A 57,671-nucleotide genomic window follows, 5' to 3' on the forward strand; every position below is an offset into this window, starting at 1 on the left:
ACGAATGAAACCCGGCGATTTCTGTTTTGGCTCGATTCTTAGCTTTCCCAAAGCAACCTCCTGAACCTTTTCCAGGAAGTGTAGCCGTCTCGACGCTTTGCGTCTGAACCCTCGTTGGTAGGCTTACGAAAAAAGAAGTTTTGCCCACACCCAAACCATCGACGAAACTCAAGTAAACACCCTCATCACCTCCCGCAAGTAGCGGCGGGGCGTGGTTTCCATAATCGCGGGTGTCGCGGCGTGTCGTTGCCTAGGTAGAGTTGTGTGCTACGTCAATGGGCCGCATATTGAAAAATACAAAAGTGTTGTAACTCGTATGGTGTAGCAAAGTAGCAGGATCATGGGGGAAAATGCGGGAGAAATTGAGATAATTCTTTGGTAGTTACCTCGTGTCAGTTAATAAGAAATAAAGAATATTAATATCTGCGGTTTGTGATGGGTGATATGTTATGTTGCTTCTATACCGAAAATTCCAGGATTTTTCCTGGTAGAATGTGACTAAGGGATGGTTCCTCCGTGGAACAGGAGCATGTGTACAAGTTGAATCTTGCAGGCACGTCTTATGAGAAACTAAGTACGTTCCTCGCGACATTTGATTCTCGTTTGTGCGATGTTGAAAAAGATATTCGTCGTCAGTTAGGTGCGATTAAGAAAAAGGGAGATGAAGCTTATTGCTTTTTTTCGGTGACCTATTATTGGGTTTTTGCGCGGTGGGCAAACAAGAAGATGCGAATGGTATTTATAAATGAGGATGTAATGCGGTTATTGCGAGGGGATATTTTCTTGATAGAAGAAGTATTTTTAGAAGAAGTGCCCCGCGGTGATTTTGTTTATTTGCTCCGGCGTGATCTACCATCTGTTTTGGAAATCGACAACCGTGTCTCTGAGGTGGAGCTAAGTCTTTTGTTCTATCATGTTAAAAGAAATAAGCATTTGAAATTATATGAAAAATCTCAGCGAGAAAGCTACAAGTTAATACGTGCTCTGTTTAAGCTGTTACCACCGAGTGATAGAGAGAATATAAGCTTTTGCACTTGTTTCGATGTTCAAAAGTATGGGAGTTATAAAATATCAAGTATATCTGATGGTTCTTCAAGGTCAAAGAAGTCAGGTTTTGAAGTGGTGAATGATCTTGATACCCAATGGCAAGGGCGGAAATACGCGGTTGAACGATGGCGATTTTTAAAGAAAATATCCGTTTGGTTTGAACATGTGAAAGATAACACGGTGCCCGCATTATATGGTGTCGAAGTGATAAGTGAGCATGCGAATGACGTGGAACTCGCTATTACTCTGTGTGAAAAATTGCAACATTCCGTTTGTGAACTCACGCTTGGTGATCTAGAGAGAGTTACGAATCCAATTAACAAAAGAATTAACAGTTTGGGTGAGCAGTATGAAACCTGTTTGATGGAGTGGTTGCGGCGCTTGATCAAGAATGCCGATAATGAGGTTGGGCTGCGAATACAAATAGATATGAAGGGCTTTTTAAGCACCGTGAAAAGGCGATATGAGGCATTGGGATTTGAAGCAAAAGCCGCGTTTTTGGAAGTCGCCGTTTCTGAAAGAAAAATCAAATCAGATGGTGTGTACTGGGCCGTGCTCGTGCTGGTAGCGATAGACAAAGTGAAGTGTATTATGCCGGATCTAGAAAAGAATACACTTTTTAAGAATGAAGATGAATTGATTTATGCCCTGGTCCGCATAAGCACGGGGAATAGCCCGGTTTATGAGTCGGTGTTTGATTTTTGGTTAAATGCAAGCCTTGTAGATTCAAATGCTAGGGTAGACGTGTGGTTTGGTATTGCAAGGAAAATGTATGATACATCTAAAGAGCTTGGTAATTCCTATGTGGATCTACTTGTGCATTTTGGTCCTGTGAAAGTGCGATATGCTAAAAAATGGTACAAAATTATTGTTGAAATGCTCTTTGAGAAGAATATGGGACATATTTCTCTACCCTTGCGAGCGTCTCTTAAAGGGCAGGTTGTTTTTGACCTACCCCCGGAAAAACAAAAGAAGCTTGTTTATGAGGCAAATAAGGGTGCTGTACCGATGCCTTCAACTTTCTGGCCGAAAAAGCGTGGCAACATCAGGTTTAGCTTTTTTAAGTCGTTTCTGAAGAAACAAATCAGACATTTTCAGTTAGCAGAAAGAGAATTAACTGAGAATGAGAAGAAGTTCCTGGTTGATACATTGAAATATTATGAAACAGTGTTGCTGGTGCATGCTAAAGAACTGAAAGATAGTTATTTTGTGAGCTTGGTTTATTGCCTGGTGGAAACGGTAATAAAGGTTTCAAGAAATGAAATGGAAGAGAAGGGAGTTGCATTTTCTTTTGGGTATGATCTCAAAGGTTTAAAAGAGAGATTGGAGAATTGCATGTAAAGAGGAAAGAAGAGAGCGCCGTCGACTGCAGTGTGAAGAAGGGTGACTGAGATGACAAAGCAGAAAAGTGACGATTTTCATGAATACGAACTACCGAAAGATCAATATCTTTTGGAAGCGCGTCTGATTGGTCAATATATCCTGTCGGCTGATGAGCTTCTAACAGATCAATTAAGGTCATCGCTTCTAAGGGTGGTCAATGAATCGGTAGAATCCGTTTGGAACAAAGAAAGTGCTACGAAGATATTTGATCAAAAATTAACACATTATTTTCAGGAATCTTCTAGGCGTGTCTTGACCCAGGATAAAACCAAAGTACTTTACAATAACTTGGTTCGCGAGCTATCAGGTTTTTGGGAGGAAACAATTGAGAAGGCTGTTGAGCAGTCAATTAAAAAAGTATTAAGTAATCATGTGACAGGGAATGGAAAACAAAAGCAAGTTGCAGGAAGAAGAGGTCGACACCCTATACCCTTGGATCAAATTGACGAAGGTGTTAAAGAAGTCGATTTAGGTGAGATTATCACTGTTGCAGTGAGCAAGGCTATGGAGAAGCAGCTAGAAAACTATACAGTCCAGATGTTATTTAAAAGAATAGAAGACGAGATAAATCATTTGGAAATTGCCAAAAAGGCAGAATCCCGGATTAAAGCCAGGGTTGATGAAGAAGTCCGTAAATCGCTCGTGAATGCCGGGTCTGATAAGGGAAACATACAATGGAAGGACCTAACACACTTTTGGAAGGGGGCGGTATTTTGCTCATTTCTTGTTCCTATGGCGCTTATTGGGTTGGCGCTATGGGTTGTTCCGCCTTCCCCTTTGCCACCTAAGGATGTTGATCTAAATAAAACGCAGCAGGAGGCTTTGGTTGAGGGCGTGAACCCCCAGAGCCTAGGAGAGGAATCACTGGAGGATAGAGATGTTCGATCTGGGAAAAATGGAGTAGACCGGAGTGGAAATCGCGATCGAAGTGAAGATGACGAAAGGCTGCATCAAGTCTGGAAAACCTCGTTTGAGTCGATTATGGAAAAGGAAAAAGCGAAAAATATCAGATTTCGAGAGGTCTTTTTAAGTGACAGCGATAAACCTGTTTTTGAAGACTTCTTTGGAGATGAGCCACTCGGTATCGCTGCGGACCTTACGGGTTATCAGGCTGCGATTACTCGATTGCGCAAGGTTAAGTGTGTGAGAATGGGTGAGGAACGTAAAGTTGTTTTTGTTTTGCAAGTTTTATTATCTGAGATTGGGCGAAAGCAGATGGAATCGGATGAGTGGTGGTATGGCTATACCGAAAACAAAGATCGACAAAAATTTTTGGATGGCTTTAGTGATGGACATTGGGGGAGTGGCACCAAAAGATTTGCGAAACATGTGTTATCCAAAAAACCGATTGATGGAGTTACCTTTTTTCAAGGAGAAGTTGCAGCAAAGCAATTGCCTGATATGGCTTATGCATCCTACTTTTGCTTGATGGAGTTGGCAAGCAATGAATAGACAGCATGGTTTTCTGGCTGACCAAGCTTATTATGGTTCGCGTTCCGGGCGTGGTGATTTCTGGTTTTTAGCCCAGTCGCCAGGCCTTGATCAAGATCAGCTTAAATCCATTGAGAATTACATTAACTTAGCGGGTAGTGTTTTGAGTGACTCAAAGCCGCTACCGATTTATACCTATTTTCCCTTGGATCAAACTTCAACGAAACGGGTGTTTTGTAAAACTTACTTTCCCGAGAAGCAGGGTCCAAGGGGAAACAACTACCTTGTGCATCTACTTGTTCTTGATATTGATGCTGTGAAAAGTCTCAACGGGAACATTTTCTGTCTTGAGTCGCTCTTTAGATATCAAGAGATATCGGGTGATCTTCAAAAAATCCACCTTACGTTTGATCACCCAGATGAACTCCTTGAGCCTGGGAAAGGCATGGCGCTTTCTGGTTCCTTCTCCTTGGATCTACTGATCCAAGCGCTTTCTAGACACCCGAAGCAAACCGTGGCCTTTGAGGAAAATGGCCAAGTAGCCAATCAAGCTGTTAAGGACCTATTTGCTGTTTTACCACCTGAAGATTGTTTTAATCTTTTTTTCTGCACGCGTTATTCGTTGACGCGTCGCGTGAACCTGTCTTTTTGTTTTTATTCTCCTGTTGACCGTGGTCTTGTCCACAAAGCGCTTGGCAAATTCTCCGTGTTTGTAACAGACGGTGCCGAACTTAAGATCAGTGAGTTGTTCGTAGAAACCTGGCTCAAGTATTGGGCTGGTCATGGGTGTAATTTTTACGGAATCTCTTTAATTAAGAGTCCGAAGGACGCGATTCAATGTCTTAAAGATGTGAAGTATCTTACTTCAGCTTTTGAGAAAGCTGATAGAGTTCACGACCTTGAAAAACTACGCCCTAGCGAGTTGTGTTTTAATGTTGTTGTAAATGATCACAATGAGGTTATCTCGCCAGCAGTTAAATCCTTCTGTTATCATGAGTGGTTTGGTCATAGAGTTGATGAAAGTATTGTATTGGAAGGTGAAGCAGGGGGAGCTATTGCTTCGCATATTGTTAAGTTTAAGAGTAGATCAAGTTACCTTGATTATTCTCTGATTTTAAAGTTGTATCGTTCTAGTAAAGAACTTAAAGATAAGGTCGCGGTCTTTTTTGTTTTTATTGACATTAGAAGGGTCGATTTGATATTTGGAGGGGATCAGCCTGGGTTATTTTCTTCGGTGGATGATGTTCAAAGAATGATGGTTGAATTGCTTCCACTAAATCGATATCTGGTTCTTTATATGCTGGAGCTTTGGATTGAGAATTATATCAAGGAGTTTTTAAATATTAGTGGAGAGGATCGTGTTCGAAAATTACTGGATTTCTTCTTTGGGTTAATTGTTGAAGATGAAAGTGGCTATGATCAAAGGGCTATTAAACAAGTTAACCAAAGCATTATATTTGCTATCTGCAGTGTCAAGAAAAATGTGGTGGCGCGGGAAACTCTGCTTATGCTACTGATTACCGAGTATCGCCAAAAAAGGCCTCAAACCTTTGATATGTCGGTTTTATTACAGATTTGCCTGCTAGAGGATTTTTTCTACTGTTTAAACCCCGACGAGTTGAAAGAAGCTGCCTCCTTCTTGAATGAAAATTCCTCCAGCTTTTATTCGATATTTGCTAAGTTTGAATTTGGAGAGACATCTGTCAAGTTTTTGCGAGAGTTAATCGCGGATGTTAGTTCCTGCTTGTGTCGTGAAAAAAAGTCAAAACTTAATGGCCAATTGAGCAAAAAACAGAAGACATATGTTCAGCGAATTCTTAATCGTGCAGCTTATAGTATACAGAAGGATGGGCACTATGGAGTAGGCCTACTCCATTCTTTCTACGAAGCCACTTGGGCAAGTATTGTACGGTTCAAGCTTGAGGCGGAATCTAATCAGGAAGACGAGGCCTTTATGGTCTTTGTCAAAAAACATGTCAGCACTGTATTCGCAAAATATCCGGGGTACGCCTCTAATGCTGCTTGGTTTGTCTTGCAAAAATTGGGAATCAAGACCCTGACGTATAAAAGGACAGTGAATGATGACAGAGAGCGGTTTCTGGAGGAGGAATTGCCTCATGTTCTTATTTGCCGAGATGCTTTTACAAGATTTCATCATAGTGTTCACTTTATTCCTGGGCCAAGCGCGCGTACTCCAATGTATACATACGCGGATGTAAAGGAGAGACATCGATGAATGAAAAAAGAATATTTTCAAGGTACTCTCTAGTAATCAATATTGGCATTTGGTTTGTATCATCCTTAAAGCTACATGGATTACTAGTGTGGGGAGAGATTGTAAAAGGAGTAAGCAATGAGTAACCGATACAAGCATTTGGTCCTTGATGGTGATGATAATGATGACAGTAATGATCATGAAAATGACGGGTTAGGTGCCGCATCAGAGAATGACTCGGATGACGCTAGGGAGAAAGTAAGTCATGACGAGGATCATCCTTTAGACGCTTTCGATGATGATCAGGATGATTCTGGTTTCGCTAGCGAAGTACCTGATGAACCCTTAAAAAGCCGACATGATCAGAATGTGGTAGAAGTAAAGAAGCCTGATGGAAACCGGAATTCTGAAACGGTGCAACATAAAGATACAGGTGCAGAAGAAGATAACTATATCCATGTTAGTGCTGAGCAAATTATCAATCATCATAAAGATGGGTTTAAAATTATAGCCGTGATTGGCTATGCCGATTCGGGTAAAACATTTTTCATTCACCGTATGCGACATGCGTTCAACCAACGCTCCGAATGGCAAGCAGAACCTGGTGCCTTGTACAATAAAGCGATCCCTTTTAGTAGTTTGGAAGAAGTAACCGAAACCCGCGTGACAACCAAGGATCGTTCTAGGAAATACATTATTCTTGATATTTCTGGTGAAAACTTTCGCAGGGCTTTCGGTAGTCTTGGCCGTGATGAGTCCTTCTCAATTGACTCTCAATCCAAATCAACGAAGATCAACCTCAGTAGTGTTTATCTAAGCCTTTTGGGTTTGGCTGATGCCTATATGCTTTTTATGCCGGCTTTACGGATTTTTTCTATTAATGATTCAGAATTGTCAGACGAAGGTCGTAAGGAGTTTCAGAATTCGATTCGTTCCTTTCGTTCGATCATTGGTTTAATTAAAGTTGCTCAAAGTAGAGTTTTTATTAGCAAGGAAAAACCCCTTGATTTCATTCAGAAGGGAATTAATCTGCTTGAGCTGGAGCGTGCCTTTCTCAATCCCGATGTGACGCGCTGTAGTAGGCCGATTATGGTGGCCTATTCCAAGGCCGACGTTTATCGCGGCTATATTGGCGATGCAAAATTTGATGTGGACCCGTTCTATTTGGCCTTTTCAAGTCCTCTTCTCAAACCATTATCCTATGCGCTGTATCACTTCTTTGATCACTTTCGCTTTGATTTTTTGAGTGCTTTTGAAGGCCTTGAGAAAGATCAGTCGACTCCTAACTATGACCTTCCTTGCCCTGGTGCTATTGAAGTCTTTTCCTGGATTGAGGGGGTTCTCCGTTCACAACAACAATCCGAAAACTACCTCAAACAGTGGATACATGGACGATTGAAAACGCGAAGGGTTCTGGACATTCGGCGCCATTTGGATCCTCGCTTTCGGTCTATTTGGCAAAGTTAAACAGTCACCCATAACCTGATGGTTTTACCAATCAAAGGATATTTCGATGGCTTACACGACAATTACGCGGCTTATCTTTTTGATTCTTTGGGGATTCCTTATGGTGACGATGTGGTTTTTTGGCCGCTTCTCGCCCGTGGAACAGTTTAAAGAACAACAGATACGCATCAACGAAGTTTTAGAGTTTCCCTGGGATGCATCACCGCTCCCTGTAACCGGTTATGAGAAGGAAATTATTCAGGATCTCAAACTCGATGCGCCGCTTTTCTCGCGTGATATCAGGCCGTGGCGGTCTTTTGACGGTTTGTTTGCCTTTCGGGGGGCGCAAGAGGATGAACAAAACGAAAGAATGAAACAAGCCTTGGAATTTATGGATGATTTCAAGGATTTTGCCGGTCAAACCCAAGAACGCGCTCAGCTTTTCTCGAAAGCGCGCAAATTGATCAAATCGTGTTACTCGCAGGATAGGGACTCATGGGTTGTGGCCTATAACCTTGGCGTTTGTTATTTGTGGAATGGTGAGCGGCGAGGTGCGTTGGACTATTTGAAGGACGCTGAAGGAATTCTCTCCAGACAAGAAGAGAACTGGAGGAATCAGCAATCAAATTCTGCTCATTCTGATGCCTTCTGGGAGGCGTGGATTTTGACCCAATATGCTTTGGGAGAAGCTAGTTTTTCAGATAAAGATACGCGTGAAAACGGACTGGTTCATTATCGACAAGCGGTTCAATCAATTTTTAATCTTGCTAATGAATTTGCGCGAACTATAGATGATCCTTATGGTCATGTTACTAATGGGTTTATGTTCTTTCAACTTTCACAAAGTGAAGTTAATACTGTAAGCCTATGGAGCGACCTTGTCGCCGCCTATATGACTTTTGTCGATTATCATTGGGCGGAAGAGGAAAAGACACCCTTAAAGCCGGAAGAGGCGCCTCGGTGCGAATATGCTTTTGATAAACAATTAAAAATTAAGCTAAATTACCGAGATAGAATATTTTGCAAAAGTCTTCATCGTACCCAAGACCCTTTTAAGTCATCCTTTGTCCGTCTTTTTGAACAATTCTATACCGGTGATAGCTACGATCAGGAGTACCTCCTTTGGGCTTTGTCTAACCTAATCGACATTCGCGTTGATAATCCCGACATAGAACAATACCCCTTGATTATGTACAACGCGGCCCAGATTCAGCTCCGACTCGGCGAGTTCATTCAAGCTTCCGACATGATCATGAATGCTTATGAGTCGCCCTTCTTTTTCGAGCTTGCCGAACAAGAAAACACCATGCTCCTTATCCTCAACGAGGAAAACGTGAGCGACAAGATTAAAAAATTGGCGATTGTGGCCGGTATCCTGGTAGGCGAAAAACCAGATAAACGTTTTTGTCCCCCGTCTAATCGCCCCAGCAGCACCTTCCGCAAGAAGTTTGACCAACTTTACGGTGAAGACATGGATATTTTCCCAGCCGTGGGTGCCTGTTTTAAAAATCCCAATGACGAACGGGAAGTGGATAAATGGCTGTTCATCCAGCTATGGCGGCGCTATCTCAACCGCGGTGACTTTACGGGTTTCGAAACTGAATATCAGAAGGCGGGTGGCTCTGTTTCGATGGGGTTTTTTCAAAACTGGCGGCGCGATACTTTTCAAAACATCGGCTTGCGCGCGCACCAAAAATACCTCACTTATTTAGACCGTGAAGATGAAGATACGGCCCTGCTCATTCGTCGTTTTGTGCTTCGAAGTGGTTTGTTCGACCAGGAGACCCAGGCCCTTTTTAAGGTTGAGTTGGGTGATCGCTTTTTCGCCTCATTGCCCTGGCTTCTTCGCGGCGGTTTGGTGGTTTTTGCGCTTTTGCTGCTCGTTATTTGGCACCCCATTCATCGGTCAGCACGACGCTCTTTTCTCGGTATGCACCGTGTAAGCCGTCTCAAAGGCTCTCGTAAAAAGCATACGCTTTCTAAAAGTGGTTCTGTTTCAAGTGGTGTCTCATGATGCATCCGACCCTTCCTCTTGTTTTCCTTAGCCTGGGGTTGATCGCATGCTGGGCCTGGCTGCTGTTCAAACGACCGGTTCAGGTTCCCCGCGTCAGTGTGGTGCTTTCGGTTTTAAGCGTTCCTCTTATGATTACGCTGGTTTTGGTGTGTTCCAAGGCGCGTTTTGGCAATGTGCTGGTTGCCCTGGAAGGGTTTCGCGTTCACCTTGACCAAATGCGTGAACCCACCTTTTATATCGGCGGCAGCCAACACGATGACCATTTTGTGGTCTCCCGGCTTCCACCTCAATTTCTTCAAATCTCGCTGGAAGAAGACGAGCTGGTTGTCGCGATTGCGCCACCCGGCCGGGGCGATGAAGGGATTCACACGGGGTTTGGCGTGGTGCGTTATCACGGGCCGGGTGCCGGAGACGGACCCTTTCACAATGCATTTTCCCTCAAACCCAATTCAGTGATTTCTATGGGTGAAGGTCAATCCCATTTGGTTTTTCGGGAATCTCCGCGCCGGTTTGAAAGCGCTTCGACCGTTGAGGGTGAAGCGTCCGAAACATCCTCGGAGGGGACCGGTCAAGGGCTGCTACTTCCCAGCCGCACCACGCCTTTCCTCGGGTTGGATCTGCCGGTTCTTCGTTACCGAGGCGCGAGCAGTCAGATGTTTCCACTGCGCTACTACGGAAGTGGCAAAGCCGGCGGCGAGCGGACCGGGCCGCGGCGGGTACCGATCGGCAGTTTTATGTGCCAGGCGGGGGGGCAATTCAACCGCGATCCTTACCTCGTTTTGCTGGATCCTTTTGTGGCCTTAGGCGAAGGGGAATCCGCGCAAACCTATCAACCGACTGTGGCTCGGCTTCGGAGTGGCCAAGGCGGGCGCTTTCATCTCTACCGGATTGGCTACCAGCCGCTTGATAGTAACGGCCGGGGCAAATTTAGTCGGGTCCAGGAACGTCGTTCCTTCAACCTTGAATTTCAAAGCGGTGTTGCCGATATCACCCTGCACACCCCTTCCTATCTTTCGCTTTCCCAGGAAAACATTGCCAAATTGCAGCGCCGACTTAGTGAAGAGAAACCGGTGACGCTTGCTCTGGCCATGCAGGGTTTTTCGCAGCAGCTGGACCAAGACAAGATGGTGCTCGATTTTGGGATTCTGGGTCAACCGCTCAGCCATGAAATCTTTAGTTCCATCCAGCTACCGGAAACGTCGGATACCCTGATGGTGACTTCCCACGGCGGTACCCGGGCACACCGTTTCGGCGACGGCTTTTTGTTGGGCGAAAATGCATCGGTTAAATTACGGGTTTCCAAACAAACACTGCCGGTCGGGTTGCTCCTCTTGGTTTGGGCTACTTCTCTTGCCTGTTTGGGGGCCGCCTTTTCGGTGCGGACCGATGCCCTTTCGCTGATGTTGCTCAGCGGCCTGGAGTATTTTCTTGGGCTGCGGTTATTGATTGCCTTGCAAGCTGCCGGGCTGGATACCAAGCTCCTCACGGCTCCCCTTAACGCCCTGATCGCATTGCTGGTGGTGCCCTTTGTTGTGCAAACGGGTTTCGCCTTGTATCGAGCGGGTTACCAAGCATGGTTGAAGGTGGTGGGTCACCCGCGCACGGTGCTGTATTGGCTGTTGGTTGTCGTCGCGCTTGGCGGCATTTATTGGATGACCCCGTTTTCATTCAAGCGTTTCGCGTTGCCGGCAGGTTTTGTGAGTGTCGCGCCCTTTGGTATGGCGGCAGGCGGTCTGGTATTGGATCGATGTTTTTCTTGGTTCCTTCATCATCCGCGGCGGACGCTGCTTCTGTGCCTTTTTGCCGCAGCACCTGTCGCCTTTCGTTTTGTCACCTTGCTGGCTTTTGGCTGGCAGGAGCGCATGAGCGGATTGGGTTCGGGTGTGGCGGTGAGTGTGTATTACACGCCTTGGGCGCTGTTGGTTTTTGCGGGCCTTTGGCATTTCCGCGAAAAGATTGGAGCAAGTTGGGTAATTTATGTGATTATGGTTGTCGTGATTTTGGTTGCAACCCCCATTCTTGCTCGGGATTACGGTGCCGGTTTGATCTTCTCGATTCCGGTTTTTCTGCTGTTTGCATTGCCTTTGGTTCAATACCCGAAAAAGTTGGTTTCCTGGCTTTATGCAAGTCCTTTTTTGGGTACGCTTTGTCTTCATTTGGGTATGTTGCTTATTCCTGTGTTGGGTTTTACCAACCAGGGGCCCGGTGGGCGCGGCGATGCAATGGCGCGCGCCAAACAAGATAAGGCTTTTGCCGAGGCTGTGTTGGAACAACGCCTGCTCATCAGTGACTACAACAAATTGAGGGTGTTGGGGCAGCTGTCACCCGACAAACTTAACCAGATTGGAACGGTTAAATCCGAACGGCTGGGTTTGGTCTTCGCCAATCTTCAGATTTATGGCGCCAGGGGTGCTTTGGGGACGGGTTTCCTTAATACCGAACGGGCGCCTTCTTTGGGTGCCCATGTGAGTGATTATGTTTCATCCGTGCATGTCTTGGCGCCTTTTGGTTGGCTGGGCTCCTTGGCGGTGTTAGGGCTGGCCGTGGGGCTTGGCTTTGGACCCTTGATCCAGTTTAGGAAGGCGGGTTTGGGCACGTTTGATTCGATGAGAAAAGCATTTGGTTTGGTCACGGTGTGGACCCTGGCCTGTGCCGCGCTTTATATGTTTTCGGCCAATATTGGTTTGGTGATGTTCACCGGAAAAAATGTCTATCTACTGGCGGTGGATTCCAACAGTGACTTGCTGGAAGGAACGCTTTTGTTCGGGCTTGCATTGTGGGCTTTCCACGACACTGGGAAGGGGACGGTATGAACCGTATCGTGATCGTATCGGCGTTGTTCTTTGGTGGTTGGTTGGTTTTGTGGACGGGAAAAACGGTGCTGTTGAATGAGTCTCAAGACCATGAAGGGGTTTACGTTTCGGAAGGTTATCTGGAAACTGTTGACCTGTTCATCAAACATGATTGGCTGACCTATGACAAAGAAACGCGAGAGATAGTAAAAAATTTTGAGCCAGGTTCCGCCATGGCGCAGTTTTTTAATAAGTCCTATTTAAAGAATGATGTACGCGGTTTTAATAATGGGAATCGCGATTTGTTTCGCGTCCGCAATGGGCGGCTGGTTGGGGCGGATCCTTACGCTCACAACATCGTCATGCCTTTTTCCGAGCGTGCTGAGTGGGAAGGGCACCTTACCTTTCGCCCGGTGGACCAGGCTCATGCGACCTTGGAGGGTCGCAACATTGTGCTAACCTTGACGGAGCAGAAGAAAACCTTATTCCGGCGTTCTGACTATGAGGATGTGGTTTTGCCGGATTTGTCGGGTGCGTTTCGGCCGATCAACAAGCAAGGAGACGGCTTGGTTTTGATCGGCCGAGGTGGGATGCACTTTGGGCGCGTTCAACTTATGGGTTCGCGGATCGTTTTTACCAACCGTAACCGTGAAAACCAATTGGCGGTGTCTATTAGCGGTGAACCGGTGGAGCAGGGAATCAAGGCGCGGCTTGATCCCGGTGATTTGTTGAAGTTCAACTGGCCTTCCGGGAAAAAAAATTACTACACCATGCTCTATGCCTCCGGTTCCCACAAGGCGCCGCCCATTGCGCAGTACCGCTCGATCAATGGTGTGTTTCGTCATTCACCCTCACAGCCGGAGCCCCCCTTTTACGCGGATATTCTCAACGCGTTAAACCAGACTTACCGACGCGACGGCGGCAAACCGGGTGTTTTGCCGGAGGCTGGGTTTGATCTTGCGTTGAGTTTGGACGCGAGCCTTCAGGGAAAGGCGCAACGGCATTTGACAACCTTCGCGGAGCAGTTGCGCCAAAAAAACGGGGTGCAAGGCCTGCCGTTCCGGGCGGCGATGACGGTGATGGACGCGGGTACAGGAGAGATTCTTGCCATGGCGAGTTACCCTGACGAGGCAACCGTCGGCCCTATGCGTGATAGCGCAAAACGCCGTCGTTTGTTGGGAAATCACAATCTCTCGCGGTTACCGATTGGTTCCGTGGCCAAGGTGATGTGGTCCGCGGCGATTCTCCACGACGAACCCGAGTTGCGGCATTTGAAAATTCCGGGCGCTTATGCCGGTACCTTTGAGGATCTTTTGGGCATCGAAATTCACCGGCTAAGGGATCACAATGTACCAGGCGGCGATGATGGCATGATTGATTTTCGCGAGTTCATTGCGCAATCCTCCAATCGCTACGCCGCAATACTACTGACGTTGGCTACGGGGTTTGAGGCGGGCGCCTTCCAAGAAGTCACGGATTCCGATTTGAACACGGGGTTGCCCGAGCATTCTCGGTTTCAATTAGGTGACCGTACATTTCGTCGACGGCCCCACCTACCCCTCGGTTTAGAAAACACCCAGGATGGTTTGGTGCGTGCCCAGCTTAGGCGGGGAACCTTGGAAAACGAAGACCACGCCGGCGCGATGTTGGCCTTATTTGATGTGCCTTACAGCCGTTCCAGCTTGACCCGTGTCTATGGGCCGGGAGACGGCGATGACTTTATCGATACCCGGCCGTGGCGTCCGCTGTTGGAACACCTTTACCGGGAGGAAATTCCGGTAAAACATGCCTTTTACGGGGTTTCACCGGAACGCGAGTCTCTGAATTACAATTTGGCAGATCAGTTTCGTTCCCAATACATCAGCATGATTCTGGGGGGCGGCGATTCGTTGTGGACCAACATCAAGGTATGCGAGGTGTTTTCACGTCTCGTGAGCGGCGAGAAAATCGAGGCCACTTTGGTGAAAAGCATTCAGCCCCATCGCCTGCAAATGGATCCAGGTGTGTTGGGTTTGTCAAGAGCCGGTAGGCGGGTAGCCAAACTCAACATGGAGCCCATCGCCCGAAAAACACTGCTGGAGGCCATGGCCGGGGTTGTGAAGCCCAATGGAACCGCGGCGATCTTGAGAAAGGATTTGGTGGGTTTTCATCGCAAACTCAAAAAGAAGGGCAAGGCCTTGGGTTTTTTCTCCAAAACAGGCTCACCAGACAATGTGCGTTATGTGCCGACACCAACCACCGGTGCGATCCAGGCTCTTATTGATTCAGGCGCGCTTAGCGCTGAGCGCGACGGACAGATTTCCTATCGCGGTCAGGTGCTTACCCCGGGTTCGGATGCCGACGAGGGCCATCGATTCGAGACGCTGTTGCGAAGAAACCCCGGCGATGTGCGCATCCTACGACGGCGGGGCGTCAGTCCGTTGTTGGTACATGATCTTGTAACGGCCCACAATCAAGATACACCACGGGAACGTGCCGAGGGGCCTTTTGATTTTCAAGGTGGGCGGTTGGTTGGCTTCAAAAGCGTGTCCGAGGTGCGTAGTTTTGGTGGTGTTTTCACCTTTACTATCGCAATTTATGATCGTATGGCGGTGCTTCGAGAGAACCGAAACGCGCTGCCGAAGATTGATGTGGCCAACCATCACCCAGAGAAAGCGCTGACGGTTTCGGTCGTCATTGAGAACAATGGGAGTAGCGGGAAAACTGCGGTTCCATTTACCAAAAACATACTGAAGGAGGTGGTTTTTCATGCCTTGGAGACGGGTTGGTAATCAGGTAGCGCCCTTTCTGTTCGCGGGTGTTTCCTGCCTGTTGTTGGTGGCTCTTTTTGTGCAGGGAAAACTCGGCCTTTATACGCCGCGAGTGGGTTTTATTGATTCCGCAATGAATCAGGAAATTCGCGATGTACTTCCGCGGGATCGGGTTACACTGGTTATTACCCGTGATATGTGTCAAGGTAAAAATTCGGTGACACTTGAAGATCTGGTTCGCTATTTGGGATTGGAGCAAGCAACTTTGGCATGCTCTCTCGAGGTAGAACAACCTTCTCTTTTTTTGAGTCCCGGCGTGAAGCGACCATCCAATCGGGGCGCTAAGGTGCGCAAGCGGGTTGGGGAAAAAGTGACACTTTGCCTTAACTGATTGGTTGACAAAAGTCAGGCGGATTTTCTGATCCCCTCGAAGGCATTTAAGAGAGTGAAGGGTTGGAGCCTGATATTTATCCCTTGATATGCAGTGTCTGTATGCTCGGTCCTTGGTGTAACCTATGGTCTTGAACCTATAATAACTCGGGAACTCGCGGTGATTTCCGCTAAGCCTCTGGGCTAAAACGACCTGTTGAAAAGGGTCACCGCGCCCAGTAGGTGCGCGTCGTGTGCGACCCCGGTCCGCCTTTTCCAAACTATTTCACTCCAGATCTTTAGCCAAAATCCTTCGCTCTTATCGCGCTTCTTAGGTTAAACCCATAGTGTCGGGTTGTATCACCTGCCTTCCGTTGGCTCTACCGCTACTTCGAACCGATGGTCGCATTTGGGACAGGTGGCCTGATGGGCGGATGTACCGGTTTTGTTGATTCGGTGGTGGAGGTCTTGCAGGTACGCGAAGTCCTGGCTGTATAACTGTTCGACCAGGTCGGTGTTGATGGGGTCTAAAGAGCCGAGTCGGGTGATCACCCGGGCCAACAGGATGATCGATAGGTAGGCGGGGTTGTTGCGAACGCGTGGGTCCTTCATGGGTAGGATTTCGTCGGCCGCGGTGGCCATTCGCATCACCCCGTGGCGGTGACTGTTGCCTTCTTTGTCGGTATATCCGATGGGCAATTCGAACGGGAATTCAGTTTTAATCACGTCTGACATGAGGGACTCCTTGCGTTGGTTGGGCGTGGGCATAGGCGTCGTCGACTTGGATCCTGGCAGCCGCGGGTGGAGCCGTCCACCTGGTTGATTGGGGAGGGGTTAGCTGTAATAGGTGTTGAACTGGTCGGGGCACTGGCCGCGCCAGCGCAGCAGGTGATCGGCCAGGGTGAGCAATACCATGGCTTCCCCGATGGGGACGAAGCGGGGGAGCAGGCAGGGGTCGTGACGGCCGCGGGTGGAGACTTCCACCGCTTCGCCGCGGCGGTTGATGCTGGGTTGGGGTTGGGACAGCGAACTGGTGGGTTTGACCGCCGCGCGCAGCAGGATCGGCATGCCCGAGGTGATGCCGCCCAACATGCCGCCGTGACGGTTGCCCTCGGTCACCACGCGGTCGCCGACCATTTGGAAGACATCGTTGTTTTCGGAGCCGCGCGCCGTGGCAACCGCGAAACCGGCGCCGTATTCAAAGGCCGTCACCGCCGGAATCGACATCATGCCTTGGGCCAGGTCCGCTTTGAGTTTGCCGAAGACGGGTTCGCCTAGGCCGGGGGGTACGTTTTTTGCCACGATTTCGGCGACCCCGCCGATGGAATCCTGTTCCTTGCGCACCTGGTTGATGCGTTCGATCATCTGTTCGGCGCAGGCCGCGTCGGGGCAACGCACGATGTTGCTTTCGACCTGGTCCATGGTGACCTGGAACGGGTCCTCGATTTCGGCGATCAGATCGCCGATCTGGCGGACGTACCCGACCACCTCAATGCCGTATTCCGCCAAAAACTTGCGGGCTACCGCGCCGGCCGCGACGCGGGCGACGGTTTCGCGCGCGGAGGAACGGCCGCCGCCGCGGTAATCGCGGAACCCGTATTTGGCGTCGTAGGTGTAGTCGGCGTGGCCGGGACGGTATTGGTCTTTGATGTTGCCGTAATCGCGCGAACGTTGGTCGGCGTTTTCGATCATAACGGCGAGGGCGGTGCCCGTGGTTTTGCCTTCGAAAACACCCGACAAAATTTTTGCGGTATCGGGTTCGCGACGTTGGGTGGTGACCTTGGACTGGCCGGGACGGCGGCGGTCGAGGTCGGGCTGGAGATCGGCTTCGCTGAGTGCGATACCGGGGGGACAACCGTCGATGATGACCACGTTGGCCTTCCCATGGCTTTCGCCGGCTGTTGTTATTCGAAATTGTTGGCCAAAACTGTTTCCACTCATGCGCGCCATTCTACCCGAGCCAGGCAGGGATGCCGAACAAAATGTGTCGCGGGGTGCCGATTTGGGTACCCATCGCTGCTTTTGCGTGAATTCTTAGAAAAAAATGAATTAAAGCGGATTTTGTCGATGAACCTTGCTTAAAAAGTGCCGGATAATTTCGCACGGGAACGGAATTGTTCTGAAAACCCTGCGCCATTTGCCTCGCCGGCTGCTATGATAACGACGAACCTTTACCTTGGGATTTGAAACGTCCGAATCGGCCCTTTCGCCGGTGGTGCATGCGGTATTGCCCTCTCAATTTTACCGCGGCGGTCGAGACACGGCGTTAGTTACGGCGGAGCGCCCCATGGAAATTAAGCTCACTATCTCCATTTTTTGCGCAAACGATCAAAAAATCGAAACGTGGCGGGATGTCCTCCACGATTTGGATGTCGAACTCCTTTTTACTTTTGATGAAGCCCGTTATTTCGAGCAGGCGGTCGCCGAGGCGCTTAGCACGGTCCACCTCATTGATTTAACGGAAACCGGCCTAAGTGACTTTTGGCTGGAAGAACTTTTGGCCAAACCCCGGACGGTGCCGCCGCTTTTGGTAGTAACCGAACGGATGCTGGCCGTCAACCCCTCGCTGCCGCCCAGCATCGACGTCACCCTACCTTCCCCCGCGCTGGTCCGCAATAAAGTGACCGCCATGCTCGCGTACAGCCGCAACCTGCTCAAAATGCGCTGGCAGGAGCAACGTGTCTCCCAAGTGGAAGCCAAGTTGCGCAAAGAGATTGCCTACCACAAAGAAACCGAGCGCATCCTCAGCGAAAATGAACGTACCTTGCGCAGCATTTACCGTTCGATTGAAGCTACCGGCGAGTCGGTGTTGATTACTGACAAAAGCGAAACCGTTTATTATGTGAACCCGGCTTTTTCGCGGCTGTCCGGGTTTGACGCCGACGAGGTATTTGGTTCCACCGCCGACGAGTTTTTTCGCTTCGACCATTCCCCGGTTGATCTGGGCACGATGAAAACCATTGCCCGCGAAACGGGCTCTTGGCAAGGCGATGTGACGATGCAGCGCAAAAACGGCGAACTCTACGACGCCTTTTTGGACCTGAACTCGGTGGCGGATGCCAATCACAACTTTGAAGGCTTTATCTTCATTCAGCGGGATATTACCGCCATAAAAAAAATGATGCACGATCTGGAGCGCTTGGCACGGATTGATTCGCTGACCGGGCTTTACAATCGGCGTTACTTTATGGAACGTTTTGAAGAGGAAATGATTCGAGGGCGTCGCTACAACCGGCCGACCACCTTGCTGTTGCTTGACCTTGACCACTTCAAGGATGTGAACGACAGTTTTGGCCACAGCAGCGGCGACCGCGTGCTGGAACGCGTCGGGTACCTCATCGAAAAACAAATGCGCACCACCGACTTCGCGGGACGCTACGGCGGTGAGGAATTGTGTGTGGCGCTACCGGAAACATCCCTCGAGGGTGGCTGCATCTTTGCCGAACGTCTGCGGGTGCGTATTCAAGAAGAATCGTTTCGCACCGACGACGACCGCTTATTTAATGTAACCTGTAGCGTCGGCGTGGTGTTGTTGGATAGCAAAGACCAAAACATCGCCTATTACTTTTCCGTCGCCGACCAAGCTTTGTATCGTGCCAAAAAGTTGGGGCGCAACCGGGTAGAGGTGGGTTAACCACGCTCGGAGTACGGTGTTGCGCCTCGGTTGGGCTTAACCTTTGAGGAATACCGTGTCACAACCTACCCCGTCCCTCCAGTCTCCGACGGCTTGGGCCGTGCTCTTGCTCCAAGTACTTTCGACCTTGGCCTTTGCATGGTTCGGCGCGCGCATGCCTTTCGATAATCGCCTCGACCGCTTTGCCGTGAAGGATCGCGACGGGGAACAGCGCCACCAATTGTTCCAAAAGCATTTCGGTCATACGGATACCGCGCTCATTAGCCTTGAATTCCACCGTGCCCCCGAACAAGGCGCGGCGGCTGCCGAGGAACTGTTCGCCCCGTTGCGCAAGGTCCCGGGCGTGGCGCGGCTGATTACCCTCGTCGATGTGGCCGCGCTTGCGGGCGAGGACGCGCCCGACAATCTGCCCTACCCGTTTCCGTTTTGGCAACCCGAGGCCGGTCGCGCCACGGCGCTGGTGTTGCTGGACGACGCCGTGCTCCAAGATACCGTGGTCGCCGCGCTCTACCGCGAATGCGAAGCCCTGATGCGGGAACACCCGGTGCAAGCGGTGTTGGCGGGGGAACCGGTGGTGAACTACCACCTCAATCTGGGGGCGCTTGAGGTGAAATACCGCTTCTTCCCGCTGTTGATCGCGCTTGCCCTGGTGTTGCTCGGCGTGATGTTTCGCGATCTCAAGGTGTTGGCGGTGACCGGTTTGTCGATTGGTTCCGCCTTGGCCTGGACCACCGGGATCATGGCGCTGTTGGGTGAGCGCATGAACCTGGTTACCACCTTGATTCCCGCCTTGGTGTTTGTGCTTGCGCTCGCGATGCAGGTCCACAACCTCATCGCGATGGCGATGACCGGCTCCATGGACGAGGGTTTGCGCCACAAGCTGCGGCCCAACTTTCTGGTCACCCTGACCACCTCGCTTGGGTTCGCCTCGCTGACCACCTCACAGGTGTTGCCGATTGTGACCATGGGCCGCTACATGGCGCTCGGGATTTGGTTGGTTTTCCTGTGGAGCCATCTGACCCACCTCGGCTTATCCCGTTTGATCGGCCTGGCGCCGCGTGCCTCCGCCGGCACCTTCTGGCTGCGGTTCGCCGACCACGGCCTTTACCAACGCTGGCTGCGTATTCCCGCGGTGATGGTACTGCCCTTTTTGATCATTGCCGCCGCGGTTTGGTTGGTGTTCCGGCTGCCGACCGAATCCAACGGGCTGAATTACTTCGATGCGGATCATCCGGTGCGGGTGCAAACGGCTTATTTGCAAAATCATGTTACCGGCGGCAGTCATGTCGAACTGCTCATTCCCCTTCCGCGCGAGGAGGACGAAAACCTGCTCGCGCACTTGGCCGCGATTCGCGCTTTTGAGCGGCAATTGCTCACTTTGGACGGGGTGCGCCACGCTTTTAGCCTGCAGCAATTTATCGCGGTACCGCTTGCGGTCGATGATCTGGCGCTCGCTGATTTGCCCGCGGAGGACGCGCTCGCGGTGGTGGGTGCGGTGGAGGAACAGGCCGCGACGCTCGGCAGTTTGTGGCGGCGCGACGGTTGGTACCGCATTCAGGTATTGGTTGATTCGCTCGACCGGCCGGCTTACCTGGCCTTGGGCGACGCGGTGAAACAAGCCGCCCTGGATCAGGGTGTGCAAGGCGCGCTGGTGCAAACCGGCCCGCTGGACCGGATCGTTGAGGTTCAGGCGTACCTGCTCTCGTCCCTACACACCAGCATGTCCCTGACCGTGGCGGCGGTGTTGGTCATCCTGCTCCTGATCTTTCGCCTGAGCGCACCCTTGCTTGCGCTGATCCTGCCCAACATTTTTCCTCTTGGTTGTGCCGTGGTGGCGATGGTGGTGTTCGATATCCCCATGAGTATTTCCACGGTGATGGTGTTCTCCATTATTTTCGGGATCGCCGTCGACGATACCGTCCATCTGCTGCACACCTATTTGTCCCGTGGCGAAGCCGATTTCCGGGAACGCTGGCGCCAGACCTTGGCGCGGGACGGGGCGGCGGTGTCCCTAACCACCCTGGTGCTGACCTGTGGTTTCGCCATTTTGCTGCTGTCCTCCTTTGCGCCGACCCGCCAGTTCGGGTTGTTGATGGGGGTCGGCATGGTGAGCGCTTTGGTAGGCGACGTCCTGTTTTTACCCTTTCTGTTGCGGTGGCACCGAAAAAAAGGTGAATGACTGGACAGTGTGGACGGCGTTGGGCGGGTGCATTTGCGTTAAGCTGCTGAATCGTCGTCGTTTGGGCGGAGAAAGCCGCGGTCGGCCGTTTTTCTAGCCCGTTGTGTCGGTGATTGGTCTAGGCTAGGGCATTGCCTCACCCAGTTGGTGAGAACCACATCAAGAGGAGGGACCGAAATGGTCGCTGTCGGATCTGAAGCACCCCATTTTGAATTGCCGGCGAACGGCGGGAAAACGATTTCATCCAAGGATTTTGCGGGTAAAACCGTGGTGCTCTATTTCTATCCCAAGGACAACACCAAGGGTTGTACCACCGAGGCCCAGGAGTTCCGTGACAACATTGAAGCCTTCACCAACGCGGGCGCGGTGATTCTCGGCGTATCGCGCGATTCGGTGAAGTCCCACGAGAACTTTATTGCCAAGCAGGAACTTCCTTTCGATTTGATTTCCGACAAAGAGGAAACCCTGTGCAAGGCCTTTGACGTCATTAAAGAGAAAAACATGTATGGCAAAAAGATTTTGGGCATCCAGCGCAGCACCTTTGTGATGAACGGTGACTGGCAGCTCGTGCAGGAATGGCGCAATGTGCGCGTCAAAGGTCACGTCGATAAAGTATTGGCCCACGTGCAAGGCGAAGAATAAAGGCTTTGCGCCTCAAGGAAAGATCGCGTCTTTCCTTGAGGCGGCTGGGTACCTAGCGCGTTCGGGCTAGCGTTGGATGAGCTCGATCATGTAGCCGTTGGGATCTTTGACGAAGGCGATGACCGTGGTGCCGTGTTTCATGGGACCGGCCTCACGCACCACCTGACCCCCTTTTTCCTTGATGGTGTCACAGGTGCCGTAAATGTCTGTAACGGCGAGGGCCACGTGGCCGAAGGCGTCGCCCAGTTCGTACTGGTCGCGGCCCCAGTTGTAGGTGAGTTCGATGGAACCGTCGTCGGCTTCTTCGCCGTAACCGACGAAAGCCAGGGTGAATTTGCCTTCCGGGTAGTCCTTGCGGCTGTGCAATTTCATGCCGAGCACCTCGGTATAAAACGCGATGGATGCGTCCATATCTTTGACGCGCAACATGGTGTGAATCATTTTCATGGGGGTCACCTCGCTGATGAATGGCCGTCAGCTTAACATGTTTTCGTTCGTCTTTTTGTCCGCTTTTGGTGGGATCGGTGCCTGTCCTTCGCCCAGACCACCGGCAGCTAACCACGCTTAAACCAGGGTCCTCGGTGCCTGACCGGCACGGCCTTGCTCAACGCCGGCTCGCGCCTTTGAGAAAAGCGCGGCGAGGCGTTTAAGCCGCGCCCGCGCCATGCCGAAAAGTTATAAGACGGTCTATGGAAGGACCGACCATCGTTGCACCAAGGAGGGTCACGGGATGGATTTAACAGCCGGAAAAGCGGTGAGCGTGCTTAAGCGGGTGGACCGAGAAACCCGCGATTTACTGAACAGCCAAAAAACAAGCGGAAGCGACGGGACACCTTCTGGAAAAGCGAGCGGGGGTCAATTGATCAGCGGCGCCAAGGATGCCTTGGACCAGTCGTTGTTGGATACGGTCGATTTGTCGCCCGGCACCGGCGTATCGCTTTCAGCGGGGGCCGCCGATCTTTTAGGCGAAATGTCCGACAAAATGCAGCCGTTGTTATCCTTGATTGACGGGGCGCTCGGTCGCCAAAAAGGGTTGAACGGGGTACAGCTCGGCGGAGAAAACGCCTCGCTCGACGACTTGCGCGCCGCCTTTGGCGCGGACGGTGTACCTGACGATGTTCAAGCGAAAGCCCAGGAACTCCTGGATACCTACTTTAGCGTGGAAGAAACTTCCGACCGCATTTTCTCCTTTGCCTTCTCCTTTTACGACGGCAGCGAGGATAAAGCAGCCTTCGCCGAGCGCATGGGTTCTTACATTGACGAGGGGTTCCGCCAAGCCGAAAAGCAGCTGGGTGGTTTGGCCGAAATTTCCGTGGACACCTACAAAGCAATCCAGGACCGCATCGACGATTTTGTCGGCGATGACGGCGAAAGCGAAGGCGAACGCCAAACCACGGTGGCAACCCAAGGCCGGGATAACGCGGCCGGCGCCGGCTTGTACACGCGTGGCGGCGCGAATGTCGGCGCCGCGGGTGGTAGCCTCAACAGTTTGTTCTAACCCATTCACAGCAATCCCTACGCAACCGGTCGGCCAACCCAACCCAAGTTAGCCTTTCGCCCTTCTCATGCGGTTCCCGCGAGCGACGACCTGAAGGCGCTCGCGAAATCCGCATGTTCCCACGCCGGCTCCATGCCTCGGGTGCCCGCGGAACCCATCGCAACCCATGACGTCTTCCTAATCAGGACCCCATTTTTTAGACCCTAAACCGTCACGGCAAAACAGGCAAAACCAAAGAGGCACAGCAAAATCGCCCACCCCCAAAGCGCAACCAAGCAAGGCCGGGTAAGTATGGTTCATCGCGACCCAGGCTATCCAAGGCGCGACGTCTGCATGGTAAAAAAAATCGGCAAACCGCCCATCCTCAAAATATCCCCTTATCCTGAGAAATATAAAAATTCCAAGCCAAGCCCTATCGGAACCCCAAGCATTCAAAATCTCAAAGTTAGGTTTTTGTAAGAAAAAGTCGATCATCTATTTGCGGGGATGGAAAAAAAACACCACATTTAAGTTAATCACCCATGCATCCGCGTGGCGTGAGGCACAACTGATTGACCAAAACCCACCATCTCTTGTTTTGGTCATTTACACCGGGATCGCTCACCACGTCCCGGTTTTTTTATGTCCTTATTTTTTGCGTTTCTTGGGTGGGGGCGTTTCTTCTTCCTCGAACTCACCACCCTTGATCAGGGACACCAAATCTTGAATGCTCAGTTTGCCCACGCTTTCCTGGCCTTCCAGTAGGCTTTGCACCAAGTCGCGTTTCCGGGTGTGAATGTTCAGAATGGCTTCTTCTATCGTGTTGGTGGCAACCAAGCGGTAGACCGTGACGGCTTGGGTTTGGCCGATGCGGTGGGCGCGGTCCGTGGCTTGCTCCTCTACTGCCGGGTTCCACCACGGATCCATGTGAATCACGTAGTTGGCGTGGGTCAGGTTGAGACCGGTGCCGCCCGCGCGTAGCGAAACCAAGAAGATCGGCACTTCGCCTTCTTGGAAACGTTTGATAATGGCCTGACGGTGTTTTACCGGCGTTTCGCCCGTCATCATCACATGGGGAATATGGATCCGGTTGAGTTCGCGAGAGATAAGGCTCAAAAAAGAGGTGAACTGGCTGAAAACCAACACACGGTGGTTCTCGCTAACCAGCTCTTCTACCAACTCCGAAAAAATCGTGAGTTTGGCGGAATCACCCTTGTAGCGTTCTTCGCATAAACCCGGATGGCAGGCCATTTGCCGCAGGCGCGTGATGGCCGCGAGCAATTTGAAGCGAATTTTTTCGTCGACCTCGTCCAGCTGGCTGAGGATCCGGTTGCGTTCTGATTCGTATTTGGCCCGTTGCGCGTCACCCAACTCGACCTTCAACACGATGTCGGACCGTTCCGGCAGGTCTTCGAGTACATTGCTTTTGGTACGGCGCAGAATGAAGGGGCGAATCAAGCGGCGCAAGTTCTCGAGCTTGTTCGGATCGCGTGCTTTTTCGATGGGAACCACATAGTTTTTGCGGAAAAACTCCCAGGTGCCCAACAGTTCGGGGTTGAGCATGCGAAAAATACTCCACAGCTCGCCCAAATGATTTTCCAGGGGGGTACCGGTGAGGGCCAAGGTCCATTCGCGGTCGAGTTGGGACACCGCGATGGCCGTTTGCGACAGGGCGTTTTTAATGAACTGGGCCTCGTCGAGGATCAAGGTTCCCCAGCGAATCTGTTTGAGTTTTTCAATGTCCTTCAGGACCAGCGCGTAGCTGATGATCAACACGTCGCCGCCCTTGAGACGGGTAATGCTTTTGTTGCGACGGCCGTCGGCGTAAACGATGGGTTTGAGTTTGGTGGTAAAACGCCCGACCTCTTCCTTCCAGTTAAAACCCACGCTGGCCGGTGCCACCACCAGGGTTGGTCCCGACTTGGCACGGTCCAACAAGACCGCCAGCGCTTGAACCGTTTTTCCCAAACCCATGTCGTCGGCCAAGCAGGCGCCGACACCCAGCTCCGACATGCGTCGCAGCCAACGGTATCCCTCTACCTGGTATTTGCGCAAATCGGCCTTGAGGTCTTTGCTGGGATGGTAGGTTTCGTCTTTTTTGCCGCGCCAATCTTCAATGCGTTCCAACCATTTGGGATCGCCCTCCCAGGCCAAACTCTCCATCTCGGCCAACACCGCCAGAGCCGCCTTTTTGAGGCGCATGCTTTGGTCTTCTTGGTGGACCGCCATTTTGAGTTGGTTGAGTTGACGGCGCAGTTGTTGGTCGATTTGGATCCACTCGCCCTCGCCGACCGCCACGTATTGGGTGCCGGCCAAATGCTGGTCGTCTTCTGGGAAGTGTTGGATCGAAAAAGTTTTCTCGTCCGCCATCAGGTGGATTTTAAGCCAGGCCTTGGAATCGACTTGGACACGCAGGCCGTTGACCTGGGTGATTTGGTGGATTTTGGGTTCGGTGCGTGCCCATTCGATGTGCCATTGCTCGTGTTCCTTCAACCATTCCATCAGGGCCAAGGCCCGTTCCAAATCGTGAATGATGATTTCGCCGTTGCGGTCGGGTTTCTCCTCGTAGGGGAAACGATCCAAAAAGTCGCGCAACAGTTCTTGTTCCGCCGGCAGATCGCGTTCGACGACGATTCCTTTGCCGGTAGACAAATACTGACCGGGCGAACCGGGTAACACGCGGGAGGAAGCGCTGGGGTAGCCGGTGTGGGGGCCCAGGCTGAAGCCCTTGCCCATCTGGAGATCGAGAAGTAGCGACAGGAAGGGTTCTTCCTTTTGAATGATGCCCGCCAGGTCGTCCGGTAACTTGATGTCGAAAAAGCCCTGCAATTGTTCGAGGCGACCGACGTTGTCGAGCAGTTCGTCGCGGGTCATTACCGGTTGGTATTGGTGAACCTCAAGCAGAATGGCGCGACGCATGTGGTCCACCTGGCTAACCAATAGCTCGCCACGCTCGAGATCAATGCCCAGCAAGCCGCCGTCGACCTCGAAGTATCGCAATTCGGGCCGCTCCTCGCCGTCGGGCGTGACAAGGAGGCTGTAGCGCTGGTCGGCGGAACGCAGCTCCAGTTCAATGGTGGCGGTGCGCACGCTTAGGGGCTTTTCGCCCGCGTAGACCCGTGGGTGGTTGAGTAATGAAAGCCAGAAGCCCCAGTTGTAACGCTGTTGGGGTTCGTAATTAGAGTAAAAGAAAACCTGGCGAAAGGTTTTGATGAAGTTCAGCAGGTTTTGGTCCGAGGGGTCGCCCTGGGTAAACTTGTAACTGTCGTTGGCAGTGAGGCGGCGACCGCTGCCGAAAGTGCTGTCGCGAATGTACTTGTGGATCTTGACCACCGGCTCAAGCACCGTATCTTTATCTTCCAACTCGACCGAAAGCCGAAACTGGGCGTTGTGGAAGGCGGGCTGGTTGAGGTGTTTGTCGAGAAAGTCGAGCGTGTTCTGCTGGGTGCCGGGCAACATCTGGGCGTTAACCAAATGTTCGGCGAGGCCGCAGATGTGCTCACACACTGAGCCGCGACGCGCGTAATCGCAAGTGCAAGAGGCGCCGGTAATACTAAAAACCTTGGGATCGAAATCGAAACGAACATCGAGCTGTTGACCACTTTTATCGCGGGTCTTGGCGATGATCATTTCTTCGCGGTCTTCAATCTTGAACTTTCCGACAAATTGGTGGCCGTGGATCTTCAGCGATTCGGGGACCACTTTCAAAAATTCGGCGAGTGCATTGACTCGGTTTTCCAACATGGAATGACGTCACCTTAGGTATGGGGAATCGGCGGCGCACGCGACGACCAACAGCGTCAGGGGCTCATCGTGCGGCAAGGGCGGGGCAGGGGCCCGCTCGCCACGGAACAAGGCGAGCCTGATGTTCCAAGATTCGTGAAACCTGGAGCCGGAGCGGGTCAAGCCGCGACGATGTGTGCCGGTGAACGTGAAACATGAGTGAACGCTGTTCCGCGGGAACCAAAAAAGGTAAGACGGGTGAAACCAGTCATTCAGCCTGAGCTTAAACACGATCTCGTCTATTATAGCGAGTGAGTTTGGTCGCGATATAAAAAAACGTTTCACCGGGCTGGAAAGGTCGCGTTGCGGCAAGGGAAAGAAGGGGGATGTGCTCGGAGAAATTCTGGTTAATCTCTTGGTGTGTATAGGGTTAGGTGGTTTGGTCGGCGCCCTTCAGCTTCGGTCTGGGCAAAAGTAAATAAGCGTCGTTTTGATGCGTTGTGATATTGAATTTGACAGATTCGTCATAGTATTGTTTTTCTATTTTGGCGGCAGGCAAATCCTTTATTTTACAGGAAAAGCGCCGGCGAGCCTAATTTTCTTGATTGGCGAGTTGGAGGTTTGGAAGGGGATCGCCGGTTTGCTTCTCCCCATGCTTGGCTGCCGGGTTGCGCGTTGTGGCGCCCTGGGCCGAGGCTCGCCCCGGCGGGGACCCTTGCCGAAACCATGGATTGGGTGTTGTCGTCGAACCTTGATCCTTGCTTCCACTGGGGTTACTTATCACAGCGTTTTTGGTATGATGGCGGCGCGCCTATGCTTGGTTCGACCTAACCCTGGGAATGGCTCACTATTTGGTTGAACCCTAGGGGTGCGATAAGAGCGAGGGGTTTTAGCTAAAGATCTGGAGCGAAATGGTTTGGAAAAAGCGAGCCGGGGTCGCGCCCGACCACACCCACTGGGTGCGGTGAGTTTTGTTACAGACCGTTGCAGCCCAAAGGTTTAGCTAAAATCACCGCGTCAGCGCTTCTTAGCTTGAAACGTCTTTGAACGCGGCTTTTCGGTCTGAAGAAAGGTTGCGGGTTTTTCGCGGGGATCGCGTGGGAGACGGGGTCTCGAAGTTTTGTCGGTTCTTTCCCTTAATGCTCGTTTCATTTTTCCCGAAAGAGATGTTAACGAGGGAAATGGATTGGCGGGGTTTCCGTTTCAGTTCACTGCCTCGTAAACTGCCACGAGGTAGGATTCCTGATGACGTTTCCTGATATGTGTTCCGCCGGGTTTGGACAGAGTCTTGGTTTGGCTTTCTCCGAGTTGGTAACGGGGGCTTGGTATGCAGTGGATCGATAGTGCCGGGATTTACAAAAGTCTCGAGGACGAAAAAATCATCATGTTCTACAAAGGTCCGGTGCCGCAAGAGACCTTGGTCGACATGGGCGCTTTTCTAAAGAGCATGCTCTATGGGAACCCGCGTATCAAAACCATCTTCGCCATCTTTGTGGAGATGGCCCACAACATCCTCTACCACTCAGCCGAGCGCGAGGTGGTTGATCTGGAAGGCAACGACATTGGTGTCGGTTTGATCATTTTACGTGAGCAGCCTCATCATTTCGTTTTAAAATCCTGCAATCCCCTCAACCGGGATGACGTTTCCGAATTGCGGCGCAAGCTGGGAGAAATCAAAGATCTCAGCAATGAAGAACTGCGGAAGCTTTACGTCAGCAAACGCAAAACCGGTGAAAACCGCACCCAAAAAGGCGCGGGATTGGGTTTGATTGAAATCGCCAAACGGGCCGATACCCAGCTCGATTTCGATATCCAATCCTTTAACGACCAATTCGACTTGCTGAATCTCACCGCTACGATTGCTAAAGGAGGATAGGTTTGCAAAGTCTATCATTAGCCCGCTCGGTCGACACCCCCGAGGTGGCGTTCGATCCCGAAAGCGGCAACTTCCGCTTAGAAGGCGAATCTTATCCCGAGAACGCGCTCGACTTTTACGGCAGCGTGTTTGAGTGCTTGAACCAATACATCGAACGCACCCAAGGGCCGATTGAAGCGCACTTCAAGCTTTCCTACTTCAATTCGAGTTCGTCTAAGTGTTTGTTGGACATTTTTGACATTTTTGAAGCCTACAGTTCGGTGGGCGGCAAGGTGGCCGTTCACTGGCATTACCAAAAGGATGACGAGGATATCAAAGAAAGCGGCGAGGATTTTGCCGATGACTTGAGCCTCGAATTCCAGCTTATTCCCTTTGACTAAGTCACGGCCGGGTTGACCGGTTGCCATTGGATACCGCGTTTTTCAAGCTTTAGCCACCGATCACCGAGGAAACTTGAATGAGGGATGCATTGCCAAAAATGAGCATTAGGACCGCGGTGGCGCCGTGGCTGGGGAGCCGTGCATGAAACCCTCGGAAAGTGTATATCAACACGAGTTGGAAATTCAGCGACGGGCCGAGGTGATTTGCCAAAACCCGCCGGAACAATTTGAGGAGCTCCTTAAAGAGTACCTGGGCCTGACCCAGCACTACACCAAGTTGCTCAAAAACACGATTAAACTAACCTCGGTTGGTGACGGCGCCCAGCGCAAGCTCGTCCGTGCTCGCAACGACTTGCTTAAAGCCAAGCGCCGCTTGGAAGACGCCAGCTTTACCGATGCGTTAACCGGGGTGCGCAACCGCCGGTTTTTGCTCGACTTCATCGATAACGAGGTCAAGTCGGTGCTCAACAACGACAGTGAGTTGGGCGACCACAACCTGTTGTTTCTCATGATCGATATCGACCATTTTAAACAGGTCAACGACACCTACGGCCATCCGGTCGGCGACACCGTCCTGGTTCAATTTTCCAACCTGGTCTCCGCCGCATGTCGCAAGTCCGATACCTTGGTGCGCTGGGGTGGCGAGGAATTTTTAGTGGTTTGTCGCGATTCCGACCAAGCCTATCCAGCCAAGTTGGCCGAGCGACTGCGTTCCCAGGTGGAACAAAACGAGTTTGATATCGGCGAGGGCCGTGTTTTGAAATGTTCCTGTAGCATCGGTTTCGCCGGTTTTCCTTTTTATCCGCCTTTCCCGGGTTACTTCGGTTGGTCGCAAATCATCGACATGGCCGATCAAGCGCTTTACATTGCCAAAAAATCCGGCCGCAACGCCTGGGTTGGGGTTCAGCCCGGCAAGCAGGTTCACCACGGTGCCACGCCGCCGACTGATTACCATTTGAAACGGCTTTACGGTGATAAATGGGTACAGTTCCAAACCTCATTGGGTGACGACGCCCGACTCGTTTTTTGAGGCGGGGTTCCTGATGGGCGAAAACAAGCGGCAAATCCGCGGTTTGTTCCGCAATGAATACGAAACCATCGAACGGGCCGAGGCTTTTTTGGAAATGGGCGGTTTCTCCGATGAAGGGCGCCACGAGTTTGATTTACTGCTGGAGGGGTACCGCAAGTTGCTGCGGGCGACCGGCAAAATGACGCGCATGAACGATTCAAACCAACGCAAATTACACAACGCCTTGTCGCAGATTAACGCCCAAAAAGAAGAGTTGCAGATGCGCAAAGAACACCTGCGCAAGCTGAACCGCGCCAAGGACGAAATTTTGGGCATTGTGGCCCACGACCTGCGCACACCGGTAAACACGGCGCACGGATACAGCGAGATCTTGGCCGATGAATTTGAAGAGGTGCTGGGTCCCGAGGGCCTGCACGTCTTGGGTAAAATCAAAAAAAGCTGCACCAATATGAACACCCTCATCAATGATTTGCTGGAGGTCGCCAAGCTGGAGGGTGAAGATTTCGAATTGCCCCTTGCCGATGCGGCTTTTTCGGCCTTGGTCCGAGAAAACGTGGGTGACTTTCGCGCCATGGCGGCGCGAAAGAACCTGACCCTGGTGTTGCACCTCCCGGAGAAGGATCATTTGGTTCCGCTGAACCGCGAGCGTTTTCGGCAGATTTGCGAAAACCTGTTGTCCAACGCCATCAAGTTCACCAACGAAGGCGGGCGCATTGATGTCACCGTTTTGTTCCAAATGAACCGCGCCCGGCTCTGCATCCGCGATACCGGGATCGGCATACCCAAGAATTTTTTACCGCACCTGTTTGACAAATTCACCGTGGCGGGTCGCAAGGGGACCGGTGGCGAGGCGTCGACCGGTTTGGGCATGAGCATCATTCAGAACTTGGTCCTGCTGCATCAGGGGCGCATTTGGGTTGAATCCGAGGAAGGCGTGGGCACCAGCTTTTTTATCGAGATTCCCATGAGCGGCGCCCGTTAAGCGCCTGTCTTGCGCCGATTGGTCCCCGTGCCCAGGCCGGTGTCGCCGTCGCGATGGTTGACCTTTGCACCGTGCTGCCTATAATAATTCCCTTGCTTTGATCCCAGGGTTGAACCCAAAGGTACAAAGCGTCTTCTGTTTGTTGGTCTCAGCCCAAGCCTGGCTGTAGCCCTCGATTGTTGTGATTCAAGCGCCGTTTGACGTGCGGTGCTTCAGGAGGTAGCCGATTGTTTTTTGAAGGCTCGGAGAAAAAAATCGAAATCTTGTTGAAACCCGGAACAACGCCGTTGCGGCGTCACCCGGACATTGATTGGCATCATGTGGTCTCGCTGGCGCGTGCCACCGTGTTGTCGACCGTTTCTAATGAGCTTTGTGATGCCTACCTGCTTTCAGAATCCAGCTTGTTTGTGTTTCAGCACCGGGTGGTGATGATTACCTGTGGCACCACCTCATTGGTCGCGGCCGTGGAAGAAATGTTGCGCACCTTTAACCGCGACGACATTTTGTTTTTGATGTACGAACGCAAAAACGAGTTATCACCCGAGGATCAGCACAGCGATTACGAGGAAGACGCGCGACGCTTGCGTCGTTTTGTGCCGGGGAATACCACCATTTTCGGCAAAGAAAACGACCACTACGTGGCGGTTTTTCACTACGGACCTGACTGCCAACCCCAAGCAACCGACATGACGCTTGAAGTGCTGATGCACGAAATTGACCGAGAAGCCGCGGCGCCGTTTATGCAAGCCGATATCGGTAAACCGGCACTTTACGAACGGACCGGTGTGAACCGAATTTTTGATGAATTCGCCATCGATGATTTTATCTTCGATCCCATGGGTTATTCGCTGAATGGGATTTGCGAACGCGAATACTACACCTTTCACATCACACCCCAATCAGAATGTTCTTATGCCAGTTTTGAAACCAACCGTGTCTTTGGCGAAGGCGAACTGGAAGCCACGCTCAACAAGGTGTTGGCTATTTTTCGGCCGCGCATTGTGACTGCCGTGTACTTCGACAAAAACGCCGCGGGTATTGCCGTGCCGACCGGTTATTCGGCCCGAACCGCCAGCCAACAACGTTTTTGCGGGTTCGACGTTTTGTTTGCCAACTACCGCAAGGCTTAAGGTCCCAAACCTAGATGACCTTAGACGACGCTCCTTTTGGGTTGAGGGTCGTCATTACCAAGGTGTGCCGCCGATGTGGTCGCCGTCAAAAGAAGGAAGGACAAGAAAATGGACGTAAATACTTCCACGCAATCGGAGCTGGATCTTTGGGCAGAAGAGTTTATCGGCGATTTTGCCTCGCAGCGCTACCGGGTGATTGAAACCCTGCATGTTTCCCAAACCAAATTCCAAAAGTTGAGCCTGGTGAAAACCGCCGGCCACGGGAAGGTGCTGTTTCTCGACGGCTTGGTGATGTGTTCAGAGCGGGACGAGTTCGTATACCACGACATGATCGCCCATGTACCCATGTTCGTGCATCCCAACCCGAAACGCGTTTTGGTGATTGGCGGCGGCGACGGCGGGACGGCCCGCGAGGTGTTGCGCCACCAAGGTGTAGACCGTTGTGTCATGGTGGAAATCGACGGGGAAGTGGTCGACGTATGTCGCGAGCATTTCAAGCAAACCTCGTGCAGCTTCGACGATCCTCGCCTGGAACTGCGCATTGAAGACGGCGTGAAGTTCATGGCCGAAACCCAAGAGACCTTTGACCTCATCTTGGTGGACAGCACCGATCCCATCGGTCCGGCCACGCCGCTGTTTGGTGAAGCCTTTTACAACAACGTCAAGCGGGTTTTGGCGGATGACGGCATGGTTGTCGCCCAAGGCGAAACGCCCTTCTACGAGGAGGAAGCACAGCGTTTAATTCTGCAAAACCTGGCCAAATCCTTCGACAATCGCTACATGTACAACTACAACAACCTCTGTTATCCCGGCGGTTTGTGGTCTTTTGTTGTGGCCACCAAAGGCTTGTGCCCCATGGGCGACTTCGACGAGGCGCGCATTGCCGCTTCCGGTTTGACCTTCGACTATTACAACGCCGAGGTCCACCGCGCCGCTTTTGCTCTGCCGCAATTTCAGCGCAACAACCTCGGTGATCTGTTGACCCCGTTCAAAAAGTAAGCGGACCGCCGCGCGCCGGCGCGACCTTTGGGCTACGGGTGCCTTGCCAAAAAAGGATTGACCCTTGCAGAAAAGCCTGATAATGTCCTTAATTCGTGCCTGCCGCGATTTTTGTTGGAGGATTCACTCACAATGCAAGTGTTACTGAAAGAAGCCGTGGTCAAATTAGGTAATCGCGGAGATGTGGTTAAAGTAGCTCCTGGCTACGCTCGCAACTATTTGTTGCCCAAAAGCCTTGCCGTCCTGGTTACCGAAGGGAATAAGCGTCAGCTCGAAATCGAGAAACGCAATTACGAAAAACGCCTGCTCGAAACCAAAGCTGTTGCTGAAGAAGCAAAAGCACGTTTGGAAGAGATCCATTTGGAAGTTGAAAAACGTGCCGGCGACAACGGTTCGTTGTTCGGTGGTGTCACCGTTCACGAAATTCACCGTGCGTTGCTCACCGAAGGTTTCGAAGTGGAGCGTCGCGTTATTGAACTGCCCCACATCAAAGAGTTGGGTGAGTACACCGCCTCTGTTCGTTTGCACCCCGAGGTCAGCGCTGAGTTTTCGATTACCGTAAAGCCGGTTGCCTAAGCCGCCGCTTTTCCGACCACTACCAATTACTAAAAAACGCACTTCTCGTAGGTGCGTTTTTTATTTGGTGGGTCGGCCCTGGGGGGCGGTCGGGTGATTGGGTCTTGGCCGCGGCGCCGCGCGGGCCATCGACTCAGCCCGCGTCGTCCAACATTGCGTCTACCATTTTTCGGACCGTGCTTGCCGCGTAATTTTTGGGCATGATTTCCGAGGCGGCAGCTTCCAATCGATACGCGCCCTCCATCGCGGCAAGAATCACGGCCGCGGTCTTTTTGGCGTCCGCCTCATTTATTAAAGTGGCCAGCAAATCACTTAGTATTTGCATCTGGGTCTCGATGGCCCGGCTATAGAGTTCGCGGACTTTTTCCTGACGGAGGGCTTCGGTCCCGATGACGACCCAGGCGGCGACCGCCTTCGGATCGGCCCCGTCGCCCAGTGCCAAACGTGCCGTAATGAACGCGTGAATTTTGGCGCGCGGATCGGTGAGGCCTTCCGACAAGTGGTCGTAACGTGCTCGCGCATGATCGGCGAGCTGTTCGATCAAGGCGTGGAGGATCTCCGCCTTGTTTTTGAAGTGGTAGTGGATCAAGCCCGGGCTGAGCTTGGCTGCCTCGGCGATGGTGCGGATAGAGGCTTTTTCAAAGCCGTGCGCACTCATGACCTGGAGCAAGGCAGTCACAATTTGTTCCCTGCGTGTGTCCGTGTTTTTATGGCGACCCATGAAGATACTCCCGGCGCGAAACGGTGTTTCGACCAGCATGGTTGTCTTTTTTTGGTTAGTCAACCAAAAAAAACTTGCCCGAGGCTCTTGTTGCGCTTATATTTTGGTTGGTTGACCAAATAAAAAAGGAGGGCCCATGCACTTGTTTTTCGATCTAATTCCCGGTCTGTCCGTCACCTGTCGTGTCTTTCCCGGCCTGTTCTCCCCGCGTGAATGTCGCGACCTTATCGCCCTGGCTTCTGGGACCGGTTTCGCTGATCCATCGCGCGATTACCCGCCCTCCTACCGCAACAACGACCGTTTGGTTCGTGACGACCCGGGCTTGGCCGATACCTTGTTTCACCGGCTTCGCGAGCCCCTCATCGCCTCGGGTGTCCCTGAACTCGGCGCCGGCGCTTGGGTGGGGCTCAATCCCCGTTTTCGTTTCTGCCGTTACCGGAAGGGGCAGTTTTTCTCGCGCCACCGCGACGGCGCCTATCGGCCCTCGTCGGGCACGGCCTCAAAGCTAACCTTTATGCTTTACCTCAATGACGGTGAAGCCTTCACCGGGGGCCATACCGATTTCTACGAGGGCCCGGGATTGGACGCCCGGCGTCTGGCCTCCTACCGGCCTGAATGTGGCAGCCTCATTGTTTTTGATCACACACTTTGGCACGAAGGGAGCCCGGTTCATGAAGGCGAAAAATACATCATGCGCAGCGATTTCCTGATTCGGGAAGCTGGGAACCCATCCTGCACGCCGGACCACCCGCCCGCGCACGATCTGTACCGCGGTCATCGGGGCTATATTTGGGCTTTGCAAGCTTTGGTCGATGGTGCTTTGGCGAGTGGATCGCGTGATCGAACCATTCGCATTTGGGCGCCTTCTGGTAAAACCCGGCAAACCCTGCGAGGGCATCAGCTCTCCGTGCTCGCACTCGCGGCGCCGCGCCCGGGGGTGTTGGTCTCCGGTTCCAGGGATCGTACCGTCAAGGTATGGGTGAATGGAGACAAGGGCTTTCAATGTGAAAGGACGAGCCGAATTCACCAAGCTGCTGTGATTTCACTGGTTTCGTTGCAGCCCGACACCTATGCATCCGCGGATGCCGCGGGCCGCATCGCCGTGCATCGCCTGGGTGGGGGCACCCCGCGGATCATGGATGCGGGGTCCTGGGTTTGGGGGCTGGCGTGTCTTTCACCGGATCGGCTGGCCTCCGTCTCCGAAGATGGGACCCTTATCATTTGGGAATGGGCGCAAGGGCGGCGTGTCTTGACGCGCCGGTTTCCCTATCGCTTGAACTCGGTTGCTTTCGCCCCGAATTGCTTGATCCTTGGGGACTCAAACGGCTCGATTCATGGATTTATCAACGAGCCGGAATGTGATCGACTGAATGCCCGACCAGAATGGTCGTTTTCAATACACAGAGGCGCGGTCCGCTGTCTTTTTGCCCTTCCAAGCGGTGGCACGATGAGCGGCGGTGAAGATGGTGTCCTGCGCGTCACTAAGCGGATGGGGCCGGTTCCCGCCGGGAAAATGGCGCATCTGGATTTTGTAACTTCCGTGGCGCAACTTCGCGACGGTAGTTTTGTCAGTGGGTCCTATGACGGTACGATTCAACGATGGGATGCGACATCTTGGGCGCGTGGTTCGAACGAGCTCGATACGGCGCTATCTGATCGTTTCCCGCGCATGAGCGGTGTTCTTTGAGAAGTCTCGGCTTGGGTGTGGTTACGCGATGCGAAATCGTGCACACCCGTCGCCCGGAACCTTTCACGAATGTTAAGGTCTTTTTTATCCGTGTGTGCAACGAGCCTTTCCCCAGTGGCCTTCTCTCGCTGGAAGAGGCGGGATTCGATAAAGGCGCAGTTTGAATCGGGATAGGTGTTTCATGCTGCGTTTTTACCTAAGAGGCGCGATAAGAGAGAGGGATTTTGGCTAAAGATCTGGAGCGAAATGGTTTGGGAAAAGCGGGCCGGGGTCGCGCAGGACGCGCACCCACTGGGTGCGGTGAGCATTTTCACAGATCGCTTCAGCCCAGAGGATTAGCTAAAATCACCGCGTCAGCGCTTCTTAGGTTTTATCCATAATCCGAAAACCGTTCTCCAAGTGTGCCTCAGGGGTTGCTTGGTAAACTTGTAAATGAATCAGAGTCACAGGATTGTGTGGATTAATCCGTCTTGTCGCTTTTGTTCTTTTGTAGGGGGGGCATCTTTTCAGTGTCAACCAAGATGCAAGTGTAGTGTTCTATTAATTCATCATTATGGGTCGTTTCTGCGGCCTCTTTTCCAGTTTTTGCAAAAGTCTGAAACCACCGAAGGTGAGTGTCCTTGTTTGTATCTAAACATGATAATGAAAATTCAATAACTTCTATTGCTGTACTCGGATCGTTTGCTTTGAGATGAAAAGATGCAAGAGCTGAGAGGCTGCCAAGTGTAGATATGTTATCGTTGCCATATACCTCTTGCTTCTTAATGACTATTGTCTCGGTTACTGAGATTGCTTCTTGATCCATGCCGATCTCTGACAGACTTATAGCGAGATTAGTTTGTGCTGAAAAATAATAGTGGTGACCAGTTAATCCAAGTTCTGAAACCTTGATCTGCAAGCTTGATATCCAGTCAATGGCCCTTTTGAATTCTTTGTTCTGAGTGAGGCAGTATCCCCAATTTAGCTGTGAGGTTATTACATCGGGGTGATCCTTGCCGTGAGTTTTAATAATTTGACCTAAATAGAAATCAAATGTCGTCTTAGCGTTTTTGAAATCTTTGGTTTGGCACTGGCACATTGCGAGATTTAACGTTGAAACTAGGGCAGATGAATTGAGTGTTTTGAAATGGGTTTGTGATATTTCTGACGCTTTCCTGAAATATGGAATAGCTTCGTTACAGCCCTTGGATATTGCTTGAAAGGATCCATAAGCTCCGTGGAAATTAATTAGATGGTGATTTTTGTTTTTGACAAGATCCCAGTCAGTTTCTTCAAGTTTTTTGAAGATGCCTTCTGCCTTGTTAAAATTAGATCGTCGGTATGAAACAACAGAAAAAGCATTCAATAAGCGAATGTAACTCTCATCTTCTGGCGGTAGCATTGATTCAAATATTGGAAGTGCTTCTGTTAATGCCCAATCAGCGTCCTTGTATTTTCCAAGAGCCCTCGCCGAAAAGGCGTAATCAACGAGTATCTTATTGGCAGTAAGAGAGTTTTGGCCTTCCTCCTTGATGTAATTATCATAAGCAGCTCTTAAGTAATGTTCTGACTTTTTGTATTCCCCGGTCCATTGGTAGACGTTTCCAATATATCGCAGTATTCTTTTGTCCAGGGAATTTGCGTTTTCATCAGCTGGGGCAAAGTGGTTTAATCGATCAATTACTCGATTTTGCCTTCCTGCGTAGTTGTTTTCGAAGGTCATGAAAGCATTTAAATATTTTAGGTTTTTCCTTGCAGTGTTGGTTTCTCTGATGGCTTGTGCTTCTCTTTCCTTGGCTTCGATGTAGCCAAAGACTAAGCCTATTAAACTGAAGAAAATTCCGGCTGTGGTGAGGGTAAGGCCTGAAACGATTGCTCGATTTCTTTTCGTGAATCGAACGGTCTGGTAAATCCATGTCTGGGGGCCGGCGTCTATCGGGAGACCGTTAAGGAAACTATTGATATCCTCGGCGAGTAGGTCCGCGCCTTGGTAGCGGCGTTCGCGATTTTTCTCCAGTGCTTTGAGGACAATCCAGTCGAGATCACCACGATAGTATTTACTAAGAGGCGCGACTGATTCCTTATTCTTTAATATCATTGAATGACCTATCGCTTTGTGACGAATGGCTTTGCTTGGTTTTTCAGGCTCGTAATCGCGTACTAATTCGAATGCTTGGTCCCAGGAGACTGACCGGATGCGTTTCTCATCAATCAGACGTTTTCCAACCAGCATTTCGTAGAGAACGACACCCAAGCTGTAGATGTCACTGCGCACGTCTATGTCATCATCGTCTAGACGCGTTTGTTCAGGGCTCATGTAACCCAAGGTACCCAATGCAAGTGCAGGTTCGGCTGTCTTTGTAACTAAAGTTACCCGCTCAAGGCTCGATTTTCCCTCCGCGGTGCTTTTGGCGATACCGAAATCTATAATTTTAGGCGACGCCTCGCCATCAACATTGCAAACTAATATATTGGCCGGCTTTATGTCGCGGTGGATTACCCCGCGTTGGTGTGCGAAATGTACCGCGTTACATATCTTCTTAAACAGCTTCAAGCATTCAGGCACGGTAAGACGATGTTTCCTGACATATTCTATTAGGCTCGCGCCCTCCACGTATTCCATTGCGAACCAGTCCTCATTGTCGGTGCGCGTGCCTGATAGGTAAATCGTGGCGATGTTGGGATGGTTAAGCGCGGCTAGGGTTCGCAGTTCCATTTTAAATCGGCGGCGCATGAGGTGAGTAGACGCTTCGCACCGCATGACTTTTATGGCAACTTTTTTGTTGATAGGTCCGCTTTGGCGGCCTTCATAAACCCGACCCATGCCACCGCTGCCTATTAAACGCACAATCTGATAAGGTCCGAGTTGAGCGCCGATAAGCGGATCGCTCTGGGTGGACGGTTCTTCTGTCGAAACCTTCTTTTCTGACATGAAAGTTTTACCTTAGATTAAAGGGGCGCCCTCTTTTTGTGGGAGATTGGACGCACAGACTTATTTTGAGAAAACCGATAGGGAGGAGCGGCGGTTCCGCGAGCGATGCGTGAAAGAAGAAAACAATTTTACGCGCTCTCGACGAAACCGGATGAGAAATGGGTTCTAAGCGCGGGAAGGTTTTGCCGCGGCGACCGTGCCTTTGGTGGGTTTGCTGTGCGGAAGATGGTTGTCGAACAACCACATTTTGAGCAGGGTGACATAACCGTAGGCTGGAATGCTCCGTTGTCGGTAAAACTCTTGGAGTTCGAGGTTGAGTGCCTTGAGGTTGTAGAAGGGAACCGCCGGGTAGTAGTGATGTTCCAGGTGGTAGCTGGACCACAGGAAGAGGGTGTTCCACAGCGTGTTGGGCTGCATGCGCGTGCTCCAGTGGGCGATGTCGTCGGGATCGATGACGTAGTGCTGCGCCACGCGGTTCACGGCGAAAGCGACCGGGAACACGAAAAAGAGGGGAATAATACCCGCTTTGATCAGGAACAGTGGCGAGAGCCAGCCGTAAAAAATCAGCACGGCCAAATGGAGCCCGATGGCGAACAGGCGTTCTTTTTTGATGCGTGCGCGCAATTCGGGTTCGTACCCGTTTTGCGCTTTGAAGGCGGCGCGGAAGTAGATGGGGTACAGTGCCGGCGTGAAATACAGGAGCTTGAGCCAACGGGCGTTGGTTTTTGGGGTGAGATGGGCGCGTTTGGGATCGGCCCCGGCGTCGCCCAACTGGTAATGGTGGTCCATGTGCCAGCGGGTGAACTGGGAGGCGGCCAAACCCGAGATGCTGCCGTAGAGCAGGCCGAGTTTGTCGTTAAGGTTGTAACGGTCGTGGTTGAAGATACATTTGTGGACCGCCTCGTGGAGCAGCACCGAAAAGGAAAACACGGTAAAACCCTGAATGATCGCGGCCGGTACCCAGATCAGGGGTTGGTCCTGAAAGAAATAAATCACCACCGGCATGGACAGCAAGAGCAGGATTTGGCGCAGGGCCACCGCGAAATGCCGCCAGGGTTGCTTGCGGTGCAGTTTTTTGAGGGTTTCGCTTGGGATGCGCTGTTTGAGCTCGCGGTTGAGCGCGCCGGCGCGGGCGTAATAATAAGATTCTTTTCCAGCCATATCACCTTGACCTTGTATGAGGCGCCTTGCGCCGTGCCTTTCCATTATCGGGGCTTGTGGGTCGCGCCGCAAGTCGTGGCGCGTGGGTGATGCATGGGGAGAGCAGCTTGTATGCCGGCCGTGAAAAATGTCAGACCGAAAAAGTTGGGGTCGTGTCGCGCCGCGACCGGTGAGTTCGGGTACAATACGGTCTTAAGAATGCGGTTTGCACAACAAAAGGCGGCGGGAAGGGCTTAAGATAAGCACAGATAACCCGTTGCCCGCGTTGGGGTGAACAGGGTTTGTTTGATTGAAGGTTCGTCTTTGGTGGCTCGCGGTGGTTCCGGTTCTTCGACGGGGCACGGGGTGATCAAAGCAAACAAGGGTTTTCTTTGGCGCTGCATTTGCCCTTGTCCTAAAAAATGCGCCGTTGCTTAAGCGGGTCGGGCTTTACGCCCGTCCGTCGAGGTGGTCCTAAGCGTATGGAAACGAGACATAGAACGATTCCCAAAGATTCCGAGGAAAGCGTCGACACGCTGGATTTGCAGACGATTAATCCCGAGGCACGTGTGATGCCCTATATTGTCGTCCTTGCAGGTGACTCGGTCGGCCGCGTGGTCCGTTTGGATCGCGGCCAAGCGATGGTGGCGGGGCGGACCCGCCGCTGCGATATCTATTTTAATTGTGAGAATATTTCCCGTGAGCATGTGCGCTTCGACATCGATGGCAAGGCCAACGTGGTGCTCACCGATTTGGAAAGTACCAACGGCACCTTGGTTAACGGCAAAAAAATTACCTCGCTGACCCTTCAGGACGGTGACCGGATTTGCATGGGTAACGTCATCCTGCGGTTTTCCCTTAAGGACGACCTCGATTTCGATTTGCAGCAGGAGCTCTACAACAAGGCGACCCGTGATCCACTGACCAACGCCTACAACAAGCGGTTTTTCCTCGACTACCTCAAAAAAGAGTTTGCCCATCATCAGCGCTATGAAAAACCGATGTCCGTTGTCTTTTTTGATTTGGACGACTTCAAACGCCTCAACGACACCTACGGTCACTTGACCGGCGATTTGGTGCTCAAAACCTTGGCGCGCGAAATTTGCGACGTATTGCGCGAGGAAGATATTTTTGCGCGGTTTGGCGGCGAGGAGTTTGTCGCCTTGTTCCGTCACACCGACGGCGAACGGGCCGAGGTGATCGCGGACAAATTGTTGGGTGTGGTGCGGGGCATGGAGTTTGCCACGCCGTTGGAGGCCTTTAAGGTGACCGCGACGGCGGGAATCGCGACTTATGACGGCAGCAACTTCAGCGATGCCGAGGCTTTGCTGAAACACGCGGATGATCGTTTGTTTGAAGGGAAGGCGCGCGGCAAGGATCAGGTGGTTCGCTAAGCGCGGGCACGGGCCTTGCACCAAACCCGGGGATTTATTTGCCGCGGCCGGTGGGCCGCCGCGGGGAGCGTTTGTCTTGCTTTTGTCACTTTTGCTTTTGTTTTGTTGGGGTTCCGGCGCCGCACCCGCCGCCGAATCCGGGGGTTCCGGGGGGTCGGCGGAGGCCGGCTACTACTTCAGCGAGGCGACCGTTTTGGCGCCCGACGGACAAAGTTTCGCGGGCCCGCTGTATCTGCTGTTGAATCGGCGCGGCAAGATTGAGCTTGCCGCGGAGAAACCGATCAACTTGCCGCAAAAACCACCGGTCGTGGTGGAGGGCGCCTTAATTGTGCCGCATTTCGTCGATGGTTACAGTCTGATCCAGGAACGCGGCTTGGGGGGGGATGACGATGAGACGCGCACCCAGCAGCGGGCCATGGCGCGCTACTTAACCGCCTTGGGCGTCGCCCGGGTGCGCGATCCGATCTACCCGCGTTCTTTGCTGATTCCGGCTTGGAGCGGCGTGACGCCGGTTGCGCAGGGTGGTTACCTGGATATGCCGGACGGCGGTGGCGCCGGTTTTGGGGTGGTCCTCGGGGATGGTGAAACTTTTGCCGCCTTGGCGCAGCGTTTGCCCGCGTCGGGGCCGATCACGTTGTGGTGGCGGCGGCCGGAGAGTGGCGAACCGGTGCCCTGGACGGCGGATCTCCAGCGCACCCGCGACCTCATCCATTATTTCCACGCCAAGGGCCGCAAGGTGGGCGTTTGGTGGCAGGACGCGCGGGCGCCGGAGATCCAGCTCGCCCTGTCGCTGCCGTTTGATTTTTTTGAAGGCATCCCGGATTACTTGAACAACAACGATTTGAGCCTGCTCTATGGGCGGGTGTGGCTGCCGCTGGCCGCTTTAAATGATCGCCGTTACTGCGCGGACGGCTTGGCCGAGTCCTTGCCGCAACTGGGACACTTGGGTTTGTACGAGGACGACATGGTGCGGCGTGTGTTGGGCCGGGTTGGTGAAGTGAAGCGCCGGATCGGGCCGCGTTGCACCATTTGGCGCGAGCGGCGCCCGCAAGTGTTGGCGTGGTTGCAACAGCATTTAGCCGCCAAGCAACCGGTCGCGGTGGGTTCCGCGGGCGGTCACCTCTTTGCTTTTTCCGGGGATATCGCCACCGAGCTTGCCTTGTGGCGTGAATTGGGGGCGGACGACGGCACCGTCTTGCGCGCGCTCTACGACCATACGCCCGCGCTGCTGGGCATGGCGCCTCAACGGCTGAAACTGACTGCCGGCCAGGATGCGCACTTTGTTGTTTATCGTTTGAAGACGAATGTTTCCTGGAGTTTGCCGCAATTGCTTACCCGCATTCCCGGCGGCGTTGACTATAATTTCACCGGCGGACAAATGGTCTATGCGGCACCTTAATCGGCCGCGGCGTGATCGTATTTTAAGGAGTAGGGGATGCCTGAATTACCCGAGGTAGAAACCGTGGTGCGGGGTTTGCGACCGGATGTGGTGGGTCGCACCGTCACCGGCGCTTGGACGGACTGGCCGCGCGTGTTGGACGGAACGCCGCTTGCCGAGGTAACCGCCGCCCTCAAGGGGCGTACCGTTGCCGGTCTGGTACGGCGCGGCAAGTACATCGGTATGGATTGTGACGGCTGCTATTTGGTGATTCACCTGCGCATGACCGGTCGTTTGTACATGAGCGAGCGGCCCGAGGGCGATGATCGCTGGGTTCATTTTAGTTTGGCGCTGGACGACGGGCGGCATATGGCCTTTTCCGATTCGCGCAAATTCGGACGGGTGACCTTGTGTTCCTCGCTGGATTTTCTCGAGGAAAAGCTGGGGCCGGAACCGCTGACGCTGAGCGACGCCGATTTCGCGAACATCATTCAGGGCAGCTCGCGGGCCGTGAAAACCTTTATTTTGGACCAGAGCAAAATCGCCGGGGTGGGCAATATCTACGCCGACGAGTCGCTTTTGCGGGCGGGGATTCATCCGCTGACCCCGGTTAACAAGCTGAGTAAGGCGCGCACGCGCAAGTTAGGCGCCGAGATACGGCGTGTTTTGCAGGACGGCATCGACCACGAGGGGGCCAGCATCAGTTGGTACCGCAAGCCGGACGGCAACAAAGGGGAGAGCCAGCAACATTTTTTGGTTTACGGGCGCACCGATTTGCCGTGCAAGCTGTGCGGAACGGCGGTGCAGCGAACCGTGGTGGGGCAACGCGGCACGCATTTTTGCCCCAAGTGTCAGCGCTTGTAAGGGGTTGGCGATGGATGTTCGACTAGCCCGGCGGCCGTGCTAAAATAGCCGGCTTTTGGAACTAAACCATCGGGTTCGCCGCGCGGGTCCGTGCGCCACGAGGTGCTCCATGTTGCGTTACATGAAAATCGAAAATTTGGCCGTGATCGACACCGCCGAGCTGGAAGTGGGTGACGGGTTTATCTGCTTAACCGGGGAATCCGGCGCGGGTAAATCCGTGATCATCGACGCCCTGCTGTTGTTGGGCGGGGGCCGAGCCTCCAGTGATTTGGTGCGGACCGGCAAAGACAAAGCGATTGTCGAGGCTGAATTCGATATCAGTCTTCCCGCGGACGAGACCGAATACGACCTGCTCGACGGCGAGCAACTGTTCTTGCGGCGCGAGGTGACCAAGGACGGTAAATCACGCGCTTTTGTGAACGGTAGCGCCGTACCCAAGGCCGTCTTGCAACGCTACAGCGCCCTCGCTTTTGAAATCCACGGCCAGCACGGCCAGCAAGGTTTGATGAAAGAGCGCACCCACCAAACGATTTTCGATGCGCAAACCGGATTAACCGAAGCCGGCGCCGCCTTTGATCGTCAATTCAGCGCCTTCCGCAAGGCGTGGCGTCACTACTGGGAACTGCGCGACGGCGAGGCGCAACGGCGGCGCGAGTTGGATTTTATTCGTCAGCAGATCAAAGAAATCAAAGAGATCAACCCCAACGACGAGGACCGCGACCTCGATTTCCGCTTACGCCAAGCGCGCAACCAAGAATCGATCCGTGCCAACCGACACGATTTACACGAGTTGTTAGGGCGCGATCTCGTCCCAGGTTTAACGCGGGCCAAAAAATTACTCGACCAACTCATCGAATTCGACCCGCAACTGGAACCCTACGTGGAGCAGATTGAATCGCTGGCCTACACGCTGCAAGATCTTCACGGCGATACCCTCGGCGACTGGATGCCCGACGCTTCCTTGGCTGATTTGGAGCAACGCGAAAACGACCTCAACCGCTTGTTTTTTAAGTACGGCCTCAACATCGGGGAAGTGCTGGACGAGTTGGCGCGCCTGGAGGCAAGCGCCGAATCCCTGGAAGCGGACACCGCCGGTTTGGACGGCCGCTGGCGTGATTTGGAACGGGACTACAGCGCCCTGCAAAAAGAACGGGGTTCCATCGAAAAAAAGCGGTTGGCCGCGGCCAAAACCTTTTCGGCCACCATCGAAGGCGAGTTGCACGACCTCCATCTCAAAGGCGCCGGTTTCGTGGTGGAACACCTGTGGGACGCGTGGCCGGAACGGCTCAGCCAAGATCGCGATGTGGACTTTGCCGCGCTCAAGTTCCGGTTCCTGTTCTCCGCCAACCCCGGTGAACCGGCCAAGGCGCTTTCGAAGGTGGCCTCGGGTGGTGAATTGTCGCGCGTCATGCTGGCCTTGATCCACAGTTTCGAGCGACAGCAAGCCGTGTTGTTGGTGTTTGACGAAATCGACGCCGGTCTGGGCGGGGAAACCGTTCACGCGGTGGGCGAGAAATTAGCCGGTCTCGGCCGCGATCACCAGGTGATGTGTGTCACTCACTTTGCACAGGTTGCACGTTTTGCCGACCAACAAATTAAACTGGAGAAAAGCGTGCGCGACGGTCGTACCTTTTCCTCGCTGGTGGTGTGCGACCACGAGCAGCGGGTCGCCGAATTGGCACGTCTGCTTGGGGGCGATAGTTCGTCCAGCAGCCTGCTGGATCACGCCCGTCAGTTGATTGGTTCGGGCGCCCCCTAGCCCGCATTTCTCACAAGGATTCGTCGCGAGAAGCAGAATTCCTTGTGAGAAATGCGGGCTAGCCGTTTCGACAAACCACGTCGAAAAATACGGGCGAACCGCCGCGAAAACCGCGTTCCGCCGGCGGTTGTGAAACAGCTTGTGTTAACATGCGGTGCCCGCTCAGCGTGACTTAGCCGTGTCCCATGCGGTTTTCCCGCTTTCCTGAAACCGTAATCCACGGCGGTTAGCTCGTATTGCTTCCAAGGGTTGTCCCGTTGCTGCTGTGCGGCAAAACCTAAGACGCGCAAGGGGTGTTGGCTGAAGATCTGGAGCGAATGGGTTTGGAATAAGCAAAACCGCATCGGTTGGGTGCGCTGCGCATTTTACAGGCCGTTGGCGCCCAGAGGTTTCGCTAAAATCACCGAGAGTCGCGCTTTTTAAGTGAAAGCTCAAGTTAAACCGAGTGAGGAAAATCATGGCGCTTGCGATATTTCCCGGATCCTTTGATCCCATGACCAACGGCCACCTCGACATCATCAACCGCGCGCTGAAAATGTTTGACCGCGTGATGGTGGCCGTGTTGATGAATTCCGCGAAAAAAAATCCGCTGTTCACCATTGAAGAGCGGTTGGCTTTGTTGCGCGCCTGTATCCCATCCGACCGGGTTGTCGTGTCCAGTTTCGAGGGGTTGCTGGTTGATTTCGCCAAACACCAAGATGCCAAAGTGTTGTTGCGCGGCTTGCGCGCCGTTTCCGATTTCGAATACGAGTTGCAAATGGCGATGATGAACCGCCATTTGGACGAGGATATCGAAACCGTGTTCCTGATGCCGAAAACGGATTATTCCTATTTGAGTAGCCGTATGGTGAAAGAGGTGGCCCGATTGGGCGGCGACGTCTCGGCGCTGGTTCCACCGCTAATCGAGACTTCTTTGCGTAAGAAATTCAACGGTGAGGCGATCGACCTGCCGGAGGCTTGATGAACTATTTTGAACTATTACTCGAGGCCAGCCTGGTTGCCAAGCTGGTCTTGCTCATGCTCATCTTCTTTTCCGTGGCCTGTTGGGTACTGATCGTACAGAAGCAGGCATTGTTCCGCAAAACCCGCAACGACACGGACGGGTTTCTACAGTTATTCCGCGGCTCGTCGCGTTTCTCCGAGGTCAAAACCGCCTGCAAGAAGTTCGACTTTTCCCCGCAGGTCGGCCTGTTTCTGGCCGGTTTCAGCGAACTTCAGTTCCAGCTTAAGCACCAGCCCGCCCACGAAAAAGGCGAGCAGCCGCGCGTGCGCAGCTTGGAATCCATTAACCGCGTGCTCCAACGGGCCAGCTTTGTCGAGTTGTCCAAGTTGGAAAAGAACCTCAACCACCTGGCCACGATCGCGGCGGTTGCGCCCTTTGTCGGTCTGTTGGGAACCGTGTGGGGCATCATCGAGGCTTTTGCCGACATTGGCGAGCAAAAATCGGCCTCGCTGGCGGTTGTTGCGCCGGGCATTGCCGAGGCCTTGATCGCCACGGCCGTCGGCCTGTTTGCCGCGATTCCGGCCGTAATGGCCTACAACTACTTCATTAATAAGGTTCAAACCCTCTCGGCCGAAATGGAAGATTTCTGTCTCGAATTCGTCGGCATTGTTGAGAAGAACTTCACCTAGGGGAGCGAACCGATGGCATTTTCCGCGGGCGGCGGCCCCAAACAATCGATGAGCGAAATCAACGTCACGCCCCTTGTCGACGTGATGTTGGTGTTGCTCATCATTTTCATGATTTCCGCGCCCCTGCTCCAGACCGGTGTGGATATTGACCTGCCGCAAGGGAACCTCGAACTCGAGGCCAACGAAAACAACCTCATCCTCAGCATCAAAGCCGACGGCAAAACCTTTCTCAACGACGACCGCCTCCATCCCGAGTTGATCGTCGACAAGGTCAAATCGGCCGTGGCGGTTGCCAAAAACAAAACGGTTTATATCGAAGCCGACAAAACCCTGCCCTACGGTCAGGTGGTGGAGATGCTGTCGAAACTGCGTGAATCCGGCGTGGAGCAGGTGAGTTTGATTACCGAGCCGGTGGAAGCGGCGGGGACGAAAAAATGAGTCGCGATTCGAATCCGCTGGTCGCTTATTACCAGAAAGACCACAGCCAATACGGGCTGCGAACGGGCATCATCGTTTCGGTGGTGATTCATGTTCTGGCCTTTGCCGGCTTGTTTTGGGCGAGCTTGGCCGCGGAAGAACGCTTTAAGCCGCGCCCGGCGATTAGCGTCAAGCTGGCCGGGAAACCCCAGGCCGCCGCCGGCAAAAAAAGTAAGGCGCCGGTTGCGGGCAAGCAGCGTCGCACCCAAAAACCCAAACCCAAACCGAAAAAAACGCCGCCCAAAAAGACGCCGCCCAAGAAGAAACCCGCCGCCAAACCGAACGATATCGGTTTGAACCGGGACAAGCAAAAAGAAAAAACACCGCCCAAGAAGCCGGTGGCCGAATCCAACGCGCCCGAGAAATCGCGCACCAAGGAAACCGCCAAACCCGAGCCGGAACCCGATCCGCCGGAAGACAAAGCACCGGTCGCCCAAGGCGGTTTCGGTGGTGACGACCAAAGCGGCTTGTCGTTCGAAGTGGGCAACAGCGAGGAAGTCGACCACACCGACATGGAATGGCAGGCTTATTACCGCCATGTGTACATGCAGGTGTCGCGCGGTTGGTCGCGGGGTTCGGTCGTGGCCGGCGTTACCCGCGTGCGGTTCTTCATCCAAAAAGACGGCGGCATTTCCAATGTTGAGGTGGTAAAGTCTTCCGGTCGTTCGTTCTTGGACAGCCGGTCCAAACGTGCCGTGAACCGAGTGAGTGGTCTACCGCCGCTGCCACAAGGCTTTCAAGGGGATCGGCTCATTATTAATATCGATTTTGACTACACCAACCAGTAAGTAATGAGGTGGGTCAAACCCCTGTTGTCAAACCGTTATTCAGGGTCCCCGCGGACCGTCGACGATTTTTAGTGCAATCGATAACACGCGCAAAATGAGGAGCAGAAAATGAGAAGTTGGTGGCTGGTTTTATTGAGTTTGATGGTGTGTACCCCGCTTTTTGCTCAGGATGTCGAGGTGACCTTACGCATCACCGGTGAACAAGTGAAAATGGAAAACATGGCGATCCCCGACTTCCCGGTCCAGGAAGACGGCCCCGGTTTTCAGCAAGCGGCCAAAACCCTGGCCGAGGTATTGCGACAAGACATCGTCAACTCCGGGGTCTTTCGCCTGTTGGGCAAAGAACGCATCGCGTTAATGCCCAGCCCCCACGGCGGCGCCCCCATCGATTTTGACCAGTGGACCAGCATTGAGGCGCAATTTTTGGTTGTCGGTTCCATTAAACGCGGCGACGGCGAGGAAATGCGCGTTGAAGTGCGTTTGTTTGAAATTTCCTCCCAGGGCCAGGTACTTGCCAAGGCTTACCGCTCCAAGCCCGGTTTGGCCCGCAAAATGGGGCATGTCATCGCCGATGAGATTCTGTTCCTGCTGAAAGGGCGCAAGTTCGCCACCTCCAAAATCATTTATGCGTACGAAGCCGAGCGTTCCACCGACAACCGCTTGCTCAAAGAGCTGTACATCATGGATTACGACGGCCACAACGCCCTGCCTTTGACCAAACGCGGTATTTCCTTTGCACCGAGCGCCGTGCGCAAAGGACGCGACACCTTGCTGGCTTACAGCCGCTTTAGTAAAGCGGGCACCATCGATGCTTCCTATGGGATCGCCTTCAAACCGACCCTGGCCAGCCGTCCCAAACCGCTGCTGGATCAAGCCGGTTTGCGTGCCAGCGCACCCGCCATCTCACCCGACGGCAAACGCATCCTGTTTTCCATGGCCAAAGAGGGCAATGTCGACGTCTACGTCATGGACCTTAACGGCAACGACGCCTTCCGTCTGACCCGTCACCCCGCCGTTGACACCAACCCGTCCTGGTCACCCGGCGGTCACGCCATCCTCTACACGTCCGACCGCAACGGCTCACCCCAGGTTTACCGCATGGACGCCGACGGCCTCAACAACATGCGTTTAACGCGGGAGAACCCTTACAACGACAGTGCCGTGTGGAACCCTGTCCACGATTACATCGCCTACGTGTCGCGTTTTGAAAACGATTTCGATATCTTTATCATGGACCTCAAATCCGGTCAAAATTACCGAGTGACGCGCCGGCAGGGCAGCAACGAGGATCCTTCCTGGTCGCCTGACGGCGAACAACTTGCGTTCACCTCGAACCGCACGGGGACTTGGCAGATTTATCTGGTGAATTTGAACGGAATGAACCTGCGCCAGATCACCAATCAAGGAAATAATCGTGCACCGGTATGGGTTGCCGGCGACTAAGAATGCTACCTTAAAGCGATGCTCACGATGGGTTCGGATCACCGCCGCGGCTGGTGGTCCGGCAGGCCGCGATTGGTTTGCGTCAAAAGGTGTTCCCCCAAAGGGTTGGCCCGCTGCAACCGCTGTCCCGCCTACGCTGAAAAACTGTTGACGTGCCTAGGTTTTCCTTCTAGGCTTTTACCGATACTTTTCAAAGTGGCGATGCGTGATGTGTCACAAGATAAGAGTGTAAATGCCGGGAGGGAGTAAACTCAATGAACCGCAACCTATCCATTGCTCTAATTGTAATTTTTTTGGTATCCATGCTAGCTTGTTCGAAAAAAACGGATGACATTCCGGTTCCAGTCGAGGCCCCTGAACAGGTTCAAGAAACCGCGCAACCGGTCCAAGAACAGCCCAAGCCCAATGTCGACGTGACCGAAGAACCCGAGGTGATCAACCAAATCGATCCCAATACCCTGAACTTGGACGATATCACCTTTGATTTTGACAAGTTTGACCTCCGTCCCGACGCCCGCGAGGCGCTGACCCGCTACGCGGAAGTGCTTAAGGCGAATCCTACTGTCAAGGTGCTGATCGAAGGTCACTGTGACGAACGCGGTACAGAAGATTACAACATGGGTCTTGGTGAGCGCCGCGCCGCGCGTGTACGCGACTACCTCGAATCGCTGGGTATTGAATCCAGCCGTTTGAACACCATCAGCTATGGTGAAATGCGTCCGCTGGTTCCCGGCTCTAATGAAGAGTCTTGGGCCAAAAACCGCCGGGCTCACTTTCAACTTTCCGTAAGTCGATAAACCGGTTGCGCGTCTCCTACGACGTCGCTAACCGCACTGCCAATCACATGAAAGACGGATCTCGCGTCCGTCTTTTTTTCTGTCGGAGGTCGCTTCCGTGTTCCAACGAATTCTTCTTCTAGCCATTGCCGCGCTGATGTTTGTCGCTTGTGGGGGCGAGGAAGAGCGGCTCAAAATTCAACGTGATATCGCTGACTTGCGTGAGCAGATCTATGCTCTCGAAGCCAAGCAGTCGAAGTCGCAGGAAGAAATTAACAAGTTGCTCGAAGAGCTGCGTAAGCAAGTCGCCGACCGCAGTTCCCAGGCCGAAGTCCAAGACCAGTTGTTTTCCGTCAAGGATTCGCTTGCCACCTACGAGGCCCGCATCAACGACCTCGAATTCAAATTAACCCAAATCCGCCGTGCCTCAACCGATGTGGTTACCAATCCGGTGAACCCCGTTAACCCGGACGGCACCATGCCCAACGGCACCTTGCCCGACGGTTCGGTTGATCCCAGTCAGCCTGCCGGCGAAGTGGTGCCCGGTGAAGATTTGGAAGCCGTCTTTAACCAAGCCCGGCTTGATTTGGACCGCGGCAAGTTCGATGTCGCCATCGACGCCTTTAAGGAAATCACCGAGCAGTTTAGTGCTTCGCCCTTTGCCGAAAGCGCGCAGTACTACCTGGGTCGTGCCTACTTCGATAAAAAACAGTGGGCCGACGCCATTACCTCGTTTGATACCGTGATCACCAAGTACGGCGGCGGCACCTACGTGCGTCAGGCAATGTACTACCTCGGTCAGTGCTACTACTACCGCAATTCCCACTCCAAGGCGATTTTGCAGTTGCAGGAACTGATCGAAAAACACCCCGGCACCCAGGAATCGGAACTGGCCAAACAGTTCTTGAAACGGGCCGGCTACCAAAAGTAAACAATGGCGCTTCACATGCCGATCCCGCGACCATCACCTGGTGGTTCGCGGGTTTTTCTTTTTTAGGAGGTGAGGGATGAGTCGCAAAAAAGGCCCTCGTTCACGGATACGGATTCATCGCGGCACCTTGGGGGGTCGTTTCCTTCATTTTTACGACGAGCCCGACATGCGCCCGACCTTGGCGAGGGTGCGCGAGGCCGTGTGTTCGATGATCGCGGATGATGCCGAGAGCCACGGATTTTTGGACCTTTGCTCCGGTTCCGGGGCCATGGCCTTCGAGGCCTTTAGCATGGGTTTCTCGCCCGTTTACGCGGTCGATGTGCAGGATGCGGTGGTTGAGAACCTGCAACGGGAGACCGAGGCCTTGGATGCCAAGATTAAAACGGTGCGGAGCGACGCCTTTCGCTTTATCCGTCGCGGCTGCGAACCGGGTAAGTATGTGATTTACGGCGATCCGCCCTACGCCGCGGCGGGCAAGTTCCATCCCAAGATGTTGCGTTACCTTAGCGAGGCGACCTGGCCGGAGACGGGTTCTTATTATCTGGCCGAGCAGGAAAAAGACGCCTTCCCGGAGGCGCCGGAACACCTCACCCTGGAAAAGGTAAAAAAATACGGTCGCGTGTTTATCGGCATCTACCGAGTCGAGCGAGCGGGTCGGGGCGACCAAGACGGCCAAACCGATCAGAATGACCAAGCCGGCGACACCGAGGCATAAAAAATGCCGGGTCGCGGCCCGGCATTTTTTGGTTCAACCACGGGTCGATTCGCTAATAAACCGTTTCGCCGTCCATATCGATGTCGGTTTTGACCTCGAGGAGGTCGAGCATGGACGGGCACATATCGGCCATCTTCGGGGTTTGGTTTTTGAACGGCAGCGAGCTAAAGAAAATGCCCTGCACGTCTTCCGGCGCCAGTGAACAGTGATCGCCGGACCAGTTTTTGGGGTTGATCTCGGTGATTTTGTTGGGCAAACCGCCCAGCGTCGTATCCCAAGAAACGCGCCAGTCCGGCGCCGTCGCCACGCGCAGGTCCGGGGTTTCACCTGGGTTGTAGCCCTTGTACATCTCGTCGCGCAGGAACACCTTGCGCACCGGTTTCATGCCGGTTTCGGGTTCCGTGTAGGCCTCCAGCTTGGTGACCAGCTCGCGGCACAAGGCGTCGTATTCCTCTTGTTTTACCGAACCTTCCGGTTCGCGGCCCTCCAGATTGATGAAAATCATGCCCAAGCCAAGCGCGTAGGCCTTGGTGTTTCCCCAATCCACGTAGTTAAAGGGCGTTTGCGCATTGAGCAGGTCGTCCAACTTCATCGTGGTCCCCAGCACGTTTTGTTTCAGCTTCAGGTAACCGTTTTCGTACAGCCAGGTGTTGAAATGGAATTGGTAACGGAAGGAAGCAAAGCCGTGGTCGGAGCAGACGATCAGCGTCGTGGTGTTGAAATCAATTTTTTCCATGGCGCGACCGACGATGCGGTCCATGCGACGGTAGGTCTCGCGCATCACTTCTTGGTATTTCGGGCCTTTTTCCGCGTCGTAGAGCGGGTGACCCTCGTCCCAGTAGCGCCACAAAATATGGGCGACACGGTCGGTGAAACTGAAGACCTGGACGAACAGATCGCGGTCGTTTTGGTCGAGGAATTCGTCCATCATGGTTTCAAAACGGGTGACGGTTAGGTCGACGTCTTCCATGAAGTGGTCCTCGTCCATGAGGGCGCCGCCGATGGACCAGGTATCGAGCGCCCAGCCTTGGGTTTTAAAGGGTTCTTTCTGCCACAGTTTGGCCGAGAAATCGGCGGGGTAACTGAGCGGGAGCGGTGAGTCGGGGTGCAGGTTCACCGCGGTCAAATAAACCTTAAAGCGGTCGGCGCTGAGGGTGTCCACGTAGAAACGCCCAAAACCTTTGAGCGAAATCAGTGGGTTGACGCGGAATTCAAAAATCACCGTGTCCGACCATTCTTTATGACCAATGCGCAGGGTTTCGCCGCCGACCTGAATCACCAGCTTGTCGCCTTCGATGCCGACTGTCATCGGCAGCGCGAAGTCCTTGGGATGCGGGTATTCTTGACCCGATCGTTTGGCGAGCTTGGCCGCGTTGGCGTCGTAAAACAGCTTGTTGGGCGGTCCCATGATTTCGGTTTCGAAGGGGCCGACGCCGGGATCGAAGCGGTTGACGATGACCGAAAATTGGTTCTCGCCTGTTTCAAAATCGGGGTCGTTGGTAAAGATGCTGGGGCGGCCGATGGTACCGCGGATGTCGGGTACGGCCAGACCGGCAATCATTTCGCCGTTAAGCGGTTCGGCGGGGAAGGTTACCGGCAAGCGAATGATTTTGGCGGTTTTACCGTTTTCTTCCAGCATTTTCCAGATCGGTTTGCCTTTGCGCACGGTGACCACCGCGGGGATTTCGTCGGGCAACCACTGGTTAGCAACAAAAAAGGCGGCACCGGCGGCGGGAAGCGAGGCGGCCAAGGAGAACAGCACCCGTTTCAGCACCGATAAACGCGAGGCGACGCTCAACAGAATAAAAACCAGCGCGAACACCACGCCCTCGGCCAAGGCCGGCAAGGCGACCGGGTTCAATTCGCCGAACAAAACCTGGGTTCGGGTTTCGCCGCGCAGGGCGAAATCGGGAATATAGGTCCCGTCCTGACGGCGCAGAAAATCAAAGATACCGGTTCGGCCTGGGTTGAGGCCGGTGGCAAAGGTCGACCAGGAAACCGGGGTTTGCGGTGGGTTGGTCGGGGTTAAGGCGGCGTAACCGCCCATCTCTTTGAGCTTAACCATGTTGGGCAGTTGGCCCTCGTCCATCATCTGACGGACCAGCTTGTCGTCGGCGCCGTCAAAACCCAAAACAACGACTTTTTTCTGGGTTCGCTCGGTGGCGTGTAGGGGCGCAACGGTGGCAAAGGCACCGAGGCACAAAACACTCAACAAAAGTAGGGGAGCGGTGCGAGACAACGAAGCGGTGATTGCGGGGAACGTCATAAATGCATCCTTCAACGGCAAAATCATCGAAGCTTAGGTTGGGGCAAACTTCATTCCAAGGCGGAAGCGATTGTAAATCTGAGGTACGAAGCGGTTGTGTGGCGGGGTGTCCCGGCGGGGTGGGGGCGATTGCCGGGTTTTGTCGCGATGAGGGGTGACGGCGGATGTCGGGTCGCCGATGGAACAACGGATTTAGATGAAATCGGGTGGGTGTGGCAGGAACTCGAGATCCTCGTGGTTGCCCACCACTTGGTTCATGTGCCATTCGTTTCGGAACAAGGCGACCGGGCGTTCCGCCTCGTCGTAGAGCAGGGTGAAGGTGTAGCCGCCGTCCGGTTCAATCGTGCCTTTGATCCAGCGCGAGGCGCCGTAGTCCAAGCGGTCGAAGGTGACCTCACAGCGGTATTCTTCCAGCATGCGCTCCTTGAAGACCTCGAGCTGGAGTTCACCCACCGCGGCCAGAACCGGCAAACGCGAGTGGGAACGGGGATCTTGCAACACCTGCACAACCCCTTCCTCACCGAGTTGGTCCAAACCTTTGCGGAAGGATTTGTTGTGGGTCATGTCTTTGAGGCGGATGCGGCAGAAAATTTCCGGCGGGAAGCGGGGGAAGGACGGGATTTGGAAATCCTTGCCGACCGTGAGCAGGTCGCCCGCGCGGAACAAGCCGGGGTTGACCAAACCGACGATATCGCCCGGGTAGGCTTCTTCAATGATTTCGCGTTTTTGACCGAACAGCCGGTAGGGAAAACTGAGTTTGACCTTTTTGCCGGAACGAAGGTGTTTGACCGTCATGTTTTTCTCGAACTTGCCGGTGGCGACCCGCATAAAGGCGACGCGATCGCGGTGGGCCTTGTTCATATTTGCCTGAATTTTGTAAATGAACCCGGAGAAGTCGGCCGAGGCGGCGGGTTTCTCGCCTTTGACCGTGCGCAGATCGGCCGGGTGCGGGGCCAGCTCGGTGAAGCGGTCCAGAAAGTTGTCAAGCCCAAAGTTGTTGATGGCGCACGCGAAAAAAACCGGCGTCATTTCACCCTCGAGGAACAGGTCCTTTTCGAAGGGGTGAATCAGTTCGTCGACCATTTCGAGTTCTTCGTCCAAAAGGTTGCGGTCGTGTTCATCGACGATGGAAGCCATGTTGGGATCCTCGAGGCCGCTGGTCGCCACGGGTGCTTTCCACTGGCCGCCGCTGGTGCGCTGATACATATGCACCTGACGGGTATCGCGCTCATAAACACCTTTAAAATCACCGGGTTCCCCGATTGGCCAGGTCATGGGGATGGCGAGAATGCCGAGGACTTTTTCGACTTCCTCGAGGAGTTCGAAGGGGTTGAGCGAGGGGCGGTCCATCTTATTGATGATGGTAAAAATGGGAATGCCGCGTTCGCGACACACCTTAAACAGCTTAATTGTTTGCGGCTCGACGCCCTTGGCCGCGTCCAGCAGCATGATGGCTGAATCGACCGCCAGCAAGGTGCGGTAGGTATCCTCGGAAAAGTCTTGGTGACCCGGGGTGTCGAGGAGGTTGTAACAGACATCGTTGTAATCGAATTGCAGGGCCGTCGAACTAATCGAAATGCCGCGGCGTTGTTCCATGTCCATCCAGTCGGACACGGTTTGGTGGCGGTTCGCTTTTTGGGTGACCATGCCGGCGCGTTGGATGGCGCCCCCGTAGAGGAGCAGTTTTTCCGTGAGGGTGGTTTTACCGGCGTCGGGGTGGGAAATAATGGCGAAGGTACGGCGGCGGACGATTTCCTGTTGGATTTCGGGTGAAAGGTTTTCGGACATGCAACTAAGCCTCGTGGAAAAACATTGGCATGGGGCGGAACGAACGGAACCCGGCCCCAAAACACTGCATTCTACCTGAGCACCGGTCGAAGTGCGAGGGTGAACCCGCGCCGGGACAGGGGGTGCGGACACGGAACGCACATTAGCGTGAGAAATATTCGGGCGGCTTTGCTAACATAAGGCCTTTGTCGCGGCACCGAGGGGTTGCGTACTTTTGTGAACGAGGTCGATAATGCTTAACCTGATTAATGTTGGAAAACGCTACGGGACGCGGGTGCTCTTCGAGGATGTCAACCTGCGACTGGATCCTGGCAAGCGTTACGGCATCGTCGGTGCCAACGGCGCCGGGAAATCGACCATGTTGCGCATTATTACCGGTGAGGAAACCGCCGACGAGGGCGAGATCGCCACGCCCGCCCGCTTGAAACTGGGCACCCTCACTCAGGACCACTTCGCCTTTGAAGAAGTGCCCATCATGCAAGTGGTCATGAAAGGCAAAAAAGCCTTGGCCGACGCCTTCGACGAAAAAGAACGCCTGTACGACGATCCCGACGCCGATCCCAACCGCTTCGCCGAGTTGGAAGAAATCATCGCGGACCACGACGGTTACGCCGCCGAGGCCAAAATCGGCGAAATGCTGGAGGGCTTGGGCATCCCCACCGAAAAACACGAACAACCGATGAGCGTGTTGTCGGGCGGCTACAAGTTACGCGTGCTACTGGCCCAGTGTCTGTTTGGCGAACCCGACGCCTTGCTGTTGGACGAACCCACCAACCACCTCGACATTTATTCGATTCGCTGGCTGGAGAATTATCTGGTCACCAGCCGCGCGGTCGTGGTGGTTATCTCCCACGACCGCGAGTTCTTGAACGCCGTGTGTACCCACGTGATCGACGTGGATTACAGCACCGCCAAGATGTACACCG

43 protein-coding genes (1 of these 43 running past the window's edge) are annotated in these 57,671 nt (G+C 53.2%); 33 read left to right on the forward strand and 10 right to left on the reverse strand.

Features of this window, described 5'->3' with window-relative positions; translation table 11 throughout:
- The first annotated feature begins 516 nt into the window (after nucleotides 1–516).
- The 5 genes from J3U88_RS14785 (at nucleotide 517) to J3U88_RS14805 (ending at nucleotide 9,536) form a co-directional block, all read left to right on the forward strand.
- Nucleotides 517–2,388, forward strand: coding sequence for a hypothetical protein (locus tag J3U88_RS14785; RefSeq protein ID WP_207859642.1), 1,872 nt, complete (start codon nucleotides 517–519; stop codon nucleotides 2,386–2,388).
- Between the two features lie 51 nt (nucleotides 2,389–2,439).
- Nucleotides 2,440–3,882 carry a hypothetical protein gene (locus J3U88_RS14790; RefSeq protein WP_207859643.1) on the forward strand — a complete coding sequence of 481 codons (1,443 nt, stop codon included), beginning with the start codon at nucleotides 2,440–2,442 and terminating at the stop codon, nucleotides 3,880–3,882.
- The gene (locus J3U88_RS14795; protein WP_207859644.1) at nucleotides 3,875–6,097 is read left to right on the forward strand and encodes a hypothetical protein; all 2,223 of its coding nucleotides are present in this window, start codon (nucleotides 3,875–3,877) and stop codon (nucleotides 6,095–6,097) included. The genes J3U88_RS14790 and J3U88_RS14795 overlap by 8 nt, the downstream gene beginning before the upstream one ends.
- A 117-nt stretch (nucleotides 6,098–6,214) precedes the next feature.
- A complete protein-coding gene (locus J3U88_RS14800) occupies nucleotides 6,215–7,543 on the forward strand; it encodes a hypothetical protein (protein WP_207859645.1) in 1,329 nt (442 codons plus the stop codon).
- 46 nt (nucleotides 7,544–7,589) lie between these two features.
- On the forward strand, nucleotides 7,590–9,536 hold the full coding sequence (locus J3U88_RS14805) for a tetratricopeptide repeat protein (RefSeq protein ID WP_207859646.1): 1,947 nt from the start codon (nucleotides 7,590–7,592) through the stop codon (nucleotides 9,534–9,536).
- Between the two features lie 800 nt (nucleotides 9,537–10,336).
- Here J3U88_RS14805 and J3U88_RS14810 read toward each other — a convergent pair.
- Nucleotides 10,337–10,702, reverse strand: coding sequence for a hypothetical protein (locus J3U88_RS14810; RefSeq protein WP_207859647.1), 366 nt, complete (start codon nucleotides 10,700–10,702; stop codon nucleotides 10,337–10,339).
- Between the two features lie 237 nt (nucleotides 10,703–10,939).
- Here J3U88_RS14810 and J3U88_RS14815 point away from each other — a divergent pair, with 237 nt between their 5' ends.
- From J3U88_RS14815 to J3U88_RS14825, 3 genes are read left to right on the forward strand one after another with little or no spacing between them, the layout of a single operon-like run.
- Complete coding sequence (locus J3U88_RS14815) at nucleotides 10,940–12,349, forward strand: hypothetical protein (protein ID WP_207859648.1); 1,410 nt, start codon at nucleotides 10,940–10,942, stop codon at nucleotides 12,347–12,349.
- On the forward strand, nucleotides 12,346–15,099 hold the full coding sequence (locus J3U88_RS14820; RefSeq protein ID WP_207859649.1) for a penicillin-binding protein 2: 2,754 nt from the start codon (nucleotides 12,346–12,348) through the stop codon (nucleotides 15,097–15,099). Before J3U88_RS14815 ends, J3U88_RS14820 begins: the two co-directional genes overlap by 4 nt.
- Nucleotides 15,077–15,469, forward strand: coding sequence for a hypothetical protein (locus tag J3U88_RS14825; RefSeq protein WP_207859650.1), 393 nt, complete (start codon nucleotides 15,077–15,079; stop codon nucleotides 15,467–15,469). The genes J3U88_RS14820 and J3U88_RS14825 overlap by 23 nt, the downstream gene beginning before the upstream one ends.
- Nucleotides 15,470–15,807: 338 nt before the next feature.
- Here J3U88_RS14825 and J3U88_RS14830 read toward each other — a convergent pair whose 3' ends face one another.
- Complete coding sequence (locus J3U88_RS14830) at nucleotides 15,808–16,182, reverse strand: hypothetical protein (protein WP_207859651.1); 375 nt, start codon at nucleotides 16,180–16,182, stop codon at nucleotides 15,808–15,810.
- 99 nt (nucleotides 16,183–16,281) lie between these two features.
- Nucleotides 16,282–17,388 carry a chorismate synthase gene (gene aroC / locus J3U88_RS14835; protein WP_207859652.1) on the reverse strand — a complete coding sequence of 369 codons (1,107 nt, stop codon included), beginning with the start codon at nucleotides 17,386–17,388 and terminating at the stop codon, nucleotides 16,282–16,284.
- A gap of 346 nt (nucleotides 17,389–17,734) precedes the next feature.
- Between aroC and J3U88_RS14840 the strand changes: the two genes are divergently transcribed.
- The 3 genes from J3U88_RS14840 to J3U88_RS14850 all read left to right on the forward strand — a co-directional run bounded on the left by J3U88_RS14840 (nucleotide 17,735) and on the right by J3U88_RS14850 (nucleotide 21,902).
- Complete coding sequence (locus J3U88_RS14840) at nucleotides 17,735–19,081, forward strand: sensor domain-containing diguanylate cyclase (RefSeq protein WP_207859653.1); 1,347 nt, start codon at nucleotides 17,735–17,737, stop codon at nucleotides 19,079–19,081.
- A gap of 55 nt (nucleotides 19,082–19,136) precedes the next feature.
- Nucleotides 19,137–21,260: an efflux RND transporter permease subunit gene (locus tag J3U88_RS14845; protein ID WP_207859654.1), complete on the forward strand. Its 2,124-nt coding sequence runs from the start codon at nucleotides 19,137–19,139 to the stop codon at nucleotides 21,258–21,260.
- Between the two features lie 177 nt (nucleotides 21,261–21,437).
- A complete protein-coding gene (locus tag J3U88_RS14850; RefSeq protein WP_207859655.1) occupies nucleotides 21,438–21,902 on the forward strand; it encodes a peroxiredoxin in 465 nt (154 codons plus the stop codon).
- Between the two features lie 66 nt (nucleotides 21,903–21,968).
- On the opposite strand, the gene gloA is transcribed toward J3U88_RS14850, so the two are convergent.
- Nucleotides 21,969–22,349: a lactoylglutathione lyase gene (gene gloA / locus J3U88_RS14855; RefSeq protein WP_207859656.1), complete on the reverse strand. Its 381-nt coding sequence runs from the start codon at nucleotides 22,347–22,349 to the stop codon at nucleotides 21,969–21,971.
- A 283-nt stretch (nucleotides 22,350–22,632) separates the two neighbouring features.
- Here gloA and J3U88_RS14860 point away from each other — a divergent pair, with 283 nt between their 5' ends.
- Nucleotides 22,633–23,400: a hypothetical protein gene (locus J3U88_RS14860; RefSeq protein ID WP_207859657.1), complete on the forward strand. Its 768-nt coding sequence runs from the start codon at nucleotides 22,633–22,635 to the stop codon at nucleotides 23,398–23,400.
- A gap of 627 nt (nucleotides 23,401–24,027) precedes the next feature.
- On the opposite strand, the gene J3U88_RS14865 is transcribed toward J3U88_RS14860, so the two are convergent.
- On the reverse strand, nucleotides 24,028–27,123 hold the full coding sequence (locus J3U88_RS14865; protein WP_207859658.1) for a DEAD/DEAH box helicase: 3,096 nt from the start codon (nucleotides 27,121–27,123) through the stop codon (nucleotides 24,028–24,030).
- A 1,306-nt stretch (nucleotides 27,124–28,429) separates the two neighbouring features.
- Between J3U88_RS14865 and J3U88_RS14870 the strand changes: the two genes are divergently transcribed.
- The 7 genes from J3U88_RS14870 (at nucleotide 28,430) to rplI (ending at nucleotide 34,075) form a co-directional block, all read left to right on the forward strand.
- A complete protein-coding gene (locus J3U88_RS14870) occupies nucleotides 28,430–28,978 on the forward strand; it encodes a SiaB family protein kinase (protein ID WP_207859659.1) in 549 nt (182 codons plus the stop codon).
- Between the two features lie 2 nt (nucleotides 28,979–28,980).
- Complete coding sequence (locus J3U88_RS14875) at nucleotides 28,981–29,358, forward strand: DUF1987 domain-containing protein (RefSeq protein ID WP_207859660.1); 378 nt, start codon at nucleotides 28,981–28,983, stop codon at nucleotides 29,356–29,358.
- A gap of 142 nt (nucleotides 29,359–29,500) precedes the next feature.
- Nucleotides 29,501–30,388: a GGDEF domain-containing protein gene (locus J3U88_RS14880; RefSeq protein WP_207859661.1), complete on the forward strand. Its 888-nt coding sequence runs from the start codon at nucleotides 29,501–29,503 to the stop codon at nucleotides 30,386–30,388.
- Nucleotides 30,389–30,401: 13 nt separating this feature from the next.
- Nucleotides 30,402–31,370, forward strand: a complete 969-nt coding sequence (locus tag J3U88_RS14885) for a sensor histidine kinase (RefSeq protein ID WP_207859662.1) — start codon at nucleotides 30,402–30,404, stop codon at nucleotides 31,368–31,370.
- A 227-nt stretch (nucleotides 31,371–31,597) separates the two neighbouring features.
- The gene (locus J3U88_RS14890; RefSeq protein ID WP_207859663.1) at nucleotides 31,598–32,500 is read left to right on the forward strand and encodes a hypothetical protein; all 903 of its coding nucleotides are present in this window, start codon (nucleotides 31,598–31,600) and stop codon (nucleotides 32,498–32,500) included.
- Between the two features lie 108 nt (nucleotides 32,501–32,608).
- Nucleotides 32,609–33,499 (forward strand): polyamine aminopropyltransferase, encoded by an 891-nt coding sequence (gene speE, locus J3U88_RS14895; protein WP_207859664.1) that lies wholly within the window; start codon nucleotides 32,609–32,611, stop codon nucleotides 33,497–33,499.
- A 27-nt stretch (nucleotides 33,500–33,526) separates the two neighbouring features.
- The gene (gene rplI / locus J3U88_RS14900) at nucleotides 33,527–34,075 is read left to right on the forward strand and encodes a 50S ribosomal protein L9 (RefSeq protein ID WP_207859665.1); all 549 of its coding nucleotides are present in this window, start codon (nucleotides 33,527–33,529) and stop codon (nucleotides 34,073–34,075) included.
- Nucleotides 34,076–34,208: 133 nt separating this feature from the next.
- Here the strand turns inward: rplI and J3U88_RS14905 are convergent, their stop codons facing one another.
- Nucleotides 34,209–34,796: a TetR/AcrR family transcriptional regulator gene (locus J3U88_RS14905; protein WP_207859666.1), complete on the reverse strand. Its 588-nt coding sequence runs from the start codon at nucleotides 34,794–34,796 to the stop codon at nucleotides 34,209–34,211.
- A 136-nt stretch (nucleotides 34,797–34,932) separates the two neighbouring features.
- Here J3U88_RS14905 and J3U88_RS14910 point away from each other — a divergent pair, with 136 nt between their 5' ends.
- Nucleotides 34,933–36,483 carry a 2OG-Fe(II) oxygenase gene (locus J3U88_RS14910; protein ID WP_207859667.1) on the forward strand — a complete coding sequence of 517 codons (1,551 nt, stop codon included), beginning with the start codon at nucleotides 34,933–34,935 and terminating at the stop codon, nucleotides 36,481–36,483.
- A gap of 460 nt (nucleotides 36,484–36,943) precedes the next feature.
- Here J3U88_RS14910 and J3U88_RS14915 read toward each other — a convergent pair whose 3' ends face one another.
- Together J3U88_RS14915 and J3U88_RS14920 are read right to left on the reverse strand one after the other, a co-directional pair.
- The gene (locus J3U88_RS14915; protein WP_207859668.1) at nucleotides 36,944–39,394 is read right to left on the reverse strand and encodes a serine/threonine protein kinase; all 2,451 of its coding nucleotides are present in this window, start codon (nucleotides 39,392–39,394) and stop codon (nucleotides 36,944–36,946) included.
- Nucleotides 39,395–39,559: 165 nt separating this feature from the next.
- A complete protein-coding gene (locus tag J3U88_RS14920) occupies nucleotides 39,560–40,555 on the reverse strand; it encodes a fatty acid desaturase family protein (protein WP_207859669.1) in 996 nt (331 codons plus the stop codon).
- Between the two features lie 461 nt (nucleotides 40,556–41,016).
- Here J3U88_RS14920 and J3U88_RS14925 point away from each other — a divergent pair, with 461 nt between their 5' ends.
- The 12 genes from J3U88_RS14925 (at nucleotide 41,017) to J3U88_RS14980 (ending at nucleotide 52,691) form a co-directional block, all read left to right on the forward strand.
- A complete protein-coding gene (locus J3U88_RS14925) occupies nucleotides 41,017–41,928 on the forward strand; it encodes a GGDEF domain-containing protein (RefSeq protein ID WP_207859670.1) in 912 nt (303 codons plus the stop codon).
- Nucleotides 41,929–42,004: 76 nt separating this feature from the next.
- Nucleotides 42,005–43,327: a hypothetical protein gene (locus J3U88_RS14930; protein ID WP_207859671.1), complete on the forward strand. Its 1,323-nt coding sequence runs from the start codon at nucleotides 42,005–42,007 to the stop codon at nucleotides 43,325–43,327.
- Between the two features lie 36 nt (nucleotides 43,328–43,363).
- Nucleotides 43,364–44,170: a DNA-formamidopyrimidine glycosylase gene (mutM, locus tag J3U88_RS14935; protein ID WP_207859672.1), complete on the forward strand. Its 807-nt coding sequence runs from the start codon at nucleotides 43,364–43,366 to the stop codon at nucleotides 44,168–44,170.
- A gap of 109 nt (nucleotides 44,171–44,279) precedes the next feature.
- On the forward strand, nucleotides 44,280–45,929 hold the full coding sequence (locus J3U88_RS14940; protein ID WP_207859673.1) for a DNA repair protein RecN: 1,650 nt from the start codon (nucleotides 44,280–44,282) through the stop codon (nucleotides 45,927–45,929).
- Nucleotides 45,930–46,383: 454 nt separating this feature from the next.
- Nucleotides 46,384–46,890, forward strand: a complete 507-nt coding sequence (gene coaD, locus J3U88_RS14945) for a pantetheine-phosphate adenylyltransferase (protein ID WP_207859883.1) — start codon at nucleotides 46,384–46,386, stop codon at nucleotides 46,888–46,890.
- Complete coding sequence (gene tolQ / locus J3U88_RS14950; RefSeq protein ID WP_207859674.1) at nucleotides 46,890–47,561, forward strand: protein TolQ; 672 nt, start codon at nucleotides 46,890–46,892, stop codon at nucleotides 47,559–47,561. Before coaD ends, tolQ begins: the two co-directional genes overlap by 1 nt.
- Nucleotides 47,562–47,573: 12 nt before the next feature.
- Nucleotides 47,574–47,999, forward strand: coding sequence for a protein TolR (tolR, locus tag J3U88_RS14955; protein ID WP_207859675.1), 426 nt, complete (start codon nucleotides 47,574–47,576; stop codon nucleotides 47,997–47,999).
- Nucleotides 47,996–48,826: a cell envelope integrity protein TolA gene (gene tolA / locus J3U88_RS14960; protein WP_207859676.1), complete on the forward strand. Its 831-nt coding sequence runs from the start codon at nucleotides 47,996–47,998 to the stop codon at nucleotides 48,824–48,826. The genes tolR and tolA overlap by 4 nt, the downstream gene beginning before the upstream one ends.
- 108 nt (nucleotides 48,827–48,934) lie before the next feature.
- Nucleotides 48,935–50,269, forward strand: coding sequence for a DPP IV N-terminal domain-containing protein (locus tag J3U88_RS14965; protein ID WP_207859677.1), 1,335 nt, complete (start codon nucleotides 48,935–48,937; stop codon nucleotides 50,267–50,269).
- Between the two features lie 302 nt (nucleotides 50,270–50,571).
- Nucleotides 50,572–51,066 carry a peptidoglycan-associated lipoprotein Pal gene (pal, locus tag J3U88_RS14970; RefSeq protein ID WP_207859678.1) on the forward strand — a complete coding sequence of 165 codons (495 nt, stop codon included), beginning with the start codon at nucleotides 50,572–50,574 and terminating at the stop codon, nucleotides 51,064–51,066.
- Between the two features lie 97 nt (nucleotides 51,067–51,163).
- Complete coding sequence (locus tag J3U88_RS35020) at nucleotides 51,164–51,976, forward strand: tetratricopeptide repeat protein (RefSeq protein WP_207859679.1); 813 nt, start codon at nucleotides 51,164–51,166, stop codon at nucleotides 51,974–51,976.
- 76 nt (nucleotides 51,977–52,052) lie between these two features.
- Nucleotides 52,053–52,691 carry an RsmD family RNA methyltransferase gene (locus tag J3U88_RS14980; protein ID WP_207859680.1) on the forward strand — a complete coding sequence of 213 codons (639 nt, stop codon included), beginning with the start codon at nucleotides 52,053–52,055 and terminating at the stop codon, nucleotides 52,689–52,691.
- 52 nt (nucleotides 52,692–52,743) lie between these two features.
- Here the strand turns inward: J3U88_RS14980 and J3U88_RS14985 are convergent, their stop codons facing one another.
- Nucleotides 52,744–54,957, reverse strand: a complete 2,214-nt coding sequence (locus J3U88_RS14985) for an alkaline phosphatase family protein (protein ID WP_207859681.1) — start codon at nucleotides 54,955–54,957, stop codon at nucleotides 52,744–52,746.
- Nucleotides 54,958–55,149: 192 nt separating this feature from the next.
- On the reverse strand, nucleotides 55,150–56,745 hold the full coding sequence (locus J3U88_RS14990) for a peptide chain release factor 3 (RefSeq protein WP_207859682.1): 1,596 nt from the start codon (nucleotides 56,743–56,745) through the stop codon (nucleotides 55,150–55,152).
- Nucleotides 56,746–56,977: 232 nt separating this feature from the next.
- Here J3U88_RS14990 and J3U88_RS14995 point away from each other — a divergent pair, with 232 nt between their 5' ends.
- Nucleotides 56,978–57,671, forward strand: the beginning of a protein-coding gene (locus tag J3U88_RS14995; RefSeq protein WP_207859683.1) for an ABC-F family ATP-binding cassette domain-containing protein. Its footprint extends 1,265 nt past the window's final position; only the first 694 of its 1,959 coding nucleotides appear in the window; it begins with the start codon at nucleotides 56,978–56,980; the stop codon falls past the right edge of the window.

The sequence above is a fragment of the Acanthopleuribacter pedis genome, from assembly GCF_017377855.1.
In the GTDB taxonomy this organism is placed as follows: Bacteria; Acidobacteriota; Holophagae; order Acanthopleuribacterales; family Acanthopleuribacteraceae; genus Acanthopleuribacter; species Acanthopleuribacter pedis.

Excerpts from the sequence above, each read along its gene's own strand:
- J3U88_RS14905 (WP_207859666.1), bottom strand. The coding sequence starts at position 34,796 with ATGGGTCGCCATAAAAACACGGACACACGCAGGGAACAAATTGTGACT.
- speE (WP_207859664.1), top strand. The coding sequence starts at position 32,609 with ATGGACGTAAATACTTCCACGCAATCGGAGCTGGATCTTTGGGCAGAA.
- J3U88_RS14940 (WP_207859673.1), top strand. The coding sequence starts at position 44,280 with ATGTTGCGTTACATGAAAATCGAAAATTTGGCCGTGATCGACACCGCC.
- J3U88_RS14910 (WP_207859667.1), top strand. The coding sequence starts at position 34,933 with ATGCACTTGTTTTTCGATCTAATTCCCGGTCTGTCCGTCACCTGTCGT.
- J3U88_RS14825 (WP_207859650.1), top strand. The coding sequence starts at position 15,077 with ATGCCTTGGAGACGGGTTGGTAATCAGGTAGCGCCCTTTCTGTTCGCG.
- J3U88_RS14920 (WP_207859669.1), bottom strand. The coding sequence starts at position 40,555 with ATGGCTGGAAAAGAATCTTATTATTACGCCCGCGCCGGCGCGCTCAAC.
- J3U88_RS14880 (WP_207859661.1), top strand. The coding sequence starts at position 29,501 with ATGAAACCCTCGGAAAGTGTATATCAACACGAGTTGGAAATTCAGCGA.
- J3U88_RS14925 (WP_207859670.1), top strand. The coding sequence starts at position 41,017 with ATGGAAACGAGACATAGAACGATTCCCAAAGATTCCGAGGAAAGCGTC.
- J3U88_RS14980 (WP_207859680.1), top strand. The coding sequence starts at position 52,053 with ATGAGTCGCAAAAAAGGCCCTCGTTCACGGATACGGATTCATCGCGGC.
- tolQ (WP_207859674.1), top strand. The coding sequence starts at position 46,890 with ATGAACTATTTTGAACTATTACTCGAGGCCAGCCTGGTTGCCAAGCTG.
- tolA (WP_207859676.1), top strand. The coding sequence starts at position 47,996 with ATGAGTCGCGATTCGAATCCGCTGGTCGCTTATTACCAGAAAGACCAC.
- gloA (WP_207859656.1), bottom strand. The coding sequence starts at position 22,349 with ATGAAAATGATTCACACCATGTTGCGCGTCAAAGATATGGACGCATCC.
- J3U88_RS14985 (WP_207859681.1), bottom strand. The coding sequence starts at position 54,957 with ATGACGTTCCCCGCAATCACCGCTTCGTTGTCTCGCACCGCTCCCCTA.
- tolR (WP_207859675.1), top strand. The coding sequence starts at position 47,574 with ATGGCATTTTCCGCGGGCGGCGGCCCCAAACAATCGATGAGCGAAATC.
- J3U88_RS14820 (WP_207859649.1), top strand. The coding sequence starts at position 12,346 with ATGAACCGTATCGTGATCGTATCGGCGTTGTTCTTTGGTGGTTGGTTG.
- J3U88_RS14850 (WP_207859655.1), top strand. The coding sequence starts at position 21,438 with ATGGTCGCTGTCGGATCTGAAGCACCCCATTTTGAATTGCCGGCGAAC.
- J3U88_RS14965 (WP_207859677.1), top strand. The coding sequence starts at position 48,935 with ATGAGAAGTTGGTGGCTGGTTTTATTGAGTTTGATGGTGTGTACCCCG.
- J3U88_RS14790 (WP_207859643.1), top strand. The coding sequence starts at position 2,440 with ATGACAAAGCAGAAAAGTGACGATTTTCATGAATACGAACTACCGAAA.
- J3U88_RS14915 (WP_207859668.1), bottom strand. The coding sequence starts at position 39,394 with ATGTCAGAAAAGAAGGTTTCGACAGAAGAACCGTCCACCCAGAGCGAT.
- aroC (WP_207859652.1), bottom strand. The coding sequence starts at position 17,388 with ATGAGTGGAAACAGTTTTGGCCAACAATTTCGAATAACAACAGCCGGC.
- J3U88_RS14810 (WP_207859647.1), bottom strand. The coding sequence starts at position 10,702 with ATGGCTGAGCGGTTGACCCAGAATCCCAAAATCGAGCACCATCTTGTC.
- J3U88_RS14870 (WP_207859659.1), top strand. The coding sequence starts at position 28,430 with ATGCAGTGGATCGATAGTGCCGGGATTTACAAAAGTCTCGAGGACGAA.
- J3U88_RS14830 (WP_207859651.1), bottom strand. The coding sequence starts at position 16,182 with ATGTCAGACGTGATTAAAACTGAATTCCCGTTCGAATTGCCCATCGGA.
- J3U88_RS14860 (WP_207859657.1), top strand. The coding sequence starts at position 22,633 with ATGGATTTAACAGCCGGAAAAGCGGTGAGCGTGCTTAAGCGGGTGGAC.
- J3U88_RS14805 (WP_207859646.1), top strand. The coding sequence starts at position 7,590 with ATGGCTTACACGACAATTACGCGGCTTATCTTTTTGATTCTTTGGGGA.
- J3U88_RS14800 (WP_207859645.1), top strand. The coding sequence starts at position 6,215 with ATGAGTAACCGATACAAGCATTTGGTCCTTGATGGTGATGATAATGAT.
- J3U88_RS14865 (WP_207859658.1), bottom strand. The coding sequence starts at position 27,123 with ATGTTGGAAAACCGAGTCAATGCACTCGCCGAATTTTTGAAAGTGGTC.
- J3U88_RS14795 (WP_207859644.1), top strand. The coding sequence starts at position 3,875 with ATGAATAGACAGCATGGTTTTCTGGCTGACCAAGCTTATTATGGTTCG.
- J3U88_RS14840 (WP_207859653.1), top strand. The coding sequence starts at position 17,735 with ATGGAAATTAAGCTCACTATCTCCATTTTTTGCGCAAACGATCAAAAA.
- pal (WP_207859678.1), top strand. The coding sequence starts at position 50,572 with ATGCTAGCTTGTTCGAAAAAAACGGATGACATTCCGGTTCCAGTCGAG.
- J3U88_RS14885 (WP_207859662.1), top strand. The coding sequence starts at position 30,402 with ATGGGCGAAAACAAGCGGCAAATCCGCGGTTTGTTCCGCAATGAATAC.
- J3U88_RS14990 (WP_207859682.1), bottom strand. The coding sequence starts at position 56,745 with ATGTCCGAAAACCTTTCACCCGAAATCCAACAGGAAATCGTCCGCCGC.
- mutM (WP_207859672.1), top strand. The coding sequence starts at position 43,364 with ATGCCTGAATTACCCGAGGTAGAAACCGTGGTGCGGGGTTTGCGACCG.